This window comes from Marinospirillum insulare DSM 21763, assembly GCF_000686905.1.
GTDB classification, from domain to species: Bacteria; Pseudomonadota; Gammaproteobacteria; order Pseudomonadales; family Halomonadaceae; genus Marinospirillum; species Marinospirillum insulare.
Map to the genome: position 1 here is coordinate 1 of NZ_JMLW01000015.1, position 57671 is coordinate 57671.

Sequence of the window (57671 nt, forward strand, 5' to 3'; positions counted from 1 at the left end):
TATCGAGTTGTTAACACCCTTTGCTTCTGTTGGTTTAGTACATACTCTAACGGCAGATAATGGTAAAGAGTTTGCTGAGCATCAAGCCATTGCAAAAGCACTGAATTGTGACTTTTACTTTGCAGACCCTTATGCTTCTTGGCAACGTGGATTGAATGAAAATACAAATGGCTTAATACGTCAATACTGCCCCAAAGGTTCATGCTTTAAGCACTTAGATGATGAGCATTTTGAATTCATTATGCATCGTTTAAATAACCGACCTAGGAAAACACTTGGAATGAAAACACCAAATGAAGTATTGTTTGAAGAATTACAGGCTGTTGCACTAGCAAGTTGAATCCAAGAGCCGTAATAAGTGTGTTTATGAAAAGTATCTAAGTACTTAGCACGGGTTTCTTTTAAGTCGCCAGTAAAGCGTGGGTCATGAGGACGCTCTTGGCTATCAATGTATTCGGCTAAATCCCAAGACTCTTGCACACTCATAGTTAGTGGCTGACCTAAGGGCATATTGTTGCGAACAAACCCTGCCAAGGTGTGCAAGCGTGAGATACCTGCACCCCAGTTGTAAGATAAATCACCCCAAACCGCTGGGAAGTGTGCCTTACCATCTACTCGCATACCGCTACCGTCATCTGAGTGACAAATAGCGCAGTTATCTGCGTAGAGTTTTTCACCGCGCTTATAAGAAGGTGCTTTAGGTGCATCTTCTATTGGGTAGCCTCTACCGTAGAAGTTTTTACGTTCAAAGGTAGGTAAGCCTTTAGCTAACCACTGGTGATAGGCAGTTAAAGCAATCATGTCATCACTACCATAGGCGGGTGGTTTACCGTTCATAGAGAAGGCAAAACAACCTGCAATACGCTCTTCTAGATTATTAACGTGTTGGTTTTTACCACGGAAGTTGGGCATGGCTATAACCGCGCGCCAAACTGGAGCAGCAAAAGGTAAGCGACCTTCACCCATGTGGCAGCTTTTACAAGTCATATCATTGAATACATTTTTACCACGCAACTGCTGGGTATTCATAAACAAATCATAACCACGGCGAATAGTGCGTTTTAGCTCTGGATGTAAATCTGCATCTTCTAAGTCAGCCATGGTGGGTGGCACATGCACTACCTGACCTTCTTTCGCTTCAGGCAAATTAATTGGAAAACGCAATTCCTGTTTAGCCAAAGCACTGGCACTAAAGCTAATAGCTAAAACTAAGCTAGCTAAAAGAGCAGTAATTTTAATTTTCATAACAAGGCTCCTTATTGTGCAGGCTGAGTAGACAACCAAGCTGCAACAGCTTTTATGTCGTAGTCATTCATACGCTCAGCTATGGCTAACATTAGGTGTTGCGGATCATTGTCACGCTCACCTTTTTGCCAAGCAACTAACTGGCTTTCTATATAACCAGCATGCTGGCCTGCAATACCTGGAAAGTGTTCTCCCGCACCTTGGTTACCTGGACCATGGCAAGTACTACAAGGCACTATATACCTATCCCAGTCGCCTGCTGTTGCCAGCTTTTCACCATAAGCTAACAGCTCGGCATCTGCACCACCATGAGCGCCTTCGCCTGCTGGTAGTTGGCTATAGTAAACAGCTAGGTCTTTTTTCTGTTGGTCATCTAGCATGGTTGCAAAAGGCATCATGCTGGCATTAACACGCGTACCGTTTTTAAACTCTTTAAGCTGCTTATAAATATAATCAGCATTCATTCCAGCAAGGCGTGGCCAAGATTCACCGCCCGGGATATTCATGCCATTACCATCGGCTTGGTGACAAGCCATACAAATAGCAGAATTTGCTTGTCCACGCTCGGCATCACCATCGAGCGCAAATACTGGCAGGCTAAAAAGTAATCCTAGCAGTAGTGCACTGAACTTTTTTGTGTATTTGCTTTCCATAAGCTTCCCCTCATTATTATTTGACTCACTTTAGCAGTCACGAATAGCTTACTTATTTTGTGGTCTTGCTGATACTAGGCAATCACCCAGCCAACTAAAGGTTTTCCTTAGTTGACTCAAAAGCCAGTGGCAAACCTAACAATAAGGCAGCATGTACTAGCTCTGCTAAAGACTCAACCTGCATTTTTTGCATTAAGTTATAGCGATGTACATCAACTGTTTTAGGGCTAATGTTTAGGTTGTCAGCAATTTTCTTAGCCTGCTTACCACGAATTAGCTGTAGCATTACTTGTTTTTCACGCTCGGTTAATTCACTTAAACGCTGTTTAAAGCTTTCTAAAAGCTGTTGTTTTTCTATCGCTTGTCTATGTACTTCTATGGCAGCTTGTAAACTGTCTAATAGCTGTTGGTCATTAAAAGGTTTTTCAAAAAAGTCGGCAGCTCCTAATTTCATAGCTCTAACCGCCATGGTTACATCAGCATGACCACTCATTAAAATACTGGGTATAAGTAGCTGTTGTTGTTTCAATGCTTCAAGTAAGTCTAAGCCGCTGGTCAAGGGCATGCGTACATCCATTAACAAACAGCCAGGTTGCTGATCTAAAGGCAAGTTGAATAAATCTTGCCCGCTAGCAACAACTCGTGTTTCTAGGCCAACGGTTTGTAGTAACCACTGCAAAGATTCAACTACCTGCGCTTCATCATCTAAAAGCCATACAACTGCTGGCAATTTTGCTTTATTCATATCTAACTCACTAAGGGCCATTCTAGGCGAGCACACACCCCACCCGCAGAGTGTGGGAGTAGCTCAAGCTTAGCACCTTGAGCAGCTGCCAAGCTGCGACTAAGACTCAACCCCAAACCCATTCCTTGTTTACGTGTGGTGAAAAATGGTTCAAAAATTCGCTGGCTTGCTTCTAAACTTAAGCCTTCTCCTTGGTCAATCACATTAAACACTAAATATTTGGATGCTGGGCTTTCACTAACATAAACATCTATTTTTTTTCCTGAGTTAGCCTGCATAGCATCTAGAGCATTACTGATTAGGTTGATAAAGATTTGTAGAAACTCGACTCGATTAACACTTATTAAGGGCGTTTTTTCTGGTAGATGAAGTCTAAGCTCAACCTCTTCTTGTTTTAATCTAGCCTCCATAAATAACCTCACCTCTTGCAATAGTTCTTGTGGCTCTAGCTGCTCTAACCCACGATCGCCCTTGCGTAAAAAGGCTCGCAAATTACGAATAATGTCTGCGGCTCGTTTGCCTTGAATAGTAATTTTTTGGGTGACAGCCAATAAGCTTTCTTGCTGTGGAAATGTTTGGGTATTTAATGTTTGCAATAAACGCTGGCTACCCTGTGCATAATTAACAATCGCTGTAAGGGGTTGGTTTAACTCATGCGCCAAGCCTGCTGCTAACTCTCCCATGACAGCAAAGCGCGAGAGATGCGCCAGCTCTTGTTGTTTTTCTTGGGTCGTTTGCATGGCTGTTTCTAAGGCTTGGCTACGTTTACGAACCAAGTAACCTACTCGAATATGATGCGCAAACAATAAAATCAGCAACCCTGAACCCAGCATTAAAAGGTAGCGGTAGCGATAAATTACGTTTAACAGGGGGTTGTGCGGAAAGGCTTCAAAAGGTCCAAGGCGTAGTCGTTCAAATAAATTATAAACAGGCTGATAAGAAAGAGGAGCAGCCCATTGAGCTGGCTGATCCTCTCTAGACTTGAGTAATGCTTGCAATACTTTGGAGGCTTCAGCGGCAGTCGGTTTGCCAGTGCTTAAAAATGGCCAGTCTGGGTAGAGCTGACTTGAAGTAAGGCAGGGGTAACCTGAATGCTGTCGTTCACCAATGACACGATAATCAGCAAGGTTAATTCGCCCCTCTACTGCTAACACTTCTGCCAAGCAACTTCGCACAATAATAGCATCCACCTTACCGCTAGCTAGCTGGTCAAATAACTGCTCCATAGGAAAGCCAGTTAGCTGCCATTTTACAAAATCTTTTTTTGGGTCTAAGCCTTCTTGCGCCAACTCATCCCAAATAAGCTGAAAGCCACCAAAGGCATCAAAGGTTACCGCACCTAATTTTAATCCCCGTAAATCTTGCCATGTCTGTATCGTTTGATTTTCTACAGGCACAAGTAGAACAGAACCAACGGCCTGTTGAGCCAGTTCAAAGAAGGGGTTATTTAGTGTTGCTAAGGGTGCTAACTGAAAGGTTTGGCTAAGTTGAACGTAATGCCCAGGATTGGTAATGACATAGTCGAGCTTTTGTTCTGCCAAAGCATCAGCAATGCCTTCTAAGCTTAACTGATGCAACTCTATTTGCTTGTCTGGAAACTGCTGCTTAAGTGCAGCCAGGGTTGGTTCCCAACTACTAGCTGCTTTTGCTTCATCTCGCCAATCTAAGATACCTAGCGTAATTACTGGGTTAGCAAAGGTTGGCAGGCTTGCACTTGCTAGTAGGTAAAAGCAAATTAAACTACCTAGGCTTCTACCTAACATGCTTTGCCCTTATTTAGCTAATTGTGGGTAATTCACCACCTAGAATCTTTGATTTAGCTGGTGATCTAAGTACAGCGCCCTAGCTAGGGCGCTCTTGTTTTTCGATGTAATGCCTTGTATCCATTGTTGCACCGCCCGTTGTAAGCTCATGGTCCACACTAATGTTGGATGAATGCTAAAATAACACTTATATTTAACTGACCGTGCAAACCCTAGACTTATAGACGTAGAGTGTCATGCTAAAAGCCTATAAATACCGCCTTTATCCAAACCGTGAACAGCGAGTGTTGATTGAAAAACACTTTGGCTGCACACGCTTTGTTTATAATTGGGCGCTAGGCTTACAGAATGATTATTACAAAGCAAATGGCAAATCATTATCTCGTGGTGCTATTCAAAGCCAGCTAGTGGCTATGAAAAAAACAGCCGACTACGAGTGGCTAAAGGAAGTGAATAGTCAGTCGCTATTAAATGCCTTGCTTAACGTCCACACGGCTTTTACCAACTTCTTTAAAGCCCGTGCTAAATTCCCACGCTTTAAATCCAAAAAAATACCCCAGCGAAGCTACCAGTGCCCTCAGCATTGCACGGTTAACTTTGAGCAAGGCCTTATCAATTTACCCAAGCTAAAGGGCATTAAAGCAGTCTTTAGCCGTGAGTTTGTTGGCAAAATTAAAACCGTGACGGTTAGCAAAACAGCCACAGGTCAGTATTACGCTAGTCTGCTGGTAGATAATAAAGAAACCTTGCCAACACCGACCACCATTGAGCCTAGCTTAACCCTGGGCATTGATTTAGGTATCAATCACCTGCTGAACTTTTCAGATGGTAGCAAGGTTGATAACCCAAGGCACTTAGCCAAGGCCAGTCAACGGCTTGCCATACAGCAAAAAATCTTTGCTCGTAAGCAAGCGGCCAGTAAAGGCTACCAAAAACAAAAGCGCGTTGTTGCCCGTATTCACGAAAAGGTACGCAACAGCCGCCTTGATTTACAGCATAAAATCACCCATCGTCTGATTCATGAAAACCAAGCAACCAGCTATGCATTGGAAGATTTGGCTGTAAAAAACATGGTAAAGAACCGTAAACTTGCCAAGTCCATCAGTGACGTAGGATGGGGGCAATTTGTTACCCTGCTGACCTACAAAGCGAGCTGGTATGGCAAAAACATTCTTAAAGTAAACCGGTTCTTTGCCAGCAGTAAAGTTTGCTCGCATTGTCAGCACAAGCTGGACAAGTTGCCTTTGTCGGAACGTGATTGGACGTGTCTTCGTTGTTACACACACCATGACCGTGACCTCAATGCCAGCATCAATATACGCCAACAGGCGTTAGCTGATCTAGCAGGGCTTGCTAGTGTATAAAGAGTTCCTCTAGGCCAAAACTCATCAGCGTGAGTGGCCTAGCGAAAGGTGACAGCTCTAAGTTGTCATGGGTCGCAAAGATTCCCCCATCAAAGCCTAAAGGCTTGATGGTGGGAGTAAGTCAAAGGTTAGTGAAGAACACCACTAAAACTGCAGCGGGTGCCAAAAAGCGCGTAATCAAGTTCCATAAGCTAAAGTCATAAACATCTAGACCCAGCTCATCACGAACGCTTTCCTTATCTAAATGCCAAGCTACAAACACAATACCGCCTAAACCTGTTAAGGGCAGCATAAACTTACTGGTGACTTGATCGAGCAGATCGAAGATGTTCAAGCCAAAAACCAAGAAATCACCCAGCAAATTAAATGACAAGAGCGCCAGCAAACCTAAAGCCCAAGCCGCCACACCCGAAACAAGCGTAGATTTAACACGATTTAAAGGGGTACGTTCTTCAACAAACTCAACCACTGGCTCTAATAAAGAAATAGCTGAAGTGATGGCTGCAAAGGTTAGCAAAATAAAGAAGGCGACACCTACAAACCAACCACCCGTTATATTGCCGAACGCCAAAGGTAGGGTTACAAAAATAAGACCAGGACCTGAGCTAAGGTCTAAACCTTCTGCAAAAACGATAGGGAAAATTGCCATACCCGCAGCAAGGGCAATAACCGTATCCATAATAACAACGGTACGTGCTGTTTGGAGCAGGTTAATGCTTTGCCCCATGTAAGAACCGTAGGCCATCATAATGCCCATACCTAAAGACAGGGTAAAGAATGCATGCCCTAAGGCTGCTAGCACTACTTCGCCCGTTAGTTGTGACCAGTCTGGGCTAAACATAAAGCTTAGAGCCTGACCAAAACCACTGGTGGTTGCACCATAAATGACCAAGAGTAAAAGCAGCGCAGCCAAAGCAGGCATAAGAACCGTAGCGGCCCCTTCTAAACCCTTAGTTACTCCACGGGCCACTATACCAATGGTTATAAGCATAAATAAGCTATGCCAAACCAGTAATGTAGCAGGGCTAGCTAACAAACCACCAAAAATAGCGCCTATGCCATCTGCGTCTTGGCCTGCAAAGTTACTAACTACCGCATCTTTAATATAAGAAAGCGACCAGCCACCAATAACGCTATAAAAAGAAAGAATTAAAAAGGCGCCCAGCACACCACTAATACCAACAAGCACCCAAGCTTTACTTGCCTTATTTTTTTCTGCCAAATCACGCATGGTATTAACTGGGTTTTTTTGGCCTCGACGACCTAACAACCACTCGCTGACCAAAATAGGTAAGCCAATTAAAAAGATACAGGCCAAGTAAACCAGCACAAAAGCTGCGCCGCCACTTTCTCCGACCATATAAGGGAACTTCCAAATGTTGCCCAAACCTACTGCTGAGCCGGTAGCGGCCAGCACAAAGCCCATACGGGATGACCACTGGGCATGTACTTTGGTTGATGCGTTCATAAATTTACCTTAAATCGGATGTTTATATTTATTGCTTACCAAACAGGGCGTTAGAATATAGCCTTGAGCAATTTGCAGCAAACCTAAGTTAAGAGCATTTTAGCCAGCCCAAGATGGCGACTTTTCTTCTAAGCCTCTGTTAAACTGAGTCAATTCTTTTTTATTATTTATTACATAATCGCTTTTGGAGCCAAATATCCCATGACGCAGCAAAGCGCCCCTACCACTGAAACCAACCCAGCCACTACTACCGAAAAACCTTGGGGTGGTCGTTTTAGCGAACCTACTGATGCCTTTGTAGAGGGTTTTACTGCCTCGGTAACCTTTGACAAGCGCCTTTACCACCATGATATTCAAGGCTCTATTGCTCATGCCACCATGTTAACCCGTGTTGGTGTGCTAACAGAGGCTGAGCTAAAAGATATAACTACAGGCTTAGAGGCCATTCGCCAAGAAATAGAAAGTGGCAACTTTCAATGGTCAGTTAGCTTAGAAGATGTGCATATGAACATTGAAGCCGCTTTGACTGAACGCATAGGCATTACGGGCAAAAAGCTGCACACAGGCCGCTCACGTAATGATCAAGTAGCCACCGATGTACGCCTATATTTGCGTGATGAAATTGATGTATTAGCGGCTGAGTTATCTCGCTTACAAACGGGTTTAATTACCCTAGCTGCTGCAGAAGCTAACACCATTATGCCAGGCTTTACTCATTTACAAACTGCCCAACCAGTTACTTTTGGCCATCACCTACTGGCTTGGAATGAAATGCTGCAGCGTGATTACGAGCGCCTAATGGACACACGTAAAAGGGTGAATGTTCTACCCTTAGGTGCTGCTGCTTTAGCAGGAACAACCTACCCTATTAACCGTAACTTAACGGCTGAATTGCTTGGTTTTGATCGAGCTTCAGAAAACTCCTTAGACTCAGTTTCTGATCGCGATTTTGCTATTGAGTTTTGTAGTTTCTCTAGTCTGCTACTTATGCACCTATCGCGTATGAGTGAAGAGTTAGTGCTTTGGACTAGCTCACAGTTTGATTTTATTAACCTGCCCGACCGCTTTTGTACTGGCAGCTCCATTATGCCGCAAAAGAAAAACCCTGATGTGCCCGAGCTAGTACGCGGCAAAAGTGGCCGAGTTTATGGTCATCTAATCAGCTTGCTAACCCTAATGAAGTCTCAGCCTTTGGCCTACAACAAAGATAACCAAGAAGACAAAGAACCTTTGTTTGATACGATTGATACGGTAAAAGGTTGTTTACGCGCCTTTGCCGATATGATTCCAGCCATAGAACCACGTCGCGAAATAATGCGTGAAGCAGCGCGTCGTGGCTTTGCTACTGCTACCGACCTAGCTGACTACCTCGTCCGTAAAGGCTTACCCTTCCGTGATGCGCACGAAGTTGTGGGTAAATCAGTGGCTTTTGGTGTAGCTGAAAACCGTGATTTAGCAGAAATGACTTTAGAAGAGCTGCAGCAATTCTCTAGCATTATTACTGCCGATGTATTTGATGTATTAACCCTAGAAGGCTCAGTTGCCGCTAGAGATCACTTAGGTGGCACTGCACCCGCCCAGGTTACTGCAGCAGCAAAACGCGCTTTAGCCTTAGTTACTCAGCGTGATCAGTAAAATGCTTAAATACTTTTTGCTCGGCTTGCTGCTACTACTAATCGTTGGCTGTGGTCAAAAAGGCGATTTATACCTGCCTAAACCAGAAGCCCAACTAACCATGAATACAAGAGCTTTATAACTATGGATTTTTTTACTTACCGTGAAAACCAGCTCTATGCTGAAGACCTGCCTGTTAAGCAGCTAGCAGAAGAGTTTGGTACACCACTTTATGTTTATTCTCGCGCCAGCCTTGAGCAGCGTTACCAAGCCTATGCAGAACCTCTAGCTGGCCGCCCACATTTAATTTGTTATGCCGTTAAAGCTAACGCCAACCTAGGCGTACTCAATGTATTGGCACGTTTAGGCTCAGGCTTTGATATTGTTTCTGCAGGTGAGCTAGAGCGTGTTTTAGCAGCCGGCGGCGACCCTGCCCGAGTTGTTTTTTCAGGCGTTGGCAAACAAACCGAAGAAATTCGTCGTGCCCTGACTGTAGGTATCAAATGCTTTAATGTTGAATCCATTGCCGAGCTAGAGCGCATAGAAGCGGTTGCAGAAGAAATGGGGCAGGTCGCTCCTATTTCCATTCGTGTAAACCCAGATGTAGACCCTAAAACCCATCCCTATATTTCAACTGGGTTAAAGGCCAACAAGTTTGGTATTGCCTTCGACCTAGCCAGAGAGGTTTATCAACAAGCGGCTAGCCTACAGCACATTAAAATCATTGGTGTAGACTGCCATATTGGCTCGCAAATTACCCAGCTATCACCCTTCCTAGATGCCTTAGATCGTATTCTTCTTTTAGTAGACCAGTTAAAAGAAGATGGCATTGAAATTCACCACCTAGATTTAGGCGGTGGTTTAGGTGTGCGCTACCAAGATGAAACACCACCCACTCCTGCTGAATACGTTGCAGCACTTTTAGAGCGGTTAGGCGATCGTGAGTTCGAATTAATTTTTGAGCCAGGTCGTGCCATTGCCGCTAATGCGGGTATTTTATTAACACAAGTGGAATACCTAAAAGAAGGTGAAGAGAAAAACTTTGCCATAGTCGATGCCGCCATGAACGACCTGCTGCGCCCAGCACTTTATGACGCTTGGCAAGGCATTATTCCAGCTTCAATAAAAGAAGACGGCTCAAATAAAGCTTGGGATATTGTTGGCCCAGTCTGTGAAACAGGTGACTTCTTAGGTAAAGACAGAGAGCTTAACCTAACAGCCGGTGATCTTTTAGCCGTAACCTCAGCCGGTGCTTATGGTTTTGCTATGGCCTCTAACTACAACAGCCGTAACCGACCCGCCGAAGTGATTGTTGATGGCGCAGAAGCCCACTTAGCCCGCCAACGAGAAACCTACGAGCAGCAAATGGCTGGTGAGCAGTGCTTGCCTAAATAATGAGTTAAGAAAATGCTAGTTCACTTCACCAAAATGCACGGTCTAGGTAATGACTTTATGGTGGTAGATCAAATCTCCCAAAAAGTCAGGCTGCGTTCTGAGCATGTGCGTCGTCTATCCGACCGTAATCTTGGTGTGGGTTTTGACCAATTATTAATAGTTGATCCGCCTTCCGATCCTGAGTTTGATTTTTGTTATCGAATTTTTAATGCCGATGGTACAGAAGAAAAAAACTCAGGTAATGGCGCCCGCTGCTTTGCTGTTTTTGTACATGAAAAAAAATTAACCTGTAAAAAAACACTTAAAGTAGAAACTGCAGGCGGCCCACTACTGGTCACTTTAAATGATAATGGGCAGGTTACCGTGGATATGGGTAAACCTAATTTAGACCCGCCCAGCCTACCCTTTAATGTTGAAACCCAAGCGATTAGCTACCCTCTTAAACTGGCAGAACAGCAGCTAGACATAGGCGCTGTTTCGATTGGTAACCCGCATGTAATCACCCGAGTAGATGACGTTATTAATACGGCGGTTGACAGACTAGGTGCAGAGATAGAAAACCACCCCTGTTTTCCTAACCGAGTTAACGCAGGTTTTTTACAGGTACTTTCTCGTACTCAGGGTAGGCTCAGAGTTTATGAGCGAGGTATAGGTGAAATCCTTGCTTCTGGCACAGGTGCCTCAGCTGCTATGGTGTATGGTCGATTGCAGGGTTGGTTTGATTCCCGTGTTGAAATTCAACTACCCGGTGGTCGGCTACAAATTGAATGGTCAGGAGAAGGGCATTCAGTCAAATTAACGGGTCCAGTACAACGTGTTTTTGAAGGACAGATTTTCTTATGAGCTTGGTAACATCTAATCCAAATAAACAGCTCCCCTCAACGCAAGAGCTAAGCGCTGAACAGGTAGCTAACTGGTTAAGTAATAATAGCGACTTTTTCATTGGTCGAGAAAGTATCTTGGCCAAGATGCAGCTAGAACATGACTGCGGCGAGTCAACAGAATCCCTTCTGCTTTACCAGTTAAAATTATTGCGCCAAGAGTTAAACCAGCATAAACAAAACCATGAACAGCTATTAAACAATGCAAGAGACAATGAAAAACGCTTAAAACGCATTGAGCGGTTATTGGTTAAGTTATTAGAAGCAGAAAATACCGAAGAGCTGATTACTCTGCTTAATGAAGAGCTAGAGCAAAATTTTAACCTGCCCTTTTTAAGGGTTTGGAGCCATAGCAGCCTAGAGCAGCTACCTAGAGCAACTGAAGATCAGCAAGAAAAACAGCTGGCTTTACTAGACAATAAGTCATCGGTTAGTTTGCAGCTAACTAGCTCCGTGGCCGCACTCTTAGGCTTAGATGAACTACAAGAAGGCTCAGCAATTATTTGTAGACTAAGTCATTCAAACCACTTGGGCTTGCTAGTTATTGCTCACCCTTCTAGCAAGCACTTTCGCCAGCAAGACACCTTATTTATTGAATACCTTGGCGCCATACTTAGCTCTCTTTTGCATCGTCATCAGCCAAAGAGTCATTAGACTGAGCATAAACACCTAGTTCAAACCACTGATCTAGCTTATCCCAAGCGTCAGCTGTGCCATTGCTTTTTAAAGATGAAAATAGCTGAACGCTTAGGTTGCCAGTTATTTTATTTAATTCATTACGTACCATTTGTAGCTGGTTAGCTGCAGGCCCACGCTTCAATTTATCTGCTTTGGTTAATAAAATATGGACTGGCAGGTCACGACTGGTAGCAACATCGATAAGCTGTAAATCAAAGTCTGTGAGTGGATGACGCACATCCATCATAATAACCACGCCTCTCAAGCACTGGCGCTGAGTTATATAGTCACCTAAATGTTGCCCCCAATCTCGACGCAAGGCATCAGGAACTTTGGCATAACCATAACCGGGCAGGTCAACTAACCGCCTCTGCTCATCTAAACTAAAGAAATTAATGAGCTGAGTTCGCCCAGGGGTTTTACTGGTTCTAGCTAAACGGGCCGATGTAAGGCAGTTAAGCGCACTTGATTTGCCTGCGTTAGAGCGCCCAGCAAAAGCAACTTCCCAGCCTTCATCTAAAGGACAATGAGCTAAAGTTGGCGCACTTAGTGAAAAACTGGCAGCATTATAATGCTTAGGCTGCTGTACCTTCACTTGCTGTGAAGCAGGCTCATAAATAATTTTCTTAAAAGGCTTCTTTTTCTTAACCTGACGCATGGATAGGGGTCATCTACAAGAAATTAAACAAAAGGGATAGGCTAGTGGCATTCCAGTTAGCTTAAGCCTTAGCTATAATGCGGTAACTAATAAGTTTAATAGTTTATCACTCACCGTCCGTAGGCGCGATGCTAGTGCCAGTTAACGGACAAATGATTTTAAAGACTAGCAAAAGACGAGACCCAACCGATGATGAAAAAATTACTGTTAAGCCTAACCCTAGCTGCTGGTGTTGCAGGTATGGCGAACGCACAAAGTGTTGAAGAAAAAACAGCCACCTGTACAGCTTGCCACGGTGGAGAGGGTATTAGCATGGTACCCAACTGGCCTAACTTAGCAGGCCAAGGCAGCAACTACTTATACAAACAAATTATTGATATTCGTGACGGTCGTCGTGATATTCCTGAAATGATCGGCATGGTTGACCATTTTACCGATGAAGATGTACGTGAAATTGCTAATTTTTACGCCAGCAAACCAGCTAACCTTGGACAAGCAGACCCAGCTTTAGCAGAAAAAGGCCGTAACCTGTACCGTGCGGGTGATATGGCTAAAGGTATTCCTGCTTGTACAGCTTGTCACCTACCTAATGGCGGAGGTAATAAGCCTGCAGCCTTCCCAGCAGTTTCAGGTCAGCACCCTACTTACACAGTTAACCAGCTAACAGCCTTCCGCGCTGGTGAGCGAGACAATGACCCTAACTCTATGATGCGTTTAATTGCAGAGAAAATGTCAGATGCAGAAATGGAAGCAGTTGCCTCTTATATGTATGGACTACACGGCACCAACCGTTAATAGCTATTAAGTAATTTTTTAAACAACTAGAAAGGGGTGTCTACACCCCTTTCTATTTTGGAGCTTTTACCTATGAAGGCCACACTGCGTAACCTACTATTTATTACTCTTAGCCTAGTTTCATTTGGCGTATTTGCTCAAGGCTATACCAGCTTAAAAGATCAAGCGCCCTTACAGGTTAGCGCTGACAAAATTGAGGTAACCTCAGTATTCTCTTACACCTGCCCCTATTGCTACCAATTAGAACCCCTTATACAAACTTGGATAGCCAAGCAAAAATCTGATATTGAACTAGTGCACCTTCCCGCCGCCTTCAATAAACAATGGGAACACCTAGCTAGAGCTTATTACATTATGGATGCTTTAGACTTAAGCGACCAAGCACACATGGGGCTTTTTAATGCAATTCACCAAGAAAATGCTAACCTTGGCAGCCAAAAAGCTTTAGGTAAGTTTTTTGAGCGTTATGGCGCCGAAAGTAAGCAGGTTACTCAGCTTTATGCCAGCTTTGGTGTAGAAAGCCGCTTACGTCAAGACCTCGCTCGCCTTAGAGCCTATCGCATTACTGGCGTACCAGCTTTAGTTATTGATGGTCGCTACGTTATTGATGGTCAATCGGCTGGCAGCCTGGCCAATATGCTCAAGGTCGCAGATGAACTCATTGCTGAACTTCGTGAATCTCGCTAAGAGCGCTACAAATAACTGCAAAGTTATGTTGCGTGTTACAGGTTGAAACGGACAAGCCCATTCAAAACATCTATCATGTGTACCTACTTTCTACTAGATACACAGTGGTTTTGCTGTGAATATGCCAGACGATAATTATGGAATAGACTCTCTACCCTCGGGTAATAGAGCAAAAGATCAGGAAACTTGGGCTGCGAATGAGAAAACCAACTCTGAAGAAGCCAAGGAAAGTCGTGCTGCCCGAGAAAAAGAGCGTATTCTCTGGGAAGAAGAAGAACGTCAGAAAAAAATTAAAGAAAGGGAAGAAGCTGAAAAGCAACGCCTAGAATCAGAAAGACGGGCGCTTTATGCTGAGCTAGAAAGCCTAGACTATGATTTACTCGCGCTCTTAGACTTCCCAACAGACCATGAGCTTTATGCCGCCAAACGTGCCAGGACTTTGTGGTTTATAGCCTTAGGGTCAGCACTCTTTCTGTTCCTAGCCAGTCTTCTAAGTTTAACCAGCCCTTGGGTTGGTGGTATAGCAGGTGGCATTGCCTTTGTACTATGGCTAACCCACGGTGCAGGCATGATGAGCTATTTCCCCTCGCTTAATCGCTATCCAGCTTTGGTCACTCAGCGCAAACGCTTAAAGCGTGATCTTATAGAATACATTCGTAACCTAGAAGGTCGTTTAGGTTACATGCACCGCATTTACCCTCTAGTAGAATACAACCCCCGCCTAGGCTCTAGAAAATTTAAGCGCTTAGCTTTAATGTCTAAAGAACACACCCTGCTAGCTAATTTGCGCACTTTACAAGATACACGCGCCTACCATGAGTATATGGTCGAGGCTTTGCGTGGCTATCAAGAAATGTTGCAGCAAGAAAAAGAAGACAAGTTTGTTGAATCTATGGATTTTGACCCAGATCTGCTAGAAGAAAATGCCAAGCAAGAAAATAGCTCTGAGCAAACCTCTGAAAAAGCTGAGTCAGATACGGAAGCAACAAATGAAGCAGGAGAAGAGTCTACAGAGGACTCTTCTGCTAACCAAGATCCCAGTTTGTTTCCACCAAAAAACTAAATTCGTTAATAGCTTTTATTCACTGGTCAGTTTCTAACAAAAACTCATAGCGCTTGTCGGTTAAAGTTTTCATAAAAGCCACTAGCGCATCTACCCGCCTGTCATCTAAAGCAGGGCCTAGCGTTAACAAATCCATTGAGATGTTTTCTGGTATCTCCGGATCACCCCAAGGCTCTCCTGTTTCTGGGTTAATCTGCCGCTTGGCCGCCTTACTATTAAACTTATTGTAAAAAAGCACCACAGTACGCAAATCTTTAAATACACCGTTATGCATATAAGGGCCAGTAACGGCTACATTGCGTAAAGTTGAGGTACGAAACTTGCCCCGTTGCGCTGGGTCGTTAACATCAGGGTGTTGAAACAAGCCTTCATCTAAAACCTTAACGCCGTTCATAGCGCGTAAAGCTTTATTTTCTGGCACACCTATATTGTGATACTCAAAATTAGTAAATACTTCACCTGCACGGTTAGGCGTAGTCTCTAACTGGTGGCATTGATTACAGTTAGTAAACTGTTGTGAAAAAAACAAGGTACGCCCTAATTCTTCTTCATCGGTAAAAGTGTACTCACCACGCAGTTCACGGTCATATTTAGAATCATAAGGGTTAAATAATTCCGTTCTTTCAAAAGCCGCAATTGCATCGGCCATAGCCTTATAAGCTGTTTCAGCATCTGCAAATACAGCCTCTCCATACAGCTGCTTAAAAGATTGAACGTAGCTAGGGTTAAGCTTTAATCTTGCCACCACTTCAGCAGCAGAAGTCATCCCCATTTCTATTGGATTTAGCGGCGGCCCTTCCGCTTGGTCTGCCAGGGTTGCTGCACGCCCATCTAAAAATAGACCGCCGGCATAAGTGCCGCTGGTTTTTAAGTGAAAGGGTGGAATGGCCGCTGTATAAGTAACCGTGGGAGCATTACGGTCCCCAAGGGAATGCCCGTCATCACCTAAAGAAACCGCAGCAGCCACACCCTTGCCACGCCCATCAATAAAAGCTTGTCCTGCTTGGTGGCAGGTTGCACAAGATTGAGTGTGGTTTTTTGATAAGGCAGTATCAAAAAATAGCGCCTGCCCTAACTGTTCTTTCTCTACCACTGCAGAGCTAGCTGCCAGTGGCAAACTAAACGCCAAACTAGCTAGAGCGAAGATACATTTGTTTCGCATAATGGATTCCTTTTACCCAATACTAAGTGATAACGATTTTTATTAAATTCTTATTTTCAATCATAATGAGAAGTGTTACTGTTAACAACGATTTTTACCTACCTCAAGGAGTTTTATATGCGTCTACTAACAGGGCTGGTGCTGGCCTTCAGTTTAACGGGCTGCGCTTCATTAACAACACCCTCTAAACCTACCGAACCCGCAGATATATTAAATACTTATAGTGATATCGCTGAAGCTAAGTACGGTGATTCAGTTATTCTAGCTAAAGAACTGCGTACTAAAATTCATGCTTTGCTAGACAACCCCAGCGAAGCTACTTTAGAAGCAGCTAAAACTGCTTGGCTTGCTTCACGAGTACCCTACCAACAAACCGAAGTTTACCGCTTTGGTAATGCAATTGTGGATGACTGGGAAGGCCGTGTGAATGCTTGGCCTTTAGATGAAGGCTTAATTGATTACGTGGATGCTTCTAGTTATGGCACTGAATCTGACGAAAACCTTTTCTATACGGCTAACGTAATTGCTAATACCCAACTGCGTTTAGGCAATCAAACCCTTGATACTCATAAAATCACTGCTGAACTGCTAGCTGAAACTTTGCACGAAGCCGATGAAAATGAAGCCAACGTAGCCACGGGTTACCATGCCATTGAATTTTTACTTTGGGGTCAAGATTTATACGGCACTGGAGCAGGTTCAGGTGAACGCCCAGCCACCGATTACAGCCTAGAAAATTGTACTGGTGGTAACTGTGATCGCCGCCGTGAATACCTAAGCGTGGCAACAGATTTGCTTATTGCTGACCTAGAAGAAATGGCAGCTAACTGGCAAGAAGGTGGTGCAGCTCGTGAAGACCTAGCCGCTAAAGGTACTGATGGTGGTTTAGCTACGATTTTAATTGGTATGGGTAGCCTTTCTTACGGTGAATTAGCTGGCGAACGCACTAAACTGCCGCTAATGCTGCATGACCCAGAAGAAGAACACGACTGCTTCTCAGACAACACCCACAACTCTCACTTCTACAACACGGTAGGTATGCGTAATGTTTACCTAGGTGAATACACGCGCATTGATGGCAGCCAAGTAAAAGGCCCTAGCATTGCAGACTTGGTTAAAGCTAAAGATGCTGCATTAGACAAGCAACTAGCCGCTGAACTGGATGCGTCTATTAATGCTGCTTCTGCCATTGTTAAATCAGCTAAACAAGGCACGCCTTTTGATATGCTTATTGCTGCGGGTAACCAACAAGGCAATGCGCTGGTACAGGGTTTAGTGGATGGCTTAACCACTCAGACTCGCTCAATTGAGGCAGCAATGGAACTTCTTAACCTTGAAAACACAGGTTTAGAAGGTTCTGACAGCCTAGATAACCCAGACAGCATTTAAAACCCTAACCTATGTCTAAAAAACATGTCTAACAAAACCTTGTTAGCCAATTTAACAATCAACAGCAGACTAGCAGCCCTAGTGCTGCTGTTGGTCGTTTCTTCTTGGCTAAATGCAACCCCCTTACTGCCAGGAGGTGAAACCACTGCAACGCATTTAAAAGGCAGGCATTCTTTTTCGCAACCTGCAAACAATATGTCCTTAGAAGAACGAATGGACTTTAACTTAGGCCAAGCCATTTTTGGCAAGCTCTGGGTTTCTTCACCAGCTTCCACTACGGCCAGCGATGGTTTAGGGCCACTGTATAATGCTCGTTCTTGTTTGCGCTGCCATGTAAACAATGGTCGTGGCAAACCACCTGAACCCGATACAGTAAATGCTAATGCGCGTTCTTTATTTTTACGTTTAAGCATTCCACCCCAAAACTCAGACCACCAAAAAATATTAGCCAGCGGCAAAGTTGCGGCTATTCCTGAGCCGGTTTACGGCGGGCAATTACAAGACCAATCCATACAAGGTTTGGCTGCTGAAGGACGCGTTAGCCTTACCTACACCTATTCAACGCTAACGCTTGCCGGTGGTGAACAGGTTGAACTACGCCAACCCCACTATTCTATTCGCCAGCTTGCCTATGGTGATTTACACCCACAAGTCCAGACATCAGCCCGTGTCACACCGCCCATGCTAGGCTTGGGTTTACTTGAAGCCATTCCAGAAAGCGAACTAGAAAAAAACGTAGCAACTCAAAAAGCCCACCCAGTAATAGCAGGTAAACTTAATAGAGTTTGGGATCACCAAGCACAAAAAACTGCAGTAGGGCGCTTTGGCTGGAAGGCAATTCACCCTAGCATTAAACAGCAAAATGCTGCTGCTTTTATTGAAGACATCGGTATTTCTACAACTATTTTTCCACAAGGTTACGGCGGCTGTACTAGCGCCCAAACCGATTGCCGCTTACTTCCTGATGGCAATAGTGAACACCTAGGCGGCGTAGAAGCTTCGCCAGTTATGACTCAAGTGCTAGAGTTTTATACGCAAACCCTAGCCGTTCCACCCAGACGCAATGCCCAAGATGCCCCAGTGTTAGCCGGTGAAAAACTTTTTAAACAGCTAGACTGTGCCGCTTGTCACCGCCCTCATTACACCACTGCAAAAAATGCCCAACCGCTCTTGGCAAGCCAAAGTATTTGGCCTTACACTGATTTGTTATTACATGACATGGGCGAAGGGCTAGCCGATAATCACAGCGAATTTTTAGCCAAGGGCAGCCAATGGCGCACACCACCACTTTGGGGTGTGGGTTTAACCCAGCTTATTAGTGGTCATTCCCAGTTATTACACGATGGCCGTGCTCGCTCTATTCAAGAAGCCATTCTTTGGCATGGTGGCGAAGCTGAAGCTTCTAAACAACAATTTATTACCTTGCCTAAACACCAGCGCCAGCAACTTATAAAATTTGTGGAGTCACTTTAATGTCCTCTTTATCTAGCTTTTCTACACCTAATTTTTCTACACTCGGCTTTTCCACGAAACTTACAGCCAAAGTCTCACTGATTGCTTTAGCCTTAACTGCTGCTAGCCAAGTTTTAGCAGCACCCAACGAACAACAATGGCAAGCCTATAACCAAGCAGCCATTAACCAGCAGATTATTCCTAGCTACCACCAATTAACCCAAGCCTTAGAGAATAGCGAAAAGAAAGCCGTTAGCTTGTGTAAAGCGCCAACCTCTATAAAGTTAGTTGCGGCACAGAAAGCTTATCAACAAGCCATGAATCAGTGGCAGGCGGTGCAACACATTCAATATGGTCCAGTGACTTTGTTAATGCGTAACTACGGCCTGCATTATTGGCCAGACAAACGCGGCACGGGCGCTAACCAATTACGCAGTGCTTTAGCCTTAGAAGATGCCGTTTATGATGACCAGTTTTTTAAGTCTTCTAGCATTAGCTTAAAAGGCTTTCCTGCCATGGAAAAGATTCTGTTTAGCAAAACAGCGGCAAAAGACCTGCAACCTTCGAGTAACGCCTGTCGATTTTTAACGGGTGTTAACCACTATATGGTTAAAGTGGCGCAAGAAATTGAGCAAGACTGGCAGTTACAGGCAGAAAGGCAGCTTAACCCAGGCGCTAACCCTTATTTTGAAACGGCTGCTGAAGCTGCTATTCCTTTAATGAAGTCTTTAGCTGAACCGCTACAAGTCATTTTAGATCATAAGCTAGATTACCCACTCGGCAGTGGTTTTGAAAAAGCCCGTTGGAGCAGAAGCGAATCTTGGCGCAGCAATCAATCCCTTAGCAACATAAACACCAACCTTGATGCCCTGCATCAACTATATAGCGGCTTTAAGCCGGTTAGCGTGCATTCTTTATTATTAGAAGTTGGTGAAAAAAACCTAGCTAGCAGTATAGAAAGCAGCTTTAAGCAGATTAATAAACAACTAAGCAAAATACCTGAAGTGAACCAGCAAGACTTAACTGAAAAAACTGATCAAGCGTTACGCCAACTTAGAGCCGACATTGAAACACTGCAAAATCACCTTCAACTTGCTATGGCGGCGTTAGATGTTCACCTAGGCTTTAACAGCCGTGATGGAGATTAGTTTTAAATGCGTATGAATCGCCGCCAATTGTTGAGCTGGTTAGCTGCTGCGCCCTTGTTGGCTAAAACACAGTTCAGCCTAGCCAATGACAAGCAGCGAATAACACAGCAGTTAATGAAGCAGCAGGCTGAACAGCTTTATGCTTCTGCCGCCAAAAAAACAGGTGGCGGCTATTATTTAAGTTTTTTTAATGGCTTAGGGCAAGAACAAACCAGTCACCCCTTGCCTTCCAGAGCGCACCATATTCTAGCCGACTCTAAACGCGGCTGGCTGTTTACTATTGCGCGACGGCCTGGGGAGTTTATTGATATCTATGACTATCGTAATAATCGCCCTTTAGCACATTTAAAAGTTCAACCGAACCACTACCTGCAAGGCCATGCGCTCTTGTCACCTGATGGTCGTTATTTGTACACCAGCGAAACCAGTTTAAAAGATGATCAAGGCCACCTGGTTGTTAGGGACTTAGAAAATAAGTTTAAACCAGTGAACAAATTGGCTACAGGAGGCATAGAACCCCATGAGTTTTTGTGGATGCCCGATGGTAAAACGCTAGTGGTGGCTAATGGTGGCATTGCAACTGAAGGACGCAAAAAGCTTAACCTAGAGACCATGCAGTCTTCTTTGGTTTACCTTAACAGCCAAACGGATGAAATAATTGAAAAGCAGCAGCTTGCTGATGAATATCACCAGTGCAGCCTTCGCCATTTAGATGTTGCTAACAATGGACAAGTGGTGGTTGCCCTGCAATACCAAGGTCACCCAGCCGACCAAGTGCCTTTAGTCTTGGCACACAAACAAGGAGAAGCACTTGAGACTTTAGCCATGCCCGAGTTAATTCGTAGCCAGTTGCAACAGTATTGCGGTAGTGCTTGTTTTGATAGCAGCGGTCAATTTGCGGCAGTTTCGTCACCGCGTGGTAATCAAGTTATGTTATGGGATATGCAGCAAAGAAGCTTTTTAAGCAGTATTTATGCAGCTGATGGTTGTGGCTTAGCAGCCACACAAAAAGAAGGGGAGTTTTTAGTTAGCACAGGGCGCGGCAAAGTTTATCAACTCAGTGCTTTAACAGGTAATAAGCAACTTTTACAGCTACAAGACGGCAACCTATGGCATTGGGACAACCATCTAACAGCAGTTACTTAAACCAAAAATTAACTGTTGTTAGCTAGCATTATCTAGGTATAAAGGCTTAAGCCCTACCTGTTCAATTTTGTTGTTTTCAACCTCAACCACTATCCAACGTATGCCGTGCCATTCCATCTGGTCACCCACCACGGTTTGGCCGCCAAAGCGCCGAATCAGCAGTTCACTTAAGGTCAGTCCAGCTTGTTCTGGGCTAATGGTTAAGCCATAAAGATCAGCTATGTCTTTCAGCGGTGCATCACCCGATAAAGTAAAGTCACCAAAGAAGGTTCGGCTCTTTTCTTTGTCTGGCTGAGAGTCACTGTTAAACATTTTGCTCAGTACGGGTAAATCTGATTCTCGGCCGATAACACACAGCTGATCGCCTTCCTTTAACTGAGTACTGCCCGAAGGGTGAATAAGCTTTCTACCACGGAACAGCGCAGCAATACGTGCGCCCGAAGGGAAACGTAAACAGCGCAGCTCCACACCATCTAAAGTACCGCCTTTCACTGAATAAACAAAAGTTTCAAAATCATCTTCAGCAAACACACCCAGCAAGGAGCGATTTTTAGGCATAAAACCAGCCGGCACTTCTACCTTTAACCAGCGTGCTGCCCAAGGCAAGCTTGCACCCTGCACCAACAGGGACATTAAAACTACAAAAAATGCGATATTAAAATACAAGCTGGCATTATCCACCTGAGCAATAACAGGGAAGATTGCCAAAACTATCGGCACAGCGCCACGCAAGCCCACCCAAGAAATAAAGGTTAACTCTCGCCAACTAAATTTAAAGAAGGGTTTTATACACAAGAGCACCGCAATAGGGCGCACAACTAAAATCATACCAATAGAAAGCAGCGTGGCAGGAATAGCTGTTTCAAGCATTTCATGGGGAGTTACCAGCAAACCAAGAATTAAAAACAAACCTATTTGACTTAGCCAAGCAAAACCATCGTGCACAGGTAAAACGTGCCCTAACTTAGCTGAACGACTATTACCTATCATTAAGCCTGCTAAATAAATGGCTAAAAAGCCGCTACCGCCCAGCATATTGGTGGTGGCAAATAAGGCTAAACCTGCACCAGTAATAAGTAGAGGGTAAAAACCAGTCGAAAGCTGTAGCTTTTTTAATACTTGTGCAAAAAACCAACCACCCGCAATACCCAAAGGAATAGCAATACCAAACTGCTGTACAAACATTAGCAAGGCACTGGCTAGGTCAGCACTATCTTGAGTTAACAGAGTAATTAAGGTGATGGTTAGAAAAATAGCCATAGGGTCGTTAGTGCCCGACTCTATTTCCAGTGTGGCACTGACTCGCTCATTTAGGCTAACACCTTTACCGCTAAGCATAGAAAAAACTGCGGCGGCATCCGTTGAACCCACTATAGCGCCTACTAATAAGCCTTCTAAAATAGAAAGGTTAAATATCCACATGGCTAGCAGGCCGGTTAGCCCAGAGGTTATTAACACACCACCGGTTGCCAGCACCAAAGCTGGACGCAAACCCACCCTAAAGGTTTTCATGCGAGTTCGCATACCACCATCAAGTAGTATGACTGCTAGGGCTAAATGCCCAATAACGTAGGCAGCTTCAAAACTGGCAAACTTTAAGCCACCTATGCCATCTTCACCTGCCAACATGCCCACGGCAAGAAACACCAAGAGTAATGGCATTCCGATACGTGCAGAAATAACCGTGGCCAAAATACTTAGGCACAGCAAAATAGAAACCACTAAAAACCAAGAATTTAAATCTTCCACAACAACTCTATAACTTTAGCCTTAAAAATAAGCATTAATTATGCCACAGATTGATGCCTGCTGTACCTGACAAACAAGTAGACTAGCTATAAGTGGACAACTAACTTGGCAGATGCTGCTGTGTTTCTTTAACTTCAAAAATAAAGCTCTTAAAACTAGCTATAAACTTGAGTTGGCTAGCAGTATAAGTTTGCTGAATGGGCAGAGGTACAACTAGCTTTACATTCATTTTGCTCATTTGCTTGGTTTGATCTTCTGATATTGCTGGCTCAAGGGTAATTAAGTGCTTAATTTTAATTTTTTCAGCTTCAGCTAAAACTTGTCGCCACCTTTCTTTACAGCTAGTTTTTGCCCCTAGCATTTTCAACTTGGCCACATCAAAAGTTTTATTGTCATAGGCTGCTTTTCCTGGAAAGAGAAAGTCAGGTCTTTGCTTTCCTTCTGTAAGCACATTGTTATCAAAGCTAACTTGGTTTGCGTGTAAAACTTCTGCTATATGATTTTCGAAAGAGTGCCCTGCTCTTGATTTTCTTCTGTTTTGTACACTTAACGAAAACTTAATGAAAGCATCCACATCATCGCCTTGCTCACCAAAGCCTTGCTTTAATTGTACTGCCACTAAATGACGCTCTAACAAACGAAAAAGATGTTCTTCTTGATCAAACCAAGTAATTAATGCCTGGTCAGGATCAGCGACCGGATCAACAACTTCAGCAACTTGGCTTCGTGAGTAAGCAGAAAACGACTTAGTTTTAGGAAACTCTGGACCATAAGTTTCTAAAATAGACTGAAGCTTTTTCTCATCACCTTGCCGGGATTTAAACAATTCAATGCCGAGCTGCGCTAACAAGGTTCTAACTGGAAAAATTATTTCTTTTTCAGTGAAGTTAACTTTCTTTAATGCGTTGGCTGGCTTTACATCAGTAGCTGCAAATAGTGCTTTAAGCTGCTGCTCCACTTCACTGTTTTGAGGTGCAAAAATCATATAGAGCGTATTTTCTTTAGTTAGAGCAATAAGAAAAAAATCATCTTCCTGAAGCAGCTGAGTAACCTCATTTTCTTTATAATAAAGTCGATACTCTGGCCCACGGTGTGGGCTTTCATACCTAGTGTTATACCAAGAAACTAAACAGTTACAAATATTTGGTTCACCTTCTTCATCTGCCATATAGACCATGGTTGCATCAAAGTTAACCACTTCACCTTTTTCAGGTCTCCCAAGATAGTCGGCAAAACCAGCTTTAACCAAGCCCCCAATTTCATGCTGGTTTGAGCCTTTTGTTTTACTTTTTCCTCTTGGCACATCAACCGCTTTAAGGTACTTAACAGCAACAGCATTAAAAACATCGGCTAGTTTTTCGTACATTAGCTACCTCCTTGTTTTTATTGACTCTAAGTGCTTAAAAATAGCGTTTAACTCTTAATAACTATACTTGCCTGTCATAAAAAACAACACTAAAACCACTAAAAGCTGTATGCAAGCACAGAAAGCTTGATTAAAAAGAACTATTATGTGACCATTCATCACCCATAATACCTGGTAACGCTATGAGCCAACTTGAACTAGACTATCTAAACTACAACCAAGACTTGCATAACGATTTATTCCTTATTTCTACATTATTAGAGGCTTACGATCAGAAGTTTATCGCTACACACCTCAATAAGTTACCCGGCAATAACTGGACTCGCGAAACAATCAATCGCTGGATAAAAGGGAAAGCCTCACCCAAGCTAAGTAAAGCCGAATACGAACACTTAGAAGCATTAGTGCCTAAAGCTTCGGTTACCCCTAATAACTATGACTTTAAATTTATTGATTTATTTGCTGGCATAGGCGGCATAAGAAAAGGTTTTGAAGAGCAAGGTGGTCTGTGTGTTTTTACTAGTGAGTGGGATAAATTTGCTAGACGTACCTATAAAGCCAACTTTGCCTGCGACAACTCTTTTCATACCTTCAATGAAGATATTCGAGATGTAACCCTCAGCAAAGATACCTCCAAAACTGAACAGGAAGCTTATAAGCATATTAATCAAGTAGTACCAGACCATGATGTGTTACTTGCTGGTTTTCCCTGCCAACCATTTTCACTAGCTGGTGTGTCTAAAAAAAATGCTTTAGGTGTTAAGCATGGGTTTGAGTGTGACACCCAAGGTACTTTGTTTTTTGATGTAGCAAGAATTATTGCCGCCAAGCGACCTTCAGCTTTTGTTTTAGAAAATGTAAAAAACCTTAAAAGCCATGATCGAGGCAAAACCTTTAAAATAATCATGAAAACTCTTGATGAGCTAGGTTACTCAATTGCTGACGCAGACCATCTGGGCGCCAAAGACCCCAAGATTATTAATGGTTGCAACTGGGTTCCTCAAAATAGAGAAAGAATTATTTTGGTGGGTTTCAGACGTGATTTAAATGTCCATGAAGGCTTTAGCCTTAAAGATTTACCTTTACCAGCTAACACACCATCTCTAGGTGATATTTTAGAACCAATTGTTGATGAGAAATACCTTTTGACACCCAAGCTTTGGGAATACTTATTTAACTACGCCAAAAAGCATCAAGAAAAAGGTAATGGCTTTGGCTTTGGGTTAGTAGGCCCTGAAGATAGGGCAAGAACTTTATCCGCACGCTATTACAAAGATGGCTCTGAAATTTTAATTGATAGGGGCTGGGATTTTGAAAAACCAATAACAGATAAAGCCAACCTTATAAATCGTCCTCGCCGTCTAACTCCCATAGAATGTGCAAGGTTAATGGGCTTCAATACGCCACAAGGTAATGAGTTTAAAATTCCAGTTTCAGATACTCAAGCCTACAAGCAGTTTGGCAACTCAGTGATTGCACCCATGTTTAGCGCCATAGCAAAACACATGAAGCCAAGAATAGTTTCCAGTAAATCCTAGTGGTTTTCTTGCCATCAATTCATATCTTTGTCATGGTTACGCTGAGTGTAATATGAGTAGGTTGTTAAATCACACGCTTACTCTGCCTGTTTAAACATGCGTAATAATGTCAGCAAAGGGAGGCACTGAAAATAAAAAAACCAGCTTTTATCTTGTATAAAGCTAGAGCGCGCAACAAGACGCTCTACTGAGTTAAAAATAAAAATCAGAGTATTCTGAAGGAGAAAACCATGAGCTTTTATAAAACACTAGGCGCAGCCGCTGTCTTTGGTCTATTTACTGCAGCAAGTGCTGCAAATGCAGATACTTGGCGTTTTGGCCTAGAAGAAATTGAGGGCAGTGTTCAAGCTAAGTATGCAGAAGCATTCAAAGAGCTTATTGAAGAAAAAAGTAAGGGTGATATCAAAGTACAACTACTGCCCTATGGTAAGTGGGGTTCTAGTTATTCAGAACTTTACGATGCGATTCAAGGCGGTGCTATTCAGGTAGGCTTTGGTTCTGGCGCTTTAGGTGGTACCGTACCAGAGAGTCAGCTACTTAACCTGAACTTTGTTATGCCCGCTGACCAGCTAAAAACGGTTAAAGTTTTAAACTCGCCTGAGTTTATTGAAAGTGAACCTTGGCAGCAGTCTTTCCGTCAACGTGGCCTAGTACCCTTGGCTGAGCTGGCAGAAGGTTACCAGGTATGGACCTCAAACAAGGCTATCGAAACTCCAGCCGATATGGAAAACCTAGCCATCCGTGTTATGGATAACAGCTTATTGCGCTCAACCTACAATGCCTATGGCGCATCACCCATTACCATTGCCTATGGCGAGCTTTATAGTGCATTACAGCAAGGCCAAGCTCAGGGTAATATTCAACCTGTTTTTGCTCATGAAGAAATGGGCTTCTACGAAGTACAGGACTATATGATCTTTGCAGGACAAGCTCAGTTTGTCGCAACCCTAATGGGTAACCTTGACTGGTACGAAGGGCTTTCTAATAAAGAACAAGCCATGGTTAAGGATGTAACTCAACAGCTAGTACAAACGGGTTACGACATTCAAAGCAAGTTCAATAAAGAACGCCTAGATACGATTAAATCAAAAAGCGATATTAATATTATCGAATTTAATGCCAAGCAACGTGAAGCGTTTCGTAAGCTAGCTGAGCCAGTGCGTCAGGTCTTTATTGATGAAGTGGGCGAGCGTGGTAAGCAGGCATTAGATATTTTAATACGCGAGTATGGTGCACCTAATTCTTAATTTTGCTATCAATGAATAGCTAATAGTAATAGCCTAAGCACTTTACTTAAAAGCCGCTGCAACGGATACATACTATATCTCTTGCAGCGGCTTTTTTATTAGCTAGCTATTTTACTGGCCACCTATGGAGGGTAAAAATAGTGATATTTGCGGAAACAGAATTAAAAGGATCGTTGCTAACAGTAAAATAAACACAAAGGGCGGTGTGCCTCGAATTACATCCATATAAGGTCTACGAAACACTGCTATAGCCGTAAAAATATCACAGCCAAATGGAGGTGTCGCTGAACCAATAGCAGCCTGCAAAGTAACAATAACACCCACATGAATTGGGTCTAAGCCAGTCGATTGAATCAGGGGTTTAAAAATAGGTACTAAAATAAGTATCACCACAATAGGGTCAACAAACATACAACCTATAAAAAAAGCGATAGCTATCAATAACAGCGCTAAGGTTTGGTTATCACCCACTCGCTCAATTGTTGGTCCAAGTAGCTGTTCGGGAACACCTGCAGTGCCCAAGGTTTGAGAGAAAGCAGCACCTATGGCCACTAAAATAAATACCACGGCGGTAATCATACCTGTCGAAAGCGCTAAACCACCTAGATCACTAACTTTAACTTTTCGATAGATAACTACTTCTAATAACAGCGCGTAGGCCACAGCTATAGCTGATGCTTCAACCGCACTAAAGTAACCACCATAAATACCACCCACCACAATAACCGGAAAACCCATGGCTAAACTAGCTTTGCGTAAAGCTCTTAAGCGTTCTGACCAAGAAGCTTTGGGGTCTGAGGGTATGCCTTTAACCCTTGCCCAAACATAACAATAGGCAGAAAACATCAGCATAATCATCAAGCCTGGCAAGATGCCTGCTAAAAACAAATCACCTATCGAAGCCTTCATTGCTACCCCGTAGATAATGAAGCCAATACTAGGAGGAATGAGCAGCGCAACATCACTGGCATTAATAATAAGCGCCAGCGCAAAAGAATCTGGATAGCCTTTCTCTAATAAGCGTGGACGCATAGGTCCACCCATAGCAACCACAGTTGCCTGAGTAGAGCCTGAAACAGCGCCGAATAAAGCACAGGAAATGGCAGTTGTAATAGGCAAGCCACCCCGAACATGACGAGTAAACGAGTCGACTAAATCAAGAAGGCGGTTAGCCGTATGGCCTTTAGTTAAAATATCGGCGGCAAATATAAACATGGGTACCGCTGCCAAAACCCAGCTACTGGCACCATTTGCCATCCAGCTAATCGCTTGGTCTGGACCAAAAAAGGTCATATCGGTGAACATCATAAAAAGTGTGCCAACGGCTAAGGGAACCATCATCGGGAACCCCAGTAAAAGCAGCACAACCATAGTGACCAGTAATAGAGTTAACATCTTGCGCTCCAAATCCGTTATTAGGTGTTTTCAGTAGGTAATTCTGAGTATTCTTCTTTTTCACGAAAAGAGCGGTAGACACCTTTACTCATGAGGTTACGCAGAATTGTTAAAACATACTGAATGCCCGCTAAACTAAACCCGATGGGTAGGGCTAGATTAACCATCCACATAGGTATTTGTAGCGCAGAGCTAGTACGTCCTCGGCTATATAGAGCCAGGTCGTATTGGGCAGATTTGTAAGCAAAATAAAACATTAAAGTGGCAGTACCCACACTAATAATAATCAATAAAATTTTACGTAGGCGATCATTCAGTAGGTCATAGACTGCCGACATACGAATATGCCTAGCATGGCGTGCAGCATAGGCAACACCAACAAAGGTTATAATAACAATCAACATTTCGGTAATTTCGTAGGTGCCAGGGATACCACGATTAAAAAACAAGTTACCTACCACATGGGCACTCATTAGGAATGCCATTATAAGTACGCAACTGGCTATAACCTTACGCTCAATCCAGCCAAGCCCCCTATCAATTGAGTCAAGAAATGAAAGGAACGCATTATGTTTAAGCTGTCCTTGGCTAGTATTGGTTTCATCCGAGCCGTCCATATTGCTTCTCCTGTAAACAAGTAACGAGCCACCTTATTGCTTGTATCAAGAATAGCCTGTAGCTTTCTTTTACCTCATTGAAACAAGCCTTTTGAAATGAAGAATGGCAAATGCATTTATGCATATCAAGCATTTTGATTATTTATTTTTATAGTAAAAACTACCTTGTTAAGGAATAACCCACAAATGAAGGCACTATTACAAAGAGTGAGTCGTGCAAAAGTAACCGTAGATAACCAGCTGGTAGGCGAGATAGGCACTGGTCTACTGGTGTTTTTGGGTGTAGATAAAGATGACACACCAGCCATAACAGAAAAATTATTACAGAAAGTTTTAAGTTATCGTATTTTTGCCGACGAAGCGGGTAAAATGAATCTTGGATTAAAAGAAACCCAGGGTGGTTTACTCGTTGTTTCTCAATTCACCTTATCTGCAGAAACGCATAAAGGGTTAAGGCCTGGCTTTTCTTCAGCCGCTGAGCCAACAAAAGGTGAATTACTCTATAATCACTTTTTAACCTCTGCCAAAGCTAACCACCCACAGGTTGCAAGCGGCCAATTTGGAGCCAACATGCAGGTTGAGCTCATTAATGATGGGCCGGTTACTTTTTTACTTGAAAGTAAATAGTGTTTTAAGGAGTTCTATCTTGAGTGAATCTACATCACGCCCCGTTGCCCTAGTGACTGGTGGTGCACAAGGTATTGGCCGAGCTATTTCTAGTGCGCTTTTACAGCAAGGTTGGCAGGTAATGGTTGCTGACATCGACGGCGAAGCTGGAACTGAATGCATTCATCTTTTTGACAGCTTAGGTAAGGTTGTTTTTCACCCTGTCGATGTTTCTCGCGAAGACCAAGTAAAAGAGTTAATTAAATTAACCAACGAAAAGTTAGGGCCAATTAACCTACTTGTTAACAATGCAGGTTTAGCTAACCCTTATACAGGTGCATTAGAAGACTTAGACCTAACCACTTGGCAACGCTACTTAGATGTTAATTTAACGGGCGTATTTTTGTGCAGCAAGTACGCTGCGGCAGATTTACGCGCTACCAAAGGCAGCATTATTAACCTTGGGTCTACGCGTGCAACTCAATCTGAACCCGACACTGAAGCCTATTCAGCTAGTAAAGGTGGCGTTATTTCTTTAACCCACTCTTTAGCTATAAGCTTGGGGCCAGATGTTAGGGTGAATGCAATTAGCCCAGGTTGGATAGAAGTAGGCGAGTGGCAAAAAAATAGCTCTCGCTATCAGCCATTCCATTCTGATGAAGACCACGAACAACACCCTGTAGGTCGCATGGGAAAACCCGATGACATAGCAGGTATGGTGTTGTGGTTAGCATCTGATTTGGCTGGTTTTGTAACCGGACAAAACTTTGTGGTTGATGGCGGCATGAGTCGTAAAATGGTTTATAAAGAAGACTAAAACACTGGTTTAATCTAGGCCTAGCTCTGCAGTGCGGCTTTCTAATTCCTCACTGCTTTCTAGCCATTGCATCTCAATACTTTCCAACTCTAGCTCTAACTGCCCTTGGTCTTTTAACAAGCTTTGTAATTCATCTTTACGCTGGTTATCAGTGTAGATATCTGTGTCTGCTAGGGTGTTTTCTATCGTTTTTAGCTGTGCTTGAAGCGTTTCAATTTGTTTTTCTAACTTGTCTACCTGTTTTTTTAACGGCCTCAATACTTCTCTAAGCCGAGCCGCCTCTTTGCGGTCGAGTTTTTTGTTAACCACTGGTGTGGCTGTTTCTTCTTGTGGCTTGTCGGCCTTCTCTACTCTACGCGCTGCCTGCTGACGTTCTTTTAACCATTGCGCATAATCGGTTAGATCACCATCAAAAGTTGCTACCTTTCCATCGGCAACTAGCCAGTATTCATCCACCGTATTGTTTAATAAATGCCGATCATGCGATACCACAATTACCGCACCCTCAAAGCCTTGTAGCGCTAGAGTTAAGGCATGGCGCATTTCTAAATCTAAATGGTTGGTTGGTTCATCTAGTAAAAGTAGGTTAGGCTTTTTCCATGCAATCATAGCTAAAGCTAAGCGGGCTTTTTCCCCCCCTGAAAAGCGACCCACCGCAGCCAGTACTTCATCACCCTGAAAACCAAAGCCACCTAAAAAATTGCGCAGCTCTTGTTCTTTTGCATCGGGTGACAAACGCTGAATGTGCAATAAAGGAGAAGCATCCACATCTAAGGCTTCTAACTGGTGCTGAGCAAAGTAGCCAATATAGAGGTGTTCACCTTGGGTGCGTTGCCCTGTAATGGGTGGTAAATCACCTACCAAGGTTTTAATTAACGTAGACTTACCCGCACCATTAGGGCCAAGCAAACCTATACGTTGCCCAGGATGAAGTGTAAAACCTACATTATCTATTATCGGCTTATTTGAGTAGCCTAGGTTGGCTTCTCGCATAACCAATAGAGGGTCTGAGGACTGACTGGCTTCTGGAAAAATAAAGTGAAAAGGTGAATCAACATGGGCAGCAGCGATTTTCTCCATGCGCTCTAAGGATTTAATACGACTTTGTGCTTGCTTTGCCTTGGTTGCCTTAGCCTTAAAGCGACGTATAAAGTTTTCCATGTGAGCTATTTCACGCTGCTGCTTCTCAAACATAGATTGCTGCTGCGCTAAACGCTCCGAACGCTGTCGCTCAAAAGCAGAGTAACCCCCTTTATATAGATGCAGCTGTTTATGCTCTACATGCAGCAGATGATCAACCACATTGTCTAAAAAATCTCGGTCATGCGAAATTAAAATTAAAGTGCCTGGGTAGCTGCGTAACCAACCTTCTAACCAAAGGGTGGCATCTAGGTCTAGGTGGTTGGTTGGCTCATCTAACAACATTAAATCAGATGGCATAAATAAAGTACGGGCGAGGTTTAAACGAATACGCCAACCACCTGAAAAACTGTCTACAGGGTTATTAAAAACTGCCTGTGGAAAACCTAACCCCGCCAAAAGCTGTTCGGCTTCGGCTTTTTTAGAGTAGCCTTGTAATAAATCATACTGACCATACAGCTCTGCTAAACGGTTGTTATCACCAGCTTTTTCAGCAGCGACTAAGTCTAGCTCTACCTGTTTTAACTCTTGGTGACCTTCTAACACATAATCTAAGGCTGCAAGCTGTAAACTAGGTACTTCTTGCGCCATGTAGGCAATGCGATCATAGCCAGACATTTGTAGCTCACCAGCATCTGGTGTAAGTTCACCTAGCAAGAGTTTGAACAGTGATGACTTGCCTGCACCATTGGCACCGGTTAGACCGACTTTCCAACCTGAATGTAGACTTACGCTGGCGTTTTCTAACAAGCGTAAATCACCGCGTTGCAGTGTCAGACCACCTAATGTCATCATAGTAACTACTCCCGACCTATTCCCATGATTTGGAAGGATAAAAAATGCTGCTGCATGATAACCCTTTCTGGCGTTTCTCGCTGAGCCTCTACCAGCTCAAGCGAATAAAAGATGCTTGTTTACAGCTTCAAGATGACAGCGGCGCTAATATTAATTTAGTTTTTTTTGCTATCTGGACAGCACAGCAGAGATTACGCTTTAGCCCTGACTGGCGAAATAGTTTTATACAGTTTGAAAACTGGCATAGAGATTACACCTTGCAGCTAAGGCGCCAGCGTAATGAATTAAAACTTATCGCTGAAAAAGCCGATAGAAATGAAGATGGCCCTTTGCATAGAATGCGTGAGCATATTCAAAAAGCCGAGCTATTAGCTGAGCAGCAAGAACAGGCGGTTCTTTATTTTTACTACCAAGAGCGTCAAGGTTTATTAGACTGTGAAAATCGTGAGGCAGCACTAATAGAGAACCTAGCCCATTGCTTTGATGATCCAAGATTAGTCGAAGATGAACCGCTTAAAGTGCTACTCAATATTATGCTAGATGAAAGAGACGTTGAGCTTACTTCGGTACGCCTAAGAGAATACCTAGAGAAACGTTTTATTCGCCAGCAGGGAACTAATCCCACCACCTAAACCCTAAACCAAGACTGCAAAACAATTAAGACTCACTAAGGAGTACCCATGTACAAATCTTTTGCCAAGCTAACGCTAGCTACCTCACTAAGCCTAGCTGTAGCACTACCTAGCCTTGCCCTAGCAGCACCCAAAACTGAAGAAGAACGCATTGGCTATAGCTTGGGCATTATGGTCGGTCGTCAATTACAACAAGACATTAGTGACCTAGACACTGATAGCTTTGGCGAAGCATTAAAAGACCTTTATGCAGGCAACACTCCAAGCCTAAGCGATAAAGAGATAGCACAAATTTTAGACCAACTGCAGCAAAAGCTAGCTGCAGAAGCACAAGAGCAGGCGGCAGTGGCTGCTGAAGAAAACCTAGCCAAAGGTGAAAAGTTTCTTGCTGCTAACGCTAAAAAGAAAGGCGTGAAAGTGACTGATAGTGGCTTGCAATACAAGGTTGTTAAAAAAGGTAAGGGTAACAAGCCTGCAGCTAGTTCAAGTGTAAAAGTGCACTACGAAGGCAAGCTAATTGATGACACAGTGTTCGATAGCTCTTATCAACGTGGTGAGCCTGTATCATTTAAAGTCAATCAGGTTATTTCTGGTTGGCAAGAAGCGCTACAACTGATGCCTGAAGGCAGTGAGTGGGAAGTGTATATTCCTGCAAACCTAGCTTATGGCCCAGCGGGTGCTGGTGGCTCTATTGGCCCGAACGAAGCCTTAGTATTTAAAGTTGAGCTGCTAGAAATAGAAGAGTAATTATTTCTAACGGTTAGAAATAAAAATCCCCGCTTAATGCGGGGATTTTTTTGCTTTAAATTAACTAGCTAGAAGATTAGGCTTCTGGATTTGCCGCAGCAAAGGCTGCTTTATCTTCTTCAGTTACTTCTTTAATAGACAGCTTAACGCGATTACGGTTATCGATATCAATGACCTTAACTAGAATTTCTTGTCCTTCAGTTAAGTAATCTTTAACTGCTTCAACACGCTTGTTATCAATTTGAGAAATGTGTACCAAACCATCTTGACCAGGCAAGAAGGTAACAAAAGCACCAAAGTCTGCTAGGCGTGCTACTTTACCCATATAAACTTTGTCTATTTCTGCAGAGGCGGTTAGGCCAATAATCATGTCGATTGCAGCTTTGGCAGATTCAGCAGAGTCACCAAATACTTTAATCTCACCTGTGTCATCGATATCAACCGAAGCACCCGTTTTTTCGGTAATACTACGAATCGTAGCACCGCCTTTACCTATAACATCGCGAATCTTGTCTGTATCAATTTTAATTGTGCTCATGGTTGGAGCATTATCAGACAGCTCAGTACGTGCTGAAGGTAGAACTTGATTCATCTGCTCTAGAATATCTAAACGAGCAACCAGTGCCTGTTCTAGCGCAGCTTCCATGATTTCTTCGTTAATACCTTCAATTTTAATGTCCATTTGCAGTGCAGTAATACCCGCAGCAGAACCAGCTACTTTAAAGTCCATATCACCTAGATGGTCTTCGTCACCTAAAATATCGGTTAATACAGCAAAGCGCTCGCCATCTTTCACCAAGCCCATTGCGATACCCGCTACAGGAGCTTTTAAAGGTACACCCGCATCCATTAACGCTAGTGATGAACCGCAAACCGAGGCCATAGAGCTAGAGCCATTCGATTCAGTGATTTCAGAAACAACACGTAGGGTGTAAGGGAAGTCTGCTTCTTTAGGCAGCATGGATTGAACACCACGCTTAGCCAAACGACCATGACCAATTTCACGACGCTTAGGTCCACCCATAAAGCCAGCTTCACCTACTGAGTAAGGAGGGAAGTTATAGTGGAATAAGAAGCTATCTTTAAACTCACCTTCTAGGCTTTCTATAATTTGCGCATCACGGCTAGTACCTAAAGTGGTTACTACTAACGCTTGAGTTTCACCACGGGTGAACAAAGCAGAACCATGAACCTTAGGTAGTACGCCAACTTCTATGGTTAAAGGGCGAACTGTTTTATGATCACGGCCATCAATACGTGGCGAGCCGTCTAGCACGTTGTTACGCACGACTTCTTTTTCAATTTGTGCAAAAACCGCTTTTACATCATCTTTTGAAGGTGCGGCTTCGGCATCGGTCACTAGCTGATCAACAACGCTTTGACGCACTTCACCTAAACGATCATAGCGCTGCATTTTGTCAGTAATTTTATAAGCTTCACGAATACCTGCTTCAGCTAAAGGACGCACTAGGGCATCGGTGCTGGTGTCAGCAGGTGCTGGCTGCCAGTCCCATGCAGGCTTGCCTGCTTCTGCAGTGAATTCTTTAATGGCTTGAATGGCCACTTGCATTTCTTGGTGTGCATAAAGTACGCCACCAAGCATTTGGTCTTCAGTTAGCTCTTTAGCTTCTGATTCAACCATTAACACTGCGCCTTCGGTACCTGCAACCACCATATCTAGGCGTGAGTCTGCTAGCTGTGCAGAGTCTGGGTTTAACATATAACCCTCAGCATCTGTGTAACCAACACGAGCTGCTGCTAAAGGCCCATTAAAAGGTACACCAGAAATGCTGAGTGCAGCAGAAGCACCTAACATTGCTGCGATATCTGATTCTTTACCACGCTCTGCAGAAACGACCGTACAGATAACCTGCACTTCATTCATAAAGCCTTCAGGAAATAGAGGGCGAATGGGGCGGTCGATTAAACGCGAAATAAGGGTTTCTTTTTCTGTAGGGCGGCCTTCACGCTTGAAGAAGCCACCAGGAATTTTACCTACTGCATAGGTTTTTTCTTGATAGAAAACAGCTAGAGGAAAGAAGTCTTGTGTTGGGTTAACGTCTTTTTTGGCTACAGCTGTACAAAGTACGCTGGTGTTATCAATAGTAACAAGCACAGCACCACTGGCCTGACGTGCAATACGGCCAGTTTCAAAAGTTACAGTGTTTTGACCATATTGGAAGGTTTTTTTGATAGCTACGGGATTCACAGATTTATCCTTTAAATTCATTTTTTTTCGCCATTAATTAGCCCCTTAATCATACGCTGACTGGCAGCACAAACAAAGCACTAGCGGCTAAAATGCAAAACCCCCCGCTGCTTTAGCAACGAGGGGTTTTAAGATTCGCTAGAGAATCTATAATTTTAGCGACGTAGACCTAGACGCTTAATTAAGTCTGCATAGCGAGTTACATCTTTTTTCTTCAAGTAGTCTAGCAATTTACGACGCTGACTAACTTTACGAATTAGACCACGACGGCTGTGGTGATCTTTCTTGTTGGTTTCAAAGTGCTTTTGTAGTGCAGTAATATCAAAAGTCAGTAGTGCTACCTGTACTTCAGGTGAGCCAGTATCTTTTGCATCACGAGCAAAATCTTTTACGATTTCTGCTTTACGTTCAGTTGTTAACATTTTAAAACTCCACAGTCGCTTAATAACAAGGGCAAAGCCGTGCGACGTTACAGCCTGCCTGAAAACTTTATTCTGCCTGGGCGGTACTTTGAATTTTAATGGGCTGGAGTAGCAAACCCGCTGCACTCTCCTGCACCTGACCTAAACCCAAAAAGTCTTTGCCTAAGGCATAAAGGCGCACATTTTGTCCGATAGTTAAGCTGGAGTCCAGCAATTTTATTGCCTGACCATTTAATACCTGCGCTGCTTCAACTTCATTTAGTTGATGTAGAGCTAAGTGCTTTACTAGATAGTCGGTGGGTTTTAGCCAGGCTGCAACGGCAGCTTCACCTTCTGTTTCATGCAGATTAATTAAACTTTGCAAGGTGACTAGCTCGTTAGCCTTTACACTGCCAGAAACGGTACGCCGCAAAGCACTTAAATAACCACCACTGCCTAGTGCCTTGGCGATATCTTCACCTAACACACGAATGTAAGTTCCTTTAGAGCAGCTAACTTCTAGGGTTAGGCTGTCGGCTGTAAAACCCATTAACTGTAAATCAAAAATAGTAATGTCTCTGGGTGGGCGTTCTATGCTTTGACCAGCACGAGCTAACTCATACAGTTTTTTACCCTGAAATTTTAGGGCAGAATACATGGGGGGTATTTGTTGTTGCTTGCCTAAAAAACCTGATAAAACTTGTTCAATTTTTGCCTGAGTCATTTCTGGTAAGGGGAAGCGCTCAAGCACTTCACCTTCAGCATCGGCCGTATCTCTTATTTCACCTAACTGAATGGTGGTTAGATAAGTTTTATTAGCTTCTAAGCCATAGCTAGCAAACTTAGTTGCTTCACCAAAACACAGGGGCAACACGCCCGTTGCTAGCGGATCTAAGTTACCCGTATGCCCAGCTTTTTTAGCTTTTAGTAACCACTTAACTTTTTGTAGCGCTTGGTTACTTGATAAACCTAGGGGCTTATCAAGCAGGAGAACACCATTAACAATTTTACGAGGAATCTTTTTTTGCATAGCAGTATTTAAGGATTATTCCTCATCTGAACCTTTAGCACGTTGAACGTCTTCATTCACTGCACGCTCAATTAAGCTGCTTAGGTACTGACCTCGAGCCACACTTTCATCATAGTGGAAGCGTAACTGTGGAATAACACGCAGCTTAATGCTTTGCCCAATACGTCCGCGTAAGAAACCTGCTGCGCTTTTCAGTATAGCTAGATTATCTTGAACAACTTCTGGGTTGTCTTCCTTACCCAGTATGGTGACATAAACATCAGCATAGCCTAGGTCTTTGCTAACCTTTACACCGCTCACGGTAATCATGGCATCAAGTCTTGGATCTTTAATTTCGCGTTGAATCATTACAGCTAATTCACGCTGCATTTGATCAGCAATACGGTCTAAACGACTAAATTCTTTCATAGCTGTCTTCCAATAAAAACAGCCTCGATTCTGATAAATCAGAAAACCGAGGCTGCTTAACGACTTTAGTTAACTCGCAGTATTAGAGGCTACGCTCTACTCTGACCTTGTCAAAAACTTCGATTTTATCGCCAGCTTTAACGTCATTGTAGTTCTTAACCCCAATACCACATTCCATACCATTACGGACTTCAGCAGCATCATCTTTAAAGCGGCGTAGAGATTCTAACTCGCCTTCGTAGATAACCACGTTGTCACGTAAAACACGGATTTTCTTATTACGGTAAACGGTTCCTTCAACCACCATACAACCAGCTACTTGACCTAGTTTTGGTGAACGGAACACTTCACGAACTTCTGCAATACCAACAATGTCTTCGCGGTATTCAGGAGCCAGCTTGCCAGACATAGCCTGTTTAACCTGGTCTATCAGTTCGTAAATAACGCTGTAGTAGCGTAAATCTATTTCTTCACGCTCAATGATTGCTCTAGCTGATGCATCTGCTCGCACATTAAAACCAAGCAGTATTGCATCGGATGCAAGCGCTAGGTTGGCATCGGTTTCAGTAATACCACCCACACCTGAAGAAACAACATTCACTTTAACTTCGTCTGTTTCTAGGTCTTTTAATGAGCTAATAATGGCTTCAACTGTACCGCGCACATCTGACTTAAGAATAATGTTAACGCTGGCAACTTCACCTGCTTCCAGGTGACCAAACACATTCTCTAGCTTAGCTTTTTGCTGACGTGCTAGCTTAACTTCTCGGTATTTACCTTGACGGAAGAGAGCAACTTCACGGGCTTTCTTCTCATCTTTAACAACCATAAACTCATCGCCAGCTTCAGGTGTTCCATCTAAGCCTAAAATTTCTACCGGAATGGATGGTCCAGCTGATTCGGTTTGTTTACCGTTTTCATCAATTAAAGCACGTACACGACCATAGTTAAGACCGGCAAGAACGATATCGCCTTTACGCAAGGTACCGTTTTGTACTAGCACAGTAGCAACTGGGCCTCGGCCACGGTCTAGACGTGATTCAACCACCACACCTTTACCCGGTGCTTCTGGTACTGCCGTCAGCTCTAGCATTTCTGACTGAAGTAAAACAGCTTCTAGCAGCTCTTCTAAGCCGGTACCTTTTTTGGCTGAAACGTGTACAAAAGGTGTATCGCCACCCCATTCTTCAGAAATAACTTCGTGCTGAGATAGTTCATTACGAATACGTTCAGGATCTGCGGTTTCTTTATCTATTTTGTTTACAGCAACAACCAAAGGTACGCCAGCAGCTTTAGAATGCTGAACGGCTTCTATTGTTTGTGGCATAACACCATCGTCTGCTGCAACTACTAGAATAACTACGTCGGTTGCCTTAGCACCGCGTGCACGCATAGCGGTAAAGGCTGCGTGTCCGGGTGTATCTAGGAAGGTAACCATATTTCCTGCTGAGGTTTCTACGTGGTAAGCACCAATATGCTGCGTAATACCACCTGCTTCAGCATCGGCTACACTGGCACGGCGTATGTAGTCTAGTAATGATGTTTTACCATGGTCAACGTGACCCATTACAGTAACAACGGGGGCACGGGTAATTTCCGTACCTTCGTAGCTAATTGTATCGATTACTTCGGTTTCTATAGCATTGTCTTTTTGCAGCTTGGGCTGGTGACCCATTTCTTCAACAACGATTGCTGCGGTATCTTGGTCTATTACTTGGTTAATGGTTGCCATAGCACCCATTTTAAACATGACCTTGATTACTTCAGAGCCTTTGACTGCCATACGGTCAGCTAGCTCTGCAACACTAATGCTTTCGGGAATAAGTACATCACGGGTTACAGGTGCGGTTGGCTTTTCAAAACCATGAGCACGCGCTGCACCACCAGAGGCACGACGACCACCTTTACGTTTTTCGTCTTTATTACCACGACGGCTTAAACGGCGATCATCAAAATTGTCTTCGCGCTTGCCGCCTGTCTTTTTACCACCAGCTGACTTACGGTTACCAGGCTTGGAGGTTTTAGGTTTATCATCGGCAGCTGCAACTTTAGTATTTTTTAACAAAGCTTCTTCTGGTTCCTCACGAGTGTCATCTTCAACACTGGTTACTACTGGATTAGATCGAGCTTTACGCGCTTGTTCAGCACGGCGCTTCTCATCTTGTTTACGACGCTCTTTATCTGCTTCTGCCTTTTTCTGGGCTTCTGCATCTAAAGCAGGTTCAGCGGCTTTAGCTTCTTGCTTAGCTTTACGCTGAGCTTCTTCTTCCGCTAAAGCTATACGTGCCGCTTCTTCTGCTTCACGGCGTGCTTTTTCATTGATTTTACGCTTTTCTTCAGCAGCAGCTTCTGCTTTTTGTAGCGCTTCTGCCTCAGCCGCTTTTTGAACAGCTTCTTGTTCTGCTTCTGCCGCTTTATCTGCTTGTTCTTCTACATCGCTACGCTTAACAAAAGTACGTTTTTTACGCACTTCTACATTCACGCTTTTACGACCATCTGTTTTTAACTTTTGAGTCGTTTTGCGTGTCATGGTTATACGCGTTGGCTCATCGCTACTGCCGCTTGCGCGCTTTAAAAACTCAAGCAGGGTATGTTTATCTTGTTCAGATACTTTTTGCTCTTCGCTTTTATGGTCTAGACCTGCTTTTTTCATCTGATCAAGCAGACTATCAACAGGTCGGCCTATGGCTTCTGCAAATTCTTTAACGGTATTCTCTGCCACTATGTATCTCCTCTAACTACGACCTAGTACGCTCAAGCTTCATCTTCAAACCAGTGAGCGCGGGCCGCCATAATCATTTTACCGGCACGCTCTTCGGTCATAGCCTCGATATCCATAAGGTCATCAATGGATTGTTCGGCAAGATCATCAAGGGTGGTTAGCCCTTTAAGTGCAAGTGCTGATGCTAAGGTACGATCCATGCCCTCAAGATTGAGCAGGGCTTCTTCTGGACTAGCAACTGCCAAAGCTTCTTCAGAGGCAATCTCTAAAGTCAGCAACTCATTCTTCGCACGACGGCGAAGCTCATTAACCAGGTCTTCATCTAAACCATCAATTTCTAGGAATTCTTCTAGTGGCACATAAGCCACTTCTTCCAAGCTTGTAAAACCTTCATCTACCAGCGTTCTAGCTAGGTCATCATCAATATCTAGGTGTTGAATAAAATATTGAATCAGCACGTCGGCTTCTTGCTCTTGCTTACCGCTAGCTTCTTGCTCTGTCATTACATTAAGGCGCCAACCGGTAAGGTCACGCGCCAGCTTAACATTTTGACCACCACGACCTATGGCTTGGGCTAGGTTATCTTCTGCTACGGCCACATCCATAGAGTGAGCATCTTCATCTACAATAATAGATGCAACTTCAGCAGGTGCCATGGCATTAATAACTAGCTGCGCAGGGTTGTCGTCCCACAAAACTATATCTACGCGTTCATTGCTTAGCTCGTTAGAAACGGCCTGTACGCGTGAACCACGCATACCTACACAAGCACCAACTGGGTCTATACGACGGTCGTTAGTTTTAACTGCAATTTTAGCACGCGAACCTGGGTCACGTGCAGCACCACGAACTTCGATTAGCTGCTCTGAAATTTCTGGCACTTCAATTTTAAATAGTTCAACCAGCATTTCTGGGCAGGTACGAGAAAGCACTAGCTGTGGACCGCGGTTATTGGGGTTCACTTCTAGAAGAATGGCACGTACGCGATCATTCATACGGAACTTTTCGCCAGGTATCATTTCATGGCGAGAAAGGTAGGCTTCTGCATTGCCACCCAAATCAATTATTAAGCCATCTCGGGTGGTTTTCTTAACAATGCCCGAAACAAGACCACCTTGCTGATCTAGGTATTGACGAACAACTTCAGCTCTTTCTGCTTCGCGTACTTTTTGAACTATAACTTGCTTAGCAGTTTGTGCAGCAATACGCCCAAACTCAATGGAAGGTACTTTTTCTTCTTTAACATCACCAACGACTAAGTCTTCTTCTTTTGCTGCCGTTGCCGGTAGCTCAAATTCTGGCTCTGTAAAGTCTTCGTCATCAACGACTAACCAACGACGAAAGCTATCGTACTCACCGGTTTTACGGTCGATGCTGACTCGAATATCAACACCTTCTTCCATAAAGCGTTTTTTGGTTGCACTGGCTAGCGCAGCTTCTATTGCTTCAAATATGGTTTCTTTGGGAACGCCTTTTTCATTGGAGACGGCATCCACCACCAAAAGGATCTCTTTACTCATGCCTCAGCCTCTTAGAAACAGTCCTTGCTACTTATTTGGTTTTTCCAGGTCAGGTTTAACTCTTGCCTGGTCGATAGTTTCAAACGGAAAACAATACTCATCCTCGTCTACCTGAAGAATAACCTCATCTTCTTCTATACCTTTTAAAAGACCAGTAAATTTACGCTGACCTTCATAAGCAAGGCGTAATTTTAATTGTACTTGATGGCCTGAAAAACGCTGGTAGTGATCGAGCTTATAAAGTGGCCTATCCATTCCTGGTGACGACACTTCTAGGTTGTACTCACTTTCGATGGGGTCTTCTACATCCATCAACGCACTAATTTGACGACTGACCTGCGCACAGTTTTCAACTGTAATACCCTGTTCACTTTCAATATATATTCGTAGCAGCGTATGTTGACCACGACCACTGAACTCTAGTCCCCAGAATTCAAATCCAAGAGACTGAACAACCGGCTCTATTAGCTGTTCTAGTAGCTTATCTTTACTTGACACAGAAAAGGCTCCAGCTCTGCCTAGGCAGATCAGATGATCCAAGGCCGGAAAACTTCGGGGGGATAAGGCTGTACTGCGCCACCTGCGCGAAGATTTTTTCGACCTAACAAAAAGCCCCTTAAAAAAGGGGCTTCTGATTAAATCTTGGTAGCGGGGGCTGGATTCGAACCAACGACCTTCGGGTTATGAGCCCGACGAGCTACCAGGCTGCTCCACCCCGCATCAGAGAAGGTGGAATTATAAGGGCTGACAAGTGTTAGGTCAACCACTAACTATAATTCCTTTTACATCTACTACTACAATTTGGTGCCGAAGGCGGGACTCGAACCCGCACAGGCTTTAGCCCACTACCACCTCAAGGTAGCGCGTCTACCAATTCCGCCACTTCGGCCTAACTGTTCACACTAAATCTACTAACTACAACTTGTAAGGCGGCCAAATGATAGTGCCGCCCAAGCTACTTAGCAAGCCCTAAGCTAAAATAAACTTAGCGCTTACTCTGTTTGCGGATTTTCTATCACTTCATTGTCATCGAGTAGTGGTAAGCGCTCACGCTCAAACTCTTCAATGACTTCATCTGAAGGCATACCCAAGTCTGGTGAGTATTCTTGAGATGCTAAATAAGCCAAACCCATACTGGTAGCAAAGAAGCCAGCAGCTAACAGGCCAGTCATTTTACCCAAAAACCCAACCGGCCCTAAACTACCGAACACTGTATTGGATGCACCGCCACCAAAAGATGCGCCTGCTTCTGCACCCTTACCTTGCTGCATAAGCACTAGTAAAATAACACCTAGGCCTAGCATTACATGAATTACTAAAATGATACTATGCATCTTTATTATTCCGCTGCTTTTCCGATTGCTAAAAACTGATCAGCATCTAGCGATGCTCCACCAATCAACCCGCCATCTATATCTGGCATTTTAAGTAATGACGCAGCATTATCAGGCTTCATACTACCGCCATACAAGAACAACATTTTTTCTGCTAATGCTTTATCTACTTTTGCTACTAGCGAGCGTAGAAAGGCATGAACTTCTTGCGCCTGCTCGGGTGTTGCAGTTAAACCTGTACCTATAGCCCAAACTGGCTCGTAGGCTACAACCACTTTTTGTAATTGCGCCAAGGATAATTGCTTAACTAGGGGTGTTAACTGTTGTGAAACCACCTGATTAGTTTCACCAGCTTCACGTTGCGCCAAGGTTTCTCCCACACAAATAACTGGGATAATGCCTGCTGCCAAAGCTCGTTTAGCCTTTTCTACAACCGATGCGTCAGTTTCTGAGTGATACTGGCGGCGTTCTGAGTGCCCAAGCAAAACATGGCTAACACCTAGATCTGCCAACATGGTGGCAGAAACTTCACCAGTGTAGGCACCATCTTCTGCTTGTGAACAATCTTGTGCCCCTACTCCAATATTACTCTCAGCTAAAATCTGTATTGCTTGTGACAAGTAAGGGTAGGGTGGAAAAACCAATAACTTGGCGCTAGGTGCTTGCTTACTAAGCATTTTTTCGAGCAGACTGGTTACCATCTGCTGACTAGCATGCATTTTCCAGTTGCCTGCTACCAATTTTTGTCGCATTAATTCAGCCTATAAATAATTCAGGGGCATGGATTCTATTAAAAATCTGCTCTAAGCTCAACTAGCAACATCAGTAATCACTGCTGCTATCTCTTCTGCTAACGCCTGAACTTCTTCTTGTTCATCACCTTCCACCATAACCCTAAGTAATGGTTCAGTACCTGAAGGGCGCAATAAAATTCTACCGCGACCGTTCATACGAGCTTCAATATCTTTTATTTTAGCTTGCACTTGTGGATGGCGTATTAGTGCGTCTTTGTTGTCATCGGTACGAATATTAACCAGACTTTGCGGCATTTTTTTCATTCCTTGCAGTAAAACATCTACTTGGCCATCAGCTTCTTGAATGGCTTGCAAGACTTGCAATGCAGCAACAATACCGTCACCCGTTGATTGCACATGGCGGCAAACTAAGTGACCTGAGTTTTCGCCACCCACTAACCAGTTTTTCTTTTGTAGCTCGGCCATTACATAACGGTCGCCCACTTTGGCACGTATAAAGGGAATTTCAGCTTCTGCTAAGGCTAACTCTAAGCCTAGGTTACTCATTTCCGTACCTACAATTCCGCCTTGTAACTGGTCTTTGCTTTGCAGGTTTTTGGCAAGAATATAAAGCAGATCATCGCCATCTAGCAGACGACCGGTGCGAGTGACCATTACTAGCCTGTCACCATCACCATCGAAACCTATACCTAGATCTGCCCCTGTTTCTAGCACTCTATCTTGCAGAGCTCGTGGATTAGTAGAGCCATAGCCTTTGTTTATATTTAAGCCATCAGGCTGTGCACCAATCACATCTACACTGGCACCTAGCTCTCTAAAAACCTCAGGTGCAATGTGGTAGGTAGCACCGTGAGCACAATCCACGACTAAGGTCATACCTTGCAAACTAGCATTAAAAGGCAAAGTGTTTTTGCAAAATTCGATATAACGTCCAGCGGCATCATTAATGCGTCTAGCTTTCCCTAGCAATGCTGGTGCAACTGTTTCGATGGGGTTTTCTAGCCAGGCTTCAATTTCTAGCTCTACCTCATCGGGTAGCTTTTCACCACTTCTTGAAAAGAACTTAATGCCGTTATCTTCAAAAGAATTATGCGATGCACTAATAACTATGCCTGCATCGGCATGGAAGGTTTGGGTGAGATAGGCTATTCCAGGAGTAGGCATAGGGCCAAGCAAATAGACATCAACCCCAGCAGCAGATAAGCCTGCCTCTAATGCTGACTCAAACATATAACCAGATAAACGCGTGTCTTTACCGATTAAAATACGTTTTTTACCTTGTTTGGCAAACACCTTACCCGCTGCCCAACCTAGCTTTAGTACAAAATCTGGGGTAATTGGATGCTCACCCACACGCCCACGAATTCCATCTGTACCAAAATATTTTCTAGTCATTATTAGTCCTGATTTTAAGTAAGGTTTAAAGCCTGCTCTGTTGCCTGCCAAACCTGCAAAGCATCCTTTAAGCCTGCAACTGAGTGAACGCGTAAAATTTTAGCACCCTGCTGCGCAGCTAACAAATGCGCACCAATACCTGCAGCATCTCTATCTAGTGCTGCCTTGCCAGTAATCTCACCCAGCATGCGCTTACGAGACATGCCAACCAATAAGGGTCTATTTAAACTGGTGAGTTTATTTAAGTTAGCCAGCAAGGCTAAATTGTGGGGTAGCAGTTTGGCAAATCCAAAACCTGGGTCGAGTAAAATCTTTTCTTCGGCTATACCTGCAGCAACACAAGCTTGCATTCGTTTAGCTAACCAGTTTTTTACTTCTGCAACCACATCCAAGTAATCAGTTTGCTGCTGCATAGATGAGGGTTCACCACGCATGTGCATAATACAAACAGGTAAGTTGGTTGCTTGAGCAGCTTCTAGCGCACCTTCACGAGTAAAAGAGCGCACATCATTCAACAAGTTAGCACCTAGCTTAGCCGCCTCCAGCATCAGCTTAGGGTTGCTGGTGTCGATTGAGATCATCACTGCTGATTCTTTGCGCAAGCCTTCCAACACAGGTAAAACACGATCTAACTCTTCTTGCTCACCGACATCCTTAGCACCCGGACGGGTAGATTCACCACCCAAGTCTATAAAGCTAGCGCCTTCTGCTTCTAAATCTAAGGCTTGTTTAATTGCCAGATTAACTGAGGTGTAACGACCGCCATCGGAGAAAGAATCAGGCGTAACATTAACTATGCCCATTATTTGGGGCTGCTTTAGATCAACTAGTGGAAATATTTTAGAAAACATAACGTCTATTCAAAGAAAACCCCGCCAAAGCGGGGTTAGAACTGAGCTTAGTGACCAACTAGTGAACTGAACCACCCAGAGGGTCTGCAGGTTTAATATCAGGCTTTCTATCCTCTTCTGCATCTTCAGCTTCTTGGTTAGCCTGGGCAGAATCAGTATCAGCCTTTACTCCACCCTCACCATCATCATTCCAGTCTTTAGGTGGCTGAGGTTTTATACCTTTCATTATGTCGTCAATTTGGCTGGCATCAATGGTTTCATATTCCATTAAGGCATCCTTCATTAACTCCATTTGTTCACGGTGCTCTTCAAGCAGTTTAACGGCTTCTTCATAGCAGTCATCCAGAATTTTTCTAATTTCTGCATCAAGTAGCTTAGCTGTATCACCACCAACACCCATGCCACTACCGGAGCCACCGCCTCCACCTTTAAGAAAGGGATCGCTGTCATCTTCTGTATAAAGCACAGGGCCTGCTTTATCGGATAAGCCCCACTTGGTTACCATGTTGCGTGCCATTTTAGTGGCTTGCTGAATATCATTCGATGCACCTGTAGAAACACCATCTGCACCATAGAACATTTCTTCAGCAATACGACCACCGTAGGCAGAGGTAATGCGACTCAACAAATAGCGGCGACTGTAAGAAACCTTGTCTTCTTCAGGCAAGAACATGGTTACACCTAAAGCACGGCCACGTGGAATAATTGAGACTTTATATACCGGGTCATGGTCGGGCAATAAGCGACCTAAAATAGCATGACCTGCTTCATGGTAAGCAGTCATGGTTTTATCTTTTTCTGTCATCACCATGGACTTACGCTCAGCGCCCATCATGATTTTATCTTTGGCCTTATCAAACTCTTCCATACTCACTAAGCGACGATTAGTACGAGCAGAGAAAAGAGCTGCTTCGTTCACTAGGTTAGCTAAGTCTGCACCTGAGAAGCCAGGTGTACCACGAGCAATAACAGAAGGCTTAACATCATCATCTAAAGGTACTTTGCGCATGTGAACATTCAGTATTTGTTCACGACCACGAATATCTGGCAAAGCAACCACTACTTGGCGGTCAAATCGACCTGGGCGTAGTAGAGCTTGGTCAAGCACATCTGGCCGGTTAGTTGCTGCTATTACTATCACACCATCGTTAGCTTCAAAACCGTCCATCTCTACAAGTAACTGGTTAAGCGTTTGTTCTCGCTCATCATTACCACCACCCATACCTGCACCACGGTGACGACCTACAGCATCTATTTCATCTATAAAAATAATGCAGGGTGAGCTTTTTTTGGCTTGTTCGAACATATCGCGTACACGAGAAGCACCCACACCCACAAACATTTCTACAAAGTCTGAACCTGAAATACTAAAGAAAGGTACCTTAGCTTCACCTGCTACAGCCTTGGCTAACAAGGTTTTACCTGTACCCGGGCTACCCACCATTAAGACACCACGGGGAATTTTACCGCCCAGACGCTGAAACTTACCTGGATCACGTAGAAACTCAACCAGCTCGGCTACGTCTTCTTTAGCTTCATCACAGCCTGCTACATCAGCAAAGGTTGTTTTAATTTGATCTTGAGTTAATAAACGTGCCTTAGACTTACCAAAACTCATCGGCCCGCCTTTACCACCAGCACCACCTTGCATTTGGCGCATAAAGAACATAAATACAGCCATAATTAACAAGATAGGAAAGCTAGCAACCAATAAGCGCATCCAAATGCTCTGTCCTTCAGGCTTTTTACCTTCGACTAGAACATTGTTGCTTAGTAGGTCATCCATTAAACGCGGGTCATCTGCAGCTGGACGAATTGTTTGAAAGCGTGATCCATCTACCCGCTCTCCAAAAATATCGTAGCCATCAATAACTACTTTCTTAACTCTTTTTTGCTGCACTTCATGCACAAACTGAGAGTAGTTTGTGGTGTTTGGCGTGGTTTCAACATTAAAGCTGTTAAACACCGTCAGCAAAACTGCTGCGATGACCAGCCATAGAATGAGATTTTTGGCCATATCGTTCAAGGCAATGCCCTCTTTGTAGATTTTGTCTGACCAACAATGAGTTGATTAAAGTCAGACTAAACAGAATAACTATACTACATCACTTAACAGCTAAGACCGATACCAAAGGGTAACAATTCAATTTATTCTTTATATGACCACAATAGCTAAACACTGTTACTAGCTTTTATCCCTTGTAGCCTCTAGCTAATAAATAAACTTCACGAGACCTAGCTCTCGATGCCACGGGTTTACGCGTTAAAACTTTGGTGAAGCGGCTGCGCAAGAGCTTTAAATACTCTTCATAACCTTCACCTTGAAAAACTTTTGCTAAAAAATCACCCTGCGGCTTTAACACCTGCTCAGCAAGATCGAGTGCTAACTCTACCAGATACATTGCTTTGGGTTGATCTATAGCATTCATTCCACTGAGATTGGGTGCCATATCTGAAATTACAAGGTCTGCTTGTTTTCCTTGCATGGACTCAAGCAATAATTCCAGAATTTCATCTTCTGTAAAATCACCTTGAATAAACTCCACATCGGGAACTGCATCCATAGGCAAAATATCTGAAGCAATAATTTTTCCTTGGCTACCCAACTTTTCAGACAGCAACTGCGACCAGCCTCCGGGTGCTGAACCTAAGTCAATAACCGTCATACCTGGACGAAACAATCGATCCTTTTCATCAATTTCAGCTAGCTTATAGGTAGCACGCGATCGATAACCATCTTTTTGTGCTTTTTTGACCCACACATCATCTACATGCTCTTTTAGCCAAGCTGCACTGGTTTTTGAACGTGCCACAAGAACCTCATAAAAAATTTTAGCCAGCTAAAGGATGACCTAAACCACCTTCAGGCACTAGAATAGGCGAAACAGCAACTGCTGCCCTAATTAACTAAAGCTGAGTAGATTAACATGAGCCTGAAAGGCACACAAAAGAAACAACTAAGAACCTTAGGTCACGACCTCAACCCGGTGGTACTTATTGCAGAGAATGGCTTGTCAGAAGGTGTTGTAAAAGAAGCCGACCGCGCAATAACTGACCACGAACTGATTAAAATACGTTTTAACCTAGATGACCGTGATGATCGCAATGCAATGATGGCGCAATTAGCTGACAAGCTTCAAGCCGAACTCGTGCAAACCATCGGCAAAATTGGGCTTTATTACCGTGCAGCTCGCAAACCTAACCCTAAATTGTCTAATTTGTTACGTTTTGCTGAATAGATTTTAGTTAAACAAAAAAACCGCACCTTTTTTAAAAAAGTATGCGGTTTTTTTATTAGGTGCTCATTAACGAAACAGTCAACAAACTTAGCTAACCTTCTTCACCGTAACGAATTTCACCTATCTCAAACTCCACATCACCCTTAGGGGTTTTGATATGTGCAACATCGCCCTCTTCTTTACCTATTAGGCCTCGCGCTATAGGTGAAGTGTAAGATATTTTACCAATATTAACGTTGGCTTCATCTTCACCTACTAGGGTATAAGTTACCTCTTCATCGGTATCTAGGTTGATTAAATCAACTGTCACACCAAAAACCACTTTACCCACCTTGGGCAGGGTAGTGACATCAATAACCTGCGCGTTAGATAACTTACCTTCAATTTCTTGAATACGACCTTCGATAAAGCCTTGTTGTTCTCGAGCAGCATGGTATTCAGCATTTTCTTTTAAATCACCATGCTCTCTGGCTTCAGCAATAGCAGCAATAACCTGGGGTCGCTCTACTGTTTTTAATTGATTCAACTCTTCACGCAGGTTTTTTTCACCTGCTAGAGTCATTGGACTTTTTTGCATAACTATACATCTCCTTGATGCAGATCCTGCAAACGACGCACTTGAATATTCATACCATATTCTAGCGCTTGGCACAGGGCAGCCGCTCCGGCTAGGGTGGTGCTGTAAGGCACCTTATGCTGTAAAGCGGCACGTCGAATACCAGCAGAGTCTGCTGTAGATTGACGACCTTCAGTGGTATTAACGATATAGGCTATTTCATCATTTTTAACCTTATCTACTATATGTGGGCGACCTTCTGCCACTTTATTTACCACTTCAGCCTCATAGCCAGCTGCTTTTAATACTGCGGCAGTACCGCTAGTCGCTATTAGCTTAAAACCCAGTTTATCTAAAGAGGCTGCAACTTCAGCTATGTAAGGCTTGTCTGCCTCACGCACTGAAAGAAAAGCTAAACCACCGGCCTTAGGCATTTTTTCGCCTGCACCCAGTTGTGATTTCATAAAGGCTTCAGCAAAGGTAGCGCCACTACCCATCACTTCACCTGTAGACTTCATTTCTGGGCCAAGAATCGGGTCGACACCCTGGAACTTGTTGAAAGGGAAAACGGCCTCTTTAACGCTAAAGAAAGGCGGAATAATTTCCTTTTCAAAACCCTGATCTTTCAGGCTAGTACCTGCCATACAGCGGGCAGCTACTTGTGCTAGCGAGGTACCTATGCATTTGGACACAAAAGGTACCGTACGTGATGCACGCGGGTTCACTTCTATCACATAAATAGTGTCGTCTTGGTAGGCAAGTTGCACGTTCATTAAGCCAACCACACCCAACTCTCGTGCCATTTTGGCAATTACAACACGCATTCTGTCCTGAACTTCGGCAGGTAAAGAATAGGGTGGTAAAGAACAAGCTGAGTCACCTGAGTGAACACCGGCTTGTTCAATATGCTGCATAATGCCGCCTATCACCACATCTTTACCATCGCACACCGCATCAACATCAATTTCTATGGCTGCGTTTAAGAAATGGTCTAACAATACTGGGCTGTCATTGGAAACTTTAACAGCACTGGTTAGGTAGCGTTCTAACTCTTCTGGGCCATAAACAATTTCCATTGCTCGGCCACCTAACACATAGGAAGGACGCACAACTAAGGGATAGCCTATGTTTTCAGCTTTTGCTAAGGCTTCATCAAAACTACGTACCGTTGCATTGGGTGGCTGAACCAGGTCTAGTTTTTCAATCATTTGCTGGAAACGCTCACGGTCTTCAGCACGGTCAATTGCATCAGGTGTTGTACCTATAATTGGTACACCAGCCGCTTCTAATTCACGCGCCAGCTTCAATGGGGTTTGACCACCAAACTGTACTATCACACCCTTAGGCTGTTCTTTTTGAACTATCTCTAATACGTCTTCTAGGGTTACCGGCTCAAAGTAGAGGCGATCAGAAGTGTCATAGTCAGTAGAAACGGTTTCTGGGTTACAGTTCACCATAATGGTTTCGTAACCATCATCACGCATAGCAAAGGCAGCATGAACACAGCAATAGTCAAACTCTATACCCTGACCTATACGGTTAGGGCCGCCACCTAAAACCATAATTTTATCGCGGTTAGAGGGGCTAGCTTCACACTCTTCTTCGTAGGTGGAATACATATAAGCAGTGCTGGTAGAAAACTCTGCTGCACAGGTATCTACGCGCTTATAGGTTGGATGTACATTAAACTGGTGGCGTAATTTACGGAAAGAGTTTTCAGACACTCCCAGCAATTCTGCTAAACGGGCATCTGAGAAACCTTTACGTTTTAGGCGGTAAACCTTGTCATAATCTAGGTCACCAAAACCGGTGCGTGAAACTTCAGCTTCTAAGTTAATTAACTCTTCAAGCTGAATTAGGTACCAGTGATCAACATGAGTAAGGCGGTGTATTTCTTCTAAACTCATGCCTGAGCGGAAGGCATCACCTATGTACCAAATGCGATCGGCACCTGGGTTTTGTAGTTCACGCTTAAGGCTGGCCAAAGATTCATCATCAAACTTTTCTAATTTTGGATCTAAGCCATTCACACCCACTTCTAGGCCGCGCAAGGCTTTTTGCAAAGATTCTTGGAAAGTGCGACCTATGGCCATTACCTCACCCACCGACTTCATTTGCGTGGTTAGGCGGTCATTGGCTTGAGGAAATTTTTCAAAGGTGAATCGAGGAATTTTAGTAACAACATAATCGATGGTTGGCTCAAATGAAGCAGGCGTTAAACCACCGGTAATATCATTTTGTAGTTCATCTAGGGTGTAACCTACCGCTAATTTGGCAGCAATTTTAGCAATCGGGAAGCCTGTTGCTTTCGATGCTAAAGCTGACGAACGACTCACACGCGGGTTCATTTCAATCACAACCATGCGGCCAGTATCTGGGCAGATACCAAACTGCACGTTAGAGCCACCCGTTTCAACACCTATTTCACGCAAAACTGCCAAAGAGGCATCACGCATGATTTGGTATTCTTTGTCGGTTAGGGTTTGCGCTGGTGCTACGGTAATTGAGTCTCCGGTATGCACACCCATGGCATCGAAGTTTTCAATTGAACAAACGATAATACAGTTATCATTTTTGTCGCGTACGACTTCCATCTCGTATTCTTTCCAACCAATCAGCGACTCATCAATCAGCAGCTCTTTGGTAGGTGAGAGGTCTAGACCACGCAAACAAATCTCTTCAAACTCTTCTTTGTTGTAGGCGATACCGCCGCCTGATCCGCCCATGGTAAAGGAAGGGCGAATAATGCAAGGAAAACCCAGGTCTGCTTGTACCTGCCAAGCTTCTTCCATGCTATGAGCAATTTTGGCGCGCGGGCACTCTAAGCCAATTTTTTTCATGGCTGTATCAAAGCGCTGACGGTCTTCTGCTTTGTCAATAGTGTCTGCGTTAGCACCTATCATTTCTACGCCATACTTTTCTAGTACGCCGTATTTCTCTAGGTCTAGAGCGCAGTTAAGTGCCGTTTGACCACCCATAGTTGGTAGCAAGGCATCTGGACGCTCTTTTTCAATAATTTTTTCTACTACTTCCCAGTGGATAGGCTCGATGTAGGTCGCATCAGCCATAACAGGGTCGGTCATAATAGTGGCAGGATTAGAGTTAACCAAAATAACTCGATAACCCTCTTCACGCAGTGCTTTACAGGCTTGCGCACCTGAATAGTCAAACTCGCAGGCCTGACCTATAACAATAGGGCCAGCACCTAGAATCAGTATGCTTTTAATATCTGTACGTTTTGGCATAAAACTCTCAATTTCTAACGGGTTCAGGCGGCCGAATTTTTACGGGCTTCGATCAAAGCAATAAAGCGATCAAACAAGGAAGATACATCCTTTGGACCTGAGCTAGCTTCTGGGTGACCTTGAAAACTAAAAGCTGCTTTATCGGTACGCTCTATACCTTGCAAGGTGCCATCGAACAACGACTTGTGCGTAGCACGTAAGGTTGCAGGTAAGGAGCTTTCATCTACGGCAAAGCCATGATTTTGACTGGTGATCATCACAACTTTGGTGTCTAAATCTTGTACTGGATGATTGGCACCATGATGCCCTGTTGGCATTTTTACTGTTTTAGCACCTGAGGCTAGAGCTAATAATTGGTGGCCTAGGCAAATACCAAAGACAGGCATGTCTGTTTCTAGTATTTCAGCGATGGCTTTAATAGCATAGTCACAAGGCTCTGGATCACCTGGACCGTTGGTTAAAAATACGCCATCAGGATTCATAGCCAAAACATCAGCTGCTGGTGTAGCGGCAGGCACCAAAGTGACACGACAACCACGGCTAGCCAACATACGTAACATATTGAACTTCACACCATAGTCATAAGCCACCACATGATAATCCTGCTTGGCTGGGTCATGTTGTGGGTAGCCTGCACCTAAAGCCCACACACCCTCATTCCACTCTTGAACTGTTTTGGTGGTGACTTCTTTAACTAAATCTAAGCCTTTTAAGCCAACAGAGTTTTTTGCTGCTGTAATGGCTTGCTCTTCAGCCTTATCTGCAGCGGCAGCTTCGCCCGCTAAGATACAGCCTTTTAGCGTGCCTTTATTACGCAACAGGTGGGTTAAGCGGCGTGTATCTATCTCACTAATAGCAACAAGGTTGTTTTTTTGTAAATAATCACTTAAAGACATTTCACTACGGAAGTTGCTTGCCAACAAAGGAAGGTCACGAATAATTAAGCCAGCAGCACCCATAGAAGAAGATTCAACATCTTCTGAGTTAATGCCAGTGCTTCCGATGTGCGGGTAAGTGAGAGTCACCAATTGGCGGGTATAAGAAGGGTCAGTCAGAATTTCTTGATAGCCGGTCATTGAGGTGTTGAATACTACCTCACCAACAGTCTGTCCATCAGCACCTATAGCGATACCTTTAAACACACTGCCGTCTTCTAGGGCCAGAATAGCGGGTCTGGTCAAAACAGTTTCCTCCCATAACAGGCTTTCAGCAGGGCCGTCTGTTCACGACCAATACCGATTTTGGGTTGCAAAAAAGCGAGATGAACTGGTGTCCATCCCGCTTTCTTATATAATTTGGTAGGTAAGCTTTTGCCCTGCAATTGGACGCTTATCTAAGCAATTCTACCGCAAAAGCCTTACTAAGGTCTAGAACCAAATTACTTTAAATTAAGCACATCTTGCATATCGTATAGACCAGCAGGCTTGCTTTCTAACCAAGCAGCAGCTCTTACAGCACCTTTTGCAAAAGTCATACGGCTTGATGCCTTGTGGGTAATTTCAACTCGCTCACCTTCATTACCAAAGACTACCGTATGATCACCCACCACATCACCAACGCGCATGGTGGCAAAACCTATGGTTTCAGACTTACGCGCACCCGTTTGGCCTTCTCGTCCATAAACAGCGACTTCTTTTAGGTTGCGACCCAAAGCTTTAGCAACCACTTCACCCATGCCTAAAGCAGTACCTGAAGGTGCATCTACTTTATGGCGATGATGGGCTTCAACAATTTCCACATCATAATCATCACCCAAAGCTTCTGCCGCCAACTCTAGTAATCGAAAGCAGACATTCACGCCCACACTCATATTGGGTGCAAAAACGATAGGTGCTTTTTTGGCTGCAACTGCTAGTTCGGCTTTTTCTTCATCATTTAAGCCGGTTGTACCTATAACCATGGCTTTACCCTTAGCTGCACAAAAAGCAGCATTGGCTAAGGTTACGGCAGGTGCAGTAAAATCTATTAACAGGTCAAAATCATCCACAACCTTCTCTAAAGAATCTGCTACCTGAACACCTACTCGACTCACGCTTGCTAGCTCGCCTAAATCAACACCCACTAGACTAGAACCTGGCTCAACTATCCCTGCCGCAAGTTTTACTTTTGCGTTTTCAGTGACTGCCTGTATTAGGGTTTTACCCATGCGACCGCCCGCACCCATGACTGCAACTCTAACCATAACCTTCCCCATAGAATTTTATAAAGTTAATATGCTTGGCATTATACTTTAATTTTGCCAACCTAAGGCACTTGAGACTTAGCAACCTACATTTGTGAAGCAGTTCACCTAACCATGCATTCTTTTTGCTAAGATAAATTACCATCTGCTGTTAACTAGGGGTTAATAATGCCATCTATGCTCTCTTCTAACCCTAGCTATGAGCGCGTCAAACGTTTAAATGCTATAGGGATAGCTCTTTCTGCTCAAAAGGATCAAAGCAAACTACTTGAAATGATTTTAAATAGTGCGCGTGAACTTACCCAAGCTGATGCTGGCACGCTTTACATGGTTGAGCCAAGTAGCGACTCGCTCCGTTTTGCTCTAGTGCAAAATGATCAGTTGAAAATTCACTTAGGTGGCAGTGGCCAACCTGTTGGCGATAACTTTCCTCTTATCCCTTTACACTTAGAAGATAACTCACCTAATGAGCGCATGATTGTTGCTTGGTCCGTTCTCAATAAAAAAACTGCACGTATAAAAGATGCCTATGATGAAAAAGGCTTCGACTTTTCAGGCACTCGTGCCTTTGACGAACAAACCGGTTATCGCTCACAGTCTTTTTTAACTATCCCGCTACTCAACCACGAAGGCGAAGTAATTGCCGCACTGCAATTATTAAACAAACTAAATTCAGCAGGTCAAACAGTTGAGTTTGACGAGGAAGATCAAGGCATTGCAGAATCTCTAGCATCGCAAGCCGCCGTGGCACTAACTAACCGCCGTCTTATCGATGAGTTGCGCACTCTATTCGATAGCTTCACTCAAGTTATTGCTAGCGCCATTGACTCCAAGTCTGCACACACAGGCGCACACTGCCGGCGCGTGCCTGATGTAACACTCATGTTGGCTGAAGCGGCCAATGGAATTAATTTCCCAGGGCTTGAAGGCTTTAGCATGAGTGAAGAAGACAGGTATGAACTTAAAACAGCGGCTTGGTTACACGACTGCGGCAAGGTAGTAACACCCCATCATATAATGGAAAAGTCGACTAAATTAGAAACACTGGTTGACCGCATCGATTTTATTGCTGACCGCTTTGAAATTTTGCGTCGCGATCTAGAAGTAGCGAAACTAAAAGAAGAACTAGCTGCAAGCAAACAAGGTCAGTCACTCGACAAAGCTCGACTAGATTTTTATGACCAGCTAGAAAACCAGCTAAAAGATGACCTGGCCTTTTTAAAAACCGCTAACACAGGCGGTGAATTTATGGCAGATAAACACCTGACTAGACTTGCCAACTTAAGCAAAGAAGGCTGGATAGATCTTAATGGACAACGTAAAACTCTATTAAGTGATGACGAGCTAGCCAACCTCAGTATTCGTCGCGGCACACTTAATCAAGATGAGCGTAAAATCATGGAAGGCCACATGGTGCATACCCTTGCTATGTTAGAACAGCTACCCTTTCCACGTCATCTCCAGCGTGTGCCAGAATATGCTGGCGGACATCACGAGCGAATGGATGGCAAAGGCTACCCCAGCGGCCTAACCCGTGAGCAAATGTCGATACCTGCACGAATCATGGGTGTTGCTGATGTATTTGAAGCTTTAACAGCCCATGAAAGACCCTATAAAAAGCCTATGCCACTATCTCAGGCACTCACCATTATGGGTCGCATGGTTGAAGATAATCACTTAGACCCAGATATCTACACGCTATTTGTTTACAAAAAAGTTTACCTTGATTACGCTAAGAAACATTTGCGCGAAGAACAAATAGATGAAGTGGACATCCATACCCTTCCGGGCATTCAATTAGATTCAATTAATAACTTGCACGCAAGGAGCTAGCGATGAAGGTAGAGATTTTAGGCTGCAGTGGAGGCA

51 protein-coding genes, 2 tRNA genes and 1 pseudogene (1 of these 54 running past the window's edge) are annotated in these 57671 nt (G+C 43.8%); 23 read left to right on the top strand and 31 right to left on the bottom strand.

Translation table 11 applies throughout. The annotated features are described in order from the left end of the window. The coding region (locus BP27_RS17120; protein ID WP_160169827.1) for an IS30 family transposase at nucleotides 1-340 on the top strand (340 nt) is incomplete at its 5' end. A 113-nt stretch (nucleotides 341-453) separates the two neighbouring features. Here the strand turns inward: BP27_RS17120 and BP27_RS17555 are convergent. From BP27_RS17555 to BP27_RS0107405, 4 genes and pseudogenes are all read right to left on the bottom strand, one after another. Beyond that, a pseudogene (locus BP27_RS17555) lies at nucleotides 454-1245 on the bottom strand (c-type cytochrome); the annotation flags it as partial. Nucleotides 1246-1256: 11 nt separating this feature from the next. Next, on the bottom strand, nucleotides 1257-1898 hold the full coding sequence (locus BP27_RS0107395; protein WP_027851004.1) for a c-type cytochrome: 642 nt from the start codon (nucleotides 1896-1898) through the stop codon (nucleotides 1257-1259). A gap of 94 nt (nucleotides 1899-1992) precedes the next feature. After that, complete coding sequence (locus tag BP27_RS0107400; protein ID WP_036239751.1) at nucleotides 1993-2643, bottom strand: response regulator transcription factor; 651 nt, start codon at nucleotides 2641-2643, stop codon at nucleotides 1993-1995. Between the two features lie 2 nt (nucleotides 2644-2645). Continuing rightward, the gene (locus BP27_RS0107405; protein ID WP_027851006.1) at nucleotides 2646-4406 is read right to left on the bottom strand and encodes a sensor histidine kinase; all 1761 of its coding nucleotides are present in this window, start codon (nucleotides 4404-4406) and stop codon (nucleotides 2646-2648) included. A 236-nt stretch (nucleotides 4407-4642) separates the two neighbouring features. Here BP27_RS0107405 and BP27_RS0107410 point away from each other — a divergent pair, with 236 nt between their 5' ends. Continuing rightward, nucleotides 4643-5770 (top strand): RNA-guided endonuclease TnpB family protein, encoded by a 1128-nt coding sequence (locus tag BP27_RS0107410; RefSeq protein ID WP_027851007.1) that lies wholly within the window; start codon nucleotides 4643-4645, stop codon nucleotides 5768-5770. Between the two features lie 121 nt (nucleotides 5771-5891). Here BP27_RS0107410 and BP27_RS0107415 read toward each other — a convergent pair whose 3' ends face one another. Next, entirely contained in the window at nucleotides 5892-7238 is a 1347-nt protein-coding gene (locus BP27_RS0107415; protein ID WP_027851008.1) for a sodium-dependent transporter, read from the bottom strand. 201 nt (nucleotides 7239-7439) lie between these two features. On the opposite strand from BP27_RS0107415, the gene argH reads away from it, so the two are divergent. From argH to BP27_RS0107440, 5 genes are read left to right on the top strand one after another with little or no spacing between them, the layout of a single operon-like run. Next, nucleotides 7440-8873: an argininosuccinate lyase gene (gene argH, locus BP27_RS0107420; RefSeq protein ID WP_027851009.1), complete on the top strand. Its 1434-nt coding sequence runs from the start codon at nucleotides 7440-7442 to the stop codon at nucleotides 8871-8873. A 1-nt stretch (nucleotide 8874) separates the two neighbouring features. Beyond that, on the top strand, nucleotides 8875-8994 hold the full coding sequence (lptM, locus tag BP27_RS16960; protein ID WP_084324540.1) for an LPS translocon maturation chaperone LptM: 120 nt from the start codon (nucleotides 8875-8877) through the stop codon (nucleotides 8992-8994). Between the two features lie 2 nt (nucleotides 8995-8996). Further along, the gene (lysA, locus tag BP27_RS0107430) at nucleotides 8997-10247 is read left to right on the top strand and encodes a diaminopimelate decarboxylase (RefSeq protein WP_027851010.1); all 1251 of its coding nucleotides are present in this window, start codon (nucleotides 8997-8999) and stop codon (nucleotides 10245-10247) included. Nucleotides 10248-10259: 12 nt separating this feature from the next. Further along, nucleotides 10260-11090, top strand: a complete 831-nt coding sequence (dapF, locus tag BP27_RS0107435; RefSeq protein ID WP_027851011.1) for a diaminopimelate epimerase — start codon at nucleotides 10260-10262, stop codon at nucleotides 11088-11090. Further along, nucleotides 11087-11782 carry a DUF484 family protein gene (locus tag BP27_RS0107440; RefSeq protein ID WP_027851012.1) on the top strand — a complete coding sequence of 232 codons (696 nt, stop codon included), beginning with the start codon at nucleotides 11087-11089 and terminating at the stop codon, nucleotides 11780-11782. The genes dapF and BP27_RS0107440 overlap by 4 nt, the downstream gene beginning before the upstream one ends. On the opposite strand, the gene yihA is transcribed toward BP27_RS0107440, so the two are convergent. Further along, on the bottom strand, nucleotides 11742-12464 hold the full coding sequence (gene yihA / locus BP27_RS0107445; protein WP_084324541.1) for a ribosome biogenesis GTP-binding protein YihA/YsxC: 723 nt from the start codon (nucleotides 12462-12464) through the stop codon (nucleotides 11742-11744). The genes BP27_RS0107440 and yihA overlap by 41 nt on opposite strands. Nucleotides 12465-12653: 189 nt before the next feature. Here yihA and BP27_RS0107450 point away from each other — a divergent pair, with 189 nt between their 5' ends. From BP27_RS0107450 to BP27_RS0107460, 3 genes are all read left to right on the top strand, one after another. Continuing rightward, on the top strand, nucleotides 12654-13259 hold the full coding sequence (locus tag BP27_RS0107450) for a c-type cytochrome (protein ID WP_342665795.1): 606 nt from the start codon (nucleotides 12654-12656) through the stop codon (nucleotides 13257-13259). Between the two features lie 72 nt (nucleotides 13260-13331). Next, entirely contained in the window at nucleotides 13332-13946 is a 615-nt protein-coding gene (locus tag BP27_RS0107455; RefSeq protein WP_027851015.1) for a thiol:disulfide interchange protein DsbA/DsbL, read from the top strand. 115 nt (nucleotides 13947-14061) lie between these two features. Further along, on the top strand, nucleotides 14062-15009 hold the full coding sequence (locus BP27_RS0107460; RefSeq protein WP_150112028.1) for a hypothetical protein: 948 nt from the start codon (nucleotides 14062-14064) through the stop codon (nucleotides 15007-15009). A gap of 19 nt (nucleotides 15010-15028) precedes the next feature. Here BP27_RS0107460 and BP27_RS0107465 read toward each other — a convergent pair whose 3' ends face one another. Beyond that, entirely contained in the window at nucleotides 15029-16171 is a 1143-nt protein-coding gene (locus BP27_RS0107465) for a cytochrome-c peroxidase (RefSeq protein WP_027851017.1), read from the bottom strand. Nucleotides 16172-16288: 117 nt separating this feature from the next. Between BP27_RS0107465 and BP27_RS0107470 the strand changes: the two genes are divergently transcribed. Genes BP27_RS0107470 through BP27_RS0107485 form a run of 4 tightly spaced genes read left to right on the top strand, consistent with a single transcriptional unit; the run spans nucleotide 16289 to nucleotide 21306 of the window. Then, nucleotides 16289-17560 (top strand): imelysin family protein, encoded by a 1272-nt coding sequence (locus BP27_RS0107470; protein ID WP_027851018.1) that lies wholly within the window; start codon nucleotides 16289-16291, stop codon nucleotides 17558-17560. 24 nt (nucleotides 17561-17584) lie between these two features. Beyond that, entirely contained in the window at nucleotides 17585-19033 is a 1449-nt protein-coding gene (locus tag BP27_RS0107475) for a di-heme oxidoreductase family protein (protein WP_027851019.1), read from the top strand. Further along, entirely contained in the window at nucleotides 19033-20160 is a 1128-nt protein-coding gene (locus BP27_RS0107480; protein ID WP_027851020.1) for an imelysin family protein, read from the top strand. The genes BP27_RS0107475 and BP27_RS0107480 overlap by 1 nt, the downstream gene beginning before the upstream one ends. A gap of 6 nt (nucleotides 20161-20166) precedes the next feature. Further along, nucleotides 20167-21306, top strand: coding sequence for a DUF1513 domain-containing protein (locus tag BP27_RS0107485; protein WP_036239741.1), 1140 nt, complete (start codon nucleotides 20167-20169; stop codon nucleotides 21304-21306). 18 nt (nucleotides 21307-21324) lie between these two features. Here the strand turns inward: BP27_RS0107485 and BP27_RS0107490 are convergent, their stop codons facing one another. Continuing rightward, nucleotides 21325-23055 (bottom strand): potassium/proton antiporter, encoded by a 1731-nt coding sequence (locus BP27_RS0107490; RefSeq protein WP_027851022.1) that lies wholly within the window; start codon nucleotides 23053-23055, stop codon nucleotides 21325-21327. A 100-nt stretch (nucleotides 23056-23155) separates the two neighbouring features. Continuing rightward, nucleotides 23156-24421, bottom strand: a complete 1266-nt coding sequence (locus tag BP27_RS0107495) for a type II restriction endonuclease (protein WP_027851023.1) — start codon at nucleotides 24419-24421, stop codon at nucleotides 23156-23158. Nucleotides 24422-24603: 182 nt separating this feature from the next. Between BP27_RS0107495 and dcm the strand changes: the two genes are divergently transcribed. Together dcm and dctP are read left to right on the top strand one after the other, a co-directional pair. Next, nucleotides 24604-25959 (top strand): DNA (cytosine-5-)-methyltransferase, encoded by a 1356-nt coding sequence (gene dcm, locus BP27_RS0107500; RefSeq protein ID WP_027851024.1) that lies wholly within the window; start codon nucleotides 24604-24606, stop codon nucleotides 25957-25959. Between the two features lie 230 nt (nucleotides 25960-26189). Then, complete coding sequence (gene dctP / locus BP27_RS0107505; protein WP_027851025.1) at nucleotides 26190-27206, top strand: TRAP transporter substrate-binding protein DctP; 1017 nt, start codon at nucleotides 26190-26192, stop codon at nucleotides 27204-27206. A 111-nt stretch (nucleotides 27207-27317) separates the two neighbouring features. Here dctP and BP27_RS0107510 read toward each other — a convergent pair whose 3' ends face one another. Then, entirely contained in the window at nucleotides 27318-28601 is a 1284-nt protein-coding gene (locus BP27_RS0107510; protein ID WP_027851026.1) for a TRAP transporter large permease, read from the bottom strand. A gap of 20 nt (nucleotides 28602-28621) precedes the next feature. Then, nucleotides 28622-29218, bottom strand: coding sequence for a TRAP transporter small permease (locus BP27_RS0107515; protein ID WP_027851027.1), 597 nt, complete (start codon nucleotides 29216-29218; stop codon nucleotides 28622-28624). 186 nt (nucleotides 29219-29404) lie between these two features. Between BP27_RS0107515 and dtd the strand changes: the two genes are divergently transcribed. Further along, nucleotides 29405-29845 (top strand): D-aminoacyl-tRNA deacylase, encoded by a 441-nt coding sequence (gene dtd / locus BP27_RS0107520; protein ID WP_027851028.1) that lies wholly within the window; start codon nucleotides 29405-29407, stop codon nucleotides 29843-29845. 19 nt (nucleotides 29846-29864) lie between these two features. After that, nucleotides 29865-30641 carry an SDR family oxidoreductase gene (locus tag BP27_RS0107525; protein ID WP_036239742.1) on the top strand — a complete coding sequence of 259 codons (777 nt, stop codon included), beginning with the start codon at nucleotides 29865-29867 and terminating at the stop codon, nucleotides 30639-30641. Between the two features lie 9 nt (nucleotides 30642-30650). Here the strand turns inward: BP27_RS0107525 and abc-f are convergent, their stop codons facing one another. Further along, on the bottom strand, nucleotides 30651-32576 hold the full coding sequence (gene abc-f / locus BP27_RS0107530) for a ribosomal protection-like ABC-F family protein (protein WP_027851030.1): 1926 nt from the start codon (nucleotides 32574-32576) through the stop codon (nucleotides 30651-30653). A 44-nt stretch (nucleotides 32577-32620) separates the two neighbouring features. On the opposite strand from abc-f, the gene BP27_RS0107535 reads away from it, so the two are divergent. Beyond that, nucleotides 32621-33208: a TIGR02444 family protein gene (locus tag BP27_RS0107535; RefSeq protein ID WP_027851031.1), complete on the top strand. Its 588-nt coding sequence runs from the start codon at nucleotides 32621-32623 to the stop codon at nucleotides 33206-33208. A 48-nt stretch (nucleotides 33209-33256) separates the two neighbouring features. Beyond that, nucleotides 33257-33955, top strand: a complete 699-nt coding sequence (bamJ, locus tag BP27_RS0107540; protein ID WP_027851032.1) for a BamJ family beta-barrel-assembly machinery protein — start codon at nucleotides 33257-33259, stop codon at nucleotides 33953-33955. A 76-nt stretch (nucleotides 33956-34031) separates the two neighbouring features. On the opposite strand, the gene pnp is transcribed toward bamJ, so the two are convergent. From pnp to rlmE, 15 genes are all read right to left on the bottom strand, one after another. Further along, the gene (pnp, locus tag BP27_RS0107545; protein WP_245597825.1) at nucleotides 34032-36185 is read right to left on the bottom strand and encodes a polyribonucleotide nucleotidyltransferase; all 2154 of its coding nucleotides are present in this window, start codon (nucleotides 36183-36185) and stop codon (nucleotides 34032-34034) included. Between the two features lie 134 nt (nucleotides 36186-36319). Further along, a complete protein-coding gene (gene rpsO / locus BP27_RS0107550; protein WP_027851034.1) occupies nucleotides 36320-36586 on the bottom strand; it encodes a 30S ribosomal protein S15 in 267 nt (88 codons plus the stop codon). A 67-nt stretch (nucleotides 36587-36653) separates the two neighbouring features. After that, a complete protein-coding gene (gene truB, locus BP27_RS0107555) occupies nucleotides 36654-37595 on the bottom strand; it encodes a tRNA pseudouridine(55) synthase TruB (RefSeq protein WP_027851035.1) in 942 nt (313 codons plus the stop codon). 15 nt (nucleotides 37596-37610) lie between these two features. Continuing rightward, on the bottom strand, nucleotides 37611-38003 hold the full coding sequence (gene rbfA, locus BP27_RS0107560; protein WP_027851036.1) for a 30S ribosome-binding factor RbfA: 393 nt from the start codon (nucleotides 38001-38003) through the stop codon (nucleotides 37611-37613). Between the two features lie 82 nt (nucleotides 38004-38085). Beyond that, the gene (gene infB / locus BP27_RS0107565) at nucleotides 38086-40725 is read right to left on the bottom strand and encodes a translation initiation factor IF-2 (RefSeq protein WP_027851037.1); all 2640 of its coding nucleotides are present in this window, start codon (nucleotides 40723-40725) and stop codon (nucleotides 38086-38088) included. 32 nt (nucleotides 40726-40757) lie between these two features. Beyond that, the gene (nusA, locus tag BP27_RS0107570) at nucleotides 40758-42245 is read right to left on the bottom strand and encodes a transcription termination factor NusA (RefSeq protein ID WP_027851038.1); all 1488 of its coding nucleotides are present in this window, start codon (nucleotides 42243-42245) and stop codon (nucleotides 40758-40760) included. Between the two features lie 27 nt (nucleotides 42246-42272). After that, nucleotides 42273-42743, bottom strand: coding sequence for a ribosome maturation factor RimP (rimP, locus tag BP27_RS0107575; RefSeq protein WP_027851039.1), 471 nt, complete (start codon nucleotides 42741-42743; stop codon nucleotides 42273-42275). 145 nt (nucleotides 42744-42888) lie between these two features. Then, nucleotides 42889-42965 (bottom strand) — tRNA-Met (locus tag BP27_RS0107580). A gap of 82 nt (nucleotides 42966-43047) precedes the next feature. Continuing rightward, a tRNA-Leu gene (locus BP27_RS0107585) sits at nucleotides 43048-43134 on the bottom strand. Nucleotides 43135-43237: 103 nt separating this feature from the next. Beyond that, a complete protein-coding gene (gene secG, locus BP27_RS0107590; RefSeq protein WP_027851040.1) occupies nucleotides 43238-43579 on the bottom strand; it encodes a preprotein translocase subunit SecG in 342 nt (113 codons plus the stop codon). A gap of 5 nt (nucleotides 43580-43584) precedes the next feature. Further along, a complete protein-coding gene (gene tpiA / locus BP27_RS0107595) occupies nucleotides 43585-44331 on the bottom strand; it encodes a triose-phosphate isomerase (protein WP_027851041.1) in 747 nt (248 codons plus the stop codon). A gap of 57 nt (nucleotides 44332-44388) precedes the next feature. Next, a complete protein-coding gene (glmM, locus tag BP27_RS0107600) occupies nucleotides 44389-45729 on the bottom strand; it encodes a phosphoglucosamine mutase (protein ID WP_027851042.1) in 1341 nt (446 codons plus the stop codon). A 14-nt stretch (nucleotides 45730-45743) separates the two neighbouring features. Further along, the gene (folP, locus tag BP27_RS0107605; protein WP_027851043.1) at nucleotides 45744-46580 is read right to left on the bottom strand and encodes a dihydropteroate synthase; all 837 of its coding nucleotides are present in this window, start codon (nucleotides 46578-46580) and stop codon (nucleotides 45744-45746) included. A gap of 58 nt (nucleotides 46581-46638) precedes the next feature. Beyond that, on the bottom strand, nucleotides 46639-48606 hold the full coding sequence (gene ftsH / locus BP27_RS0107610; RefSeq protein ID WP_027851044.1) for an ATP-dependent zinc metalloprotease FtsH: 1968 nt from the start codon (nucleotides 48604-48606) through the stop codon (nucleotides 46639-46641). Between the two features lie 166 nt (nucleotides 48607-48772). Further along, complete coding sequence (rlmE, locus tag BP27_RS0107615) at nucleotides 48773-49393, bottom strand: 23S rRNA (uridine(2552)-2'-O)-methyltransferase RlmE (protein ID WP_027851045.1); 621 nt, start codon at nucleotides 49391-49393, stop codon at nucleotides 48773-48775. Between the two features lie 114 nt (nucleotides 49394-49507). On the opposite strand from rlmE, the gene BP27_RS0107620 reads away from it, so the two are divergent. Continuing rightward, a complete protein-coding gene (locus BP27_RS0107620; protein WP_027851046.1) occupies nucleotides 49508-49819 on the top strand; it encodes a YhbY family RNA-binding protein in 312 nt (103 codons plus the stop codon). A gap of 91 nt (nucleotides 49820-49910) precedes the next feature. Here the strand turns inward: BP27_RS0107620 and greA are convergent, their stop codons facing one another. The 4 genes from greA to dapB all read right to left on the bottom strand — a co-directional run bounded on the left by greA (nucleotide 49911) and on the right by dapB (nucleotide 55802). Next, nucleotides 49911-50396 (bottom strand): transcription elongation factor GreA, encoded by a 486-nt coding sequence (gene greA, locus BP27_RS0107625; RefSeq protein ID WP_027851047.1) that lies wholly within the window; start codon nucleotides 50394-50396, stop codon nucleotides 49911-49913. A gap of 2 nt (nucleotides 50397-50398) precedes the next feature. Continuing rightward, nucleotides 50399-53620, bottom strand: a complete 3222-nt coding sequence (gene carB / locus BP27_RS0107630; protein ID WP_027851048.1) for a carbamoyl-phosphate synthase large subunit — start codon at nucleotides 53618-53620, stop codon at nucleotides 50399-50401. 23 nt (nucleotides 53621-53643) lie between these two features. Next, nucleotides 53644-54801, bottom strand: coding sequence for a glutamine-hydrolyzing carbamoyl-phosphate synthase small subunit (gene carA, locus BP27_RS0107635; RefSeq protein WP_027851049.1), 1158 nt, complete (start codon nucleotides 54799-54801; stop codon nucleotides 53644-53646). Between the two features lie 197 nt (nucleotides 54802-54998). Then, nucleotides 54999-55802 (bottom strand): 4-hydroxy-tetrahydrodipicolinate reductase, encoded by an 804-nt coding sequence (dapB, locus tag BP27_RS0107640; protein ID WP_027851050.1) that lies wholly within the window; start codon nucleotides 55800-55802, stop codon nucleotides 54999-55001. Nucleotides 55803-55970: 168 nt separating this feature from the next. Here dapB and BP27_RS0107645 point away from each other — a divergent pair, with 168 nt between their 5' ends. After that, a complete protein-coding gene (locus tag BP27_RS0107645) occupies nucleotides 55971-57635 on the top strand; it encodes an HD family phosphohydrolase (RefSeq protein WP_084324542.1) in 1665 nt (554 codons plus the stop codon). Between the two features lie 2 nt (nucleotides 57636-57637). Further along, nucleotides 57638-57671: the 5' portion of an MBL fold metallo-hydrolase gene (locus tag BP27_RS0107650; protein ID WP_027851052.1), read on the top strand. 737 nt of this gene lie beyond the right edge of the window; only the first 34 of its 771 coding nucleotides appear in the window; it begins with the start codon at nucleotides 57638-57640; the stop codon falls past the right edge of the window.

Bases quoted from the DNA above. Each gene is read 5' to 3' on its own strand.
- BP27_RS0107395 (WP_027851004.1), bottom strand. From the start codon at position 1,898: ATGGAAAGCAAATACACAAAAAAGTTCAGTGCACTACTGCTAGGATTA.
- BP27_RS0107400 (WP_036239751.1), bottom strand. From the start codon at position 2,643: ATGAATAAAGCAAAATTGCCAGCAGTTGTATGGCTTTTAGATGATGAA.
- BP27_RS0107405 (WP_027851006.1), bottom strand. From the start codon at position 4,406: ATGTTAGGTAGAAGCCTAGGTAGTTTAATTTGCTTTTACCTACTAGCA.
- BP27_RS0107410 (WP_027851007.1), top strand. From the start codon at position 4,643: ATGCTAAAAGCCTATAAATACCGCCTTTATCCAAACCGTGAACAGCGA.
- BP27_RS0107415 (WP_027851008.1), bottom strand. From the start codon at position 7,238: ATGAACGCATCAACCAAAGTACATGCCCAGTGGTCATCCCGTATGGGC.
- argH (WP_027851009.1), top strand. From the start codon at position 7,440: ATGACGCAGCAAAGCGCCCCTACCACTGAAACCAACCCAGCCACTACT.
- lptM (WP_084324540.1), top strand. From the start codon at position 8,875: ATGCTTAAATACTTTTTGCTCGGCTTGCTGCTACTACTAATCGTTGGC.
- lysA (WP_027851010.1), top strand. From the start codon at position 8,997: ATGGATTTTTTTACTTACCGTGAAAACCAGCTCTATGCTGAAGACCTG.
- dapF (WP_027851011.1), top strand. From the start codon at position 10,260: ATGCTAGTTCACTTCACCAAAATGCACGGTCTAGGTAATGACTTTATG.
- BP27_RS0107440 (WP_027851012.1), top strand. From the start codon at position 11,087: ATGAGCTTGGTAACATCTAATCCAAATAAACAGCTCCCCTCAACGCAA.
- yihA (WP_084324541.1), bottom strand. From the start codon at position 12,464: ATGCGTCAGGTTAAGAAAAAGAAGCCTTTTAAGAAAATTATTTATGAG.
- BP27_RS0107450 (WP_342665795.1), top strand. From the start codon at position 12,654: ATGATGAAAAAATTACTGTTAAGCCTAACCCTAGCTGCTGGTGTTGCA.
- BP27_RS0107455 (WP_027851015.1), top strand. From the start codon at position 13,332: ATGAAGGCCACACTGCGTAACCTACTATTTATTACTCTTAGCCTAGTT.
- BP27_RS0107465 (WP_027851017.1), bottom strand. From the start codon at position 16,171: ATGCGAAACAAATGTATCTTCGCTCTAGCTAGTTTGGCGTTTAGTTTG.
- BP27_RS0107470 (WP_027851018.1), top strand. From the start codon at position 16,289: ATGCGTCTACTAACAGGGCTGGTGCTGGCCTTCAGTTTAACGGGCTGC.
- BP27_RS0107475 (WP_027851019.1), top strand. From the start codon at position 17,585: ATGTCTAACAAAACCTTGTTAGCCAATTTAACAATCAACAGCAGACTA.
- BP27_RS0107480 (WP_027851020.1), top strand. From the start codon at position 19,033: ATGTCCTCTTTATCTAGCTTTTCTACACCTAATTTTTCTACACTCGGC.
- BP27_RS0107485 (WP_036239741.1), top strand. From the start codon at position 20,167: ATGCGTATGAATCGCCGCCAATTGTTGAGCTGGTTAGCTGCTGCGCCC.
- BP27_RS0107495 (WP_027851023.1), bottom strand. From the start codon at position 24,421: ATGTACGAAAAACTAGCCGATGTTTTTAATGCTGTTGCTGTTAAGTAC.
- dcm (WP_027851024.1), top strand. From the start codon at position 24,604: ATGAGCCAACTTGAACTAGACTATCTAAACTACAACCAAGACTTGCAT.
- dctP (WP_027851025.1), top strand. From the start codon at position 26,190: ATGAGCTTTTATAAAACACTAGGCGCAGCCGCTGTCTTTGGTCTATTT.
- BP27_RS0107510 (WP_027851026.1), bottom strand. From the start codon at position 28,601: ATGTTAACTCTATTACTGGTCACTATGGTTGTGCTGCTTTTACTGGGG.
- BP27_RS0107515 (WP_027851027.1), bottom strand. From the start codon at position 29,218: ATGGACGGCTCGGATGAAACCAATACTAGCCAAGGACAGCTTAAACAT.
- dtd (WP_027851028.1), top strand. From the start codon at position 29,405: ATGAAGGCACTATTACAAAGAGTGAGTCGTGCAAAAGTAACCGTAGAT.
- abc-f (WP_027851030.1), bottom strand. From the start codon at position 32,576: ATGATGACATTAGGTGGTCTGACACTGCAACGCGGTGATTTACGCTTG.
- BP27_RS0107535 (WP_027851031.1), top strand. From the start codon at position 32,621: ATGCTGCTGCATGATAACCCTTTCTGGCGTTTCTCGCTGAGCCTCTAC.
- bamJ (WP_027851032.1), top strand. From the start codon at position 33,257: ATGTACAAATCTTTTGCCAAGCTAACGCTAGCTACCTCACTAAGCCTA.
- pnp (WP_245597825.1), bottom strand. From the start codon at position 36,185: ATGAATTTAAAGGATAAATCTGTGAATCCCGTAGCTATCAAAAAAACC.
- rpsO (WP_027851034.1), bottom strand. From the start codon at position 36,586: ATGTTAACAACTGAACGTAAAGCAGAAATCGTAAAAGATTTTGCTCGT.
- truB (WP_027851035.1), bottom strand. From the start codon at position 37,595: ATGCAAAAAAAGATTCCTCGTAAAATTGTTAATGGTGTTCTCCTGCTT.
- rbfA (WP_027851036.1), bottom strand. From the start codon at position 38,003: ATGAAAGAATTTAGTCGTTTAGACCGTATTGCTGATCAAATGCAGCGT.
- nusA (WP_027851038.1), bottom strand. From the start codon at position 42,245: ATGAGTAAAGAGATCCTTTTGGTGGTGGATGCCGTCTCCAATGAAAAA.
- secG (WP_027851040.1), bottom strand. From the start codon at position 43,579: ATGCATAGTATCATTTTAGTAATTCATGTAATGCTAGGCCTAGGTGTT.
- tpiA (WP_027851041.1), bottom strand. From the start codon at position 44,331: ATGCGACAAAAATTGGTAGCAGGCAACTGGAAAATGCATGCTAGTCAG.
- glmM (WP_027851042.1), bottom strand. From the start codon at position 45,729: ATGACTAGAAAATATTTTGGTACAGATGGAATTCGTGGGCGTGTGGGT.
- folP (WP_027851043.1), bottom strand. From the start codon at position 46,580: ATGTTTTCTAAAATATTTCCACTAGTTGATCTAAAGCAGCCCCAAATA.
- BP27_RS0107620 (WP_027851046.1), top strand. From the start codon at position 49,508: ATGAGCCTGAAAGGCACACAAAAGAAACAACTAAGAACCTTAGGTCAC.
- greA (WP_027851047.1), bottom strand. From the start codon at position 50,396: ATGCAAAAAAGTCCAATGACTCTAGCAGGTGAAAAAAACCTGCGTGAA.
- carB (WP_027851048.1), bottom strand. From the start codon at position 53,620: ATGCCAAAACGTACAGATATTAAAAGCATACTGATTCTAGGTGCTGGC.
- dapB (WP_027851050.1), bottom strand. From the start codon at position 55,802: ATGGTTAGAGTTGCAGTCATGGGTGCGGGCGGTCGCATGGGTAAAACC.
- BP27_RS0107645 (WP_084324542.1), top strand. From the start codon at position 55,971: ATGCCATCTATGCTCTCTTCTAACCCTAGCTATGAGCGCGTCAAACGT.